The sequence below is a fragment of the Carboxylicivirga longa genome, from assembly GCF_050589825.1.
GTDB lineage: Bacteria > Bacteroidota > Bacteroidia > Bacteroidales > Marinilabiliaceae > Carboxylicivirga > Carboxylicivirga longa.
The window spans coordinates 1-54254 of the sequence record NZ_JBNGOZ010000027.1 but is presented as its reverse complement, the minus strand read 5'-3'; the positions used below and the strand labels follow the sequence as shown (position 1 = coordinate 54254).

The window sequence follows — 54254 nt, the reverse complement described above, 5'->3', positions numbered from 1 at the left end:
TATGAAAAACAAAAAGGCTAATCAACAAAGATTAACCTCATATATTGTTCTTCATAAGTATCACTTCTGAAAGTGCCAAAAGAAAGGTAGCATCGCGAGAATGCTACCTTTCCTATTCCTTTTGAAGACTTTACAAGCTTCTTTTCATCAACTATCCTTCTGAAACACCTTGATACTTTGTTCATCTTCTTTTTTACACACCATAAAAACATCATTGGCTTCCGTTACAATGTAATCATTCAGTCCCTGTAGCACTACCTTACGCCCATCAGGTACGGTAATGATATTATTACTACAGTCATAGATCTTCACGGCATCGCCTACCACACTGTTGCCCTGTTCATCACGACTGCGTTTCTCCCACAGACTGCCCCAGGTACCCAAATCTGACCAACCAAAACTGGCCGGCTTGGTGTAGATATTATCCGCATGCTCCATTATACCGTAGTCGATGGATATATTCTCACACTGAGGAAAATACTCGTCGATAAAAGCCTGTTCCTCATCGGAGTAATATTTTTTCTTCCCTTGCTCAAAGATTGCCGCGACTTCAGGTAAATACTGTTCAAAAGCTTTTATGATTGATTGTGCCGACCACAGGAAGATGCCGGCATTCCAAAAATAATGACCTTCTGCCAGGTACTGCTCAGCCGTCTGTCGATCGGGTTTCTCTTTAAAAGCCTCCACTTTCAAGAACGGACCACCTTGCCCGATCCCTGACTGTATATAACCATAACCCGTCTCCGGACGATGTGGCTTTATACCTAAGGTCAGAAGCACCTCATTGGAAGCTACAAAATCAAGTCCTTCAGCAATGACGGAACGGAAGGTTGCCTCATCGGTGATCAGGTGATCAGAAGGTGCGACCACAATATTCGCCGCCGGATTCTTCTGCTGTATCTTATAACAGGCGTAGGCAATACAGGGTGCCGTATTGCGCATGCATGGCTCCATCAGTATCTGTTCCTCGCGGATATCGGGCAGTTGCTCCTTTACAAGGTCGCGGTAACGCTTACCGGTAACGATGTACACATTTTCGAAGGGCACAATGCCATCCAGTCGCCCGATGGTTTGCTGAATCATCGTCTGTCCCGTTCCCAGGATATCCAGGAACTGCTTGGGCGTATCGGGCGTACTCATGGGCCAGAAGCGCGAACCGATGCCCCCGGCCATAATGATTAGGTAGTTGTTGTTCATAGTAATTCGAGAAATGAGAAAACCTAAATGCAAAATTTCTCAGAGTGCCTGAGCATTGAGATCAGCATCTTTCTGACTTCTTCATAGTTCATTAGTAATTCTTTATAATCTTCGTCTTTTATATACCCACAGTTCAAGGAGTAATTTAACCACGTCTCCGTTTCAAATTCCTAGCCGAGGCAGTCCGTTAGCTTGTTTATAAATACTTTTTCATATCTTCTTTTAGCCCAGGCTTCAGCCAAATTAGCACATATTGATCTAGATGAACGTCGAATTTGATCTACTAAGGAATACCTTTCTTCTTTAGGAAAACGCTTCGTCAACAGAAAAATTTCCATCGAAACTGCATAAGCCTTCTGACATACTATTAAATCTCTGAAACTATTTATCTGTGCCATAATTTCCCAGATTACTCAATTCTCAACGCTCAACGCTCACCTCTACTTCGTATACCACTGATACATCTTCTCAATCCCTTCTTCGATATCAATATGATGGTGCCAACCCAAATCATGGATCTTGGACGGATCGGTTAACTTACGCATGGTACCATCCGGCTTATCGGTATTAAACACCAATTCGCCTTCAAAATCTACCTTTTCCTTGATGGTCTCAGCCAAACTACGGATAGATATCTCCTTACCCGTACCAATGTTAATGTGTGTATTGCGTACCTCAGCGGCACCTGCCTGATAGGTATCTTTAAAATCAACATTTTCCATCACATACACACAGGCTGCTGCCATCTCTTCCGACCACAGGAATTCGCGCATGGGTTTGCCCGTTCCCCATATCTCTATCGATACACGTGAATTGGACGAATCTTCACTAATTAAACGAATGCCGTACTTGTCAAGGATTGACAATATCTCTTCTTCGGAATGATTGCCATTGATGCCTTCGATGGGGTTTTTATCCAAATCGGCACGCAAGGCGGTCCAGTCATTGTTTTGCAAGCATTTGCCCAAATGATTCTTACGCACCAAAGCCGGCAACACATGCGACTTCTCCAGGTCGAAATTGTCGTTGGGACCATACAAGTTAGTAGGCATCACCGAAATAAAGTTAGTGCCATACTGTAGGTTGTACGACTCACACATCTTGATGCCCGCAATCTTGGCAATGGCATAAGGCTCATTGGTGTACTCCAGGGGTGAGGTCAACAAGCACTCCTCCGACATGGGCTGTGGTGCCTCTTTCGGATAGATACAGGTGGAACCCAGGAACAATAACTTCTTCACACCGTGTTTGTACGCTGTATGAATCACGTTATTCTGAATCATCAGGTTCTCGTAAATAAACTGACCCCGGTAGGTATTATTGGCCACTATACCACCCACTTTAGCCGCTGCCAGAATCACATACTCCGGTTTTTCTTCACTAAAGAATTTATCAACCGCCAGGGCATCCATCAGGTTCAGCTCGTCGATACTTCGCCCAAGTAAATTTGAATAGCCTTTATTTTGTAATGTCTTCCATAGTGCCGAGCCGACTAATCCTTTGTGGCCGGCAACATATATCTTTGAATCTTTATTCATAATTGATGATTATAGATTTGAGAGGTGAGAATTGAGAGATGAGACATCTTACTTGCAGAATTTTCCCGGGCTCTTAATCATTGAAATAAGCATTTTTCTTACTTCTTCATATTCATTCATTAATATGACATAGTCTTCTTCCGTAATGTATTTACAATCGACAGAATACTTCAACCAAGTTTCAGTCTCAAACTCTTCACCTAAACAATCAGTTAACCTATTTATGAAGACTTTCTCATATCTTCTTTTTGCCCAAGCTTCCGACAAATTAGCACAAATAGAGCGGGATGAGCGTCGAACCTGATCGACTAGTGAATATCTTTCTTCCTTGGGAAATGTTTTTGTCAGAACAAAAATCTTCATAGAAATATGATACGCTTTCTGATAAACAATTAAATCTCTGAAACTATTTATTTGTCCCATAATCACACTCATTTCTCACCGCTCACTTCTCTTGTTTTATCTTCTCTATGTTATTCGAAATAGTTGAGAACCTCGTACCCACCTTCTTTCAGGTAACGATCTTTCTTCATCAGTTTTACATCCGATTCCATCATGTCTTTTACCAGGCCAGCCAGATCGTACTCAGGCTCCCAGCCTAGTTTTTCTTTTGATTTAGTTGGATCACCAATTAGCAACTCTACCTCCGTTGGACGATAGTAACGCGGGTCTACTTTCACCACTTCGGTACCAACAGCTACCTGATAATCAGGATTAGAGCAGGCTTTAACCACGCCCACTTCGGCTTCATCCTTACCTTTAAATTCCAACTCAATGCCTACTTCGCCAAAGGCCATCTTCACAAAGTCGCGAACAGTCGTAGTTACACCAGTGGCAATCACATAGTCCTCAGCCTGATCCTGCTGCAGAATTAACCACATGGCTTTGATATAATCCTTGGCATGGCCCCAGTCACGTTTCGCATCCATGTTACCCAGGTACAGGCAATCCTGCATACCCAAAGCAATCTTCGATACCGCACGGGTAATCTTACGCGTAACAAAGGTCTCCCCACGCAGCGGACTCTCGTGGTTAAATAAAATACCGTTGCAGGCAAACATGTTATAAGCCTCACGATAGTTCACGGTAATCCAATACGCGTACATCTTGGCCACCGCGTATGGTGATCGTGGGTAGAAAGGGGTGGTCTCTTTTTGTGGTACTTCCTGCACTAAACCATACAACTCGGATGTAGAAGCCTGATACACGCGCGTCTTCTCACTTAGGCCCAACAAACGAATAGCTTCAAGGATACGCAAAGTACCAAGACCATCCGCATTGGCCGTGTATTCTGGCGTGTCAAAACTTACCTTCACATGGCTCATGGCCGCCAGGTTATAAATTTCATCGGGCTGCACCTCCTGAATGATACGGGTCAGGTTCATGGAATCGGTCAGGTCACCATAGTGCAAAATCAGGTTACGGTTCTCCACATGCGGATCCTGATACAAATGGTCGATACGATCGGTGTTAAACAAAGATGAACGACGTTTGATACCATGAACCACGTATCCTTTTTTCAATAAAAATTCGGCAAGATACGCGCCGTCCTGACCGGTGATACCGGTGATGAGTGCTACTTTAGACATTATAGATTAGTTTATATATCGAAATATAAAAATATTATCTGAAATACTCCTTTTTAAAGCAAGATACAGAATTTATTTGTAAAGTTGAGAAGTTTATTGCTTGATGAGATGATGGGTATTGAGGTAGATTGACTGAGATTGAAAGGATTGAAGAAAGATTGATGAGATTGAAAAGATTGAGGGGGTTGATAAAGAATAAAGGACTTCGCCATTCTCGTGTCTCCACGATCCAAATTCTTTGCGCCCTTAGCGCTAAAATACTTTGCGTTCTTTGCGTGAACCAAGGGATTGATCGGAGATTAAAGTGATTGAAATAAGATTGAAGTGAAATTGAGTGGATTGTAAAGATTGACAAGATTGTCCATCAGCCTCTTTACTCACTGTTCACCTCTCACCTCTCAATAAACTACTACAACAACCCCGCATGCTTCAAGGCTTCTCGTATATTATTATCCTTCTCGGCAGCTTCCTTCAGGGCCTTCACAACCCGTTTACGAAAACGAATCTCTTCACTGACACGTTGCTTCTCCATATCCAAGGCAGATGATACCGGCTTAATAGCCGTACGCCGATCCCAAATAACCAGCGCAATCAACACACCGATCAAGCCAAAGATGGAATAAATCAAACCCGCGATCATATTACGCAGCTCCGCCTGACCTTCCTGCATTTCTTTACGCAGTGCTGCCTGGCCCTCTCTTACTTCAACACGTAAATCATCCAGACTCTTCTCGACATTATCCAGACGTGTTTCCACCCGAACCATTCGATCACGGTCGGCCTGAGTATACGGAATCACCACCTCTTTCTCTTGTGAAAAAGAAATCGACATACTCAACACGAATAATATGACGATGCTTATAAAACGCATAAGGCTAAGGTACGGAAATTCTGTATAAAGTTGAATAGTTTATCCGTTGATAAGTTTATTGGTGAAGCGGTGAGACGATGAACTGATAAATTAAGGAACTGGGGAATTGGTTAATTGTTAACTGAAAAGACAAGCTATGTAAATCTGTCTCATCCCCTTCCTACTTCTTTTGTCCGCAGATTGACGCAGATGTTCACAGATGAGCAGCTTCGCTGTTTGAGGGGATTGAAAACTCACCTCTCACCTCTCTTCGCTTCATTCTTTTCTCTACGACCTTACGTCCTTTGCATGAAATTAAAGATCGAGGAGATTGAAATAAGATTGATAAAGAATAAAGGACTTCGCCATTCTCGTGTCTCCACGATCCAATTTCTTTGCGTTCTTGGCGCTAAAATACTTTGCGCTCTTTGCGTGAACCGAAAGATTGAGGAGATTGAAATGATTGAAATAAGATTGATGAGATTGAGTGGATTGTAAAGATTTACTAGATTTCAAATCAGTCTCATTACTCACTGTTCACCTCTCACCTCTCAATAAACTACTACAACAACCCCGCATGCTTCAAGGCTTCTCGTATGTTATTATCCTTCTCGGCAGCTTCCTTCAGGGCCTTCACAACCCGTTTACGAAAACGAATCTCTTCACTGACACGTTGCTTCTCCATATCCAAGGCAGATGATACCGGCTTAATAGCCGTACGCCGATCCCAAATAACCAGCGCAATCAACACACCGATCAAGCCAAAGATGGAATAAATCAAACCCGCGATCATATTACGCAGCTCCGCCTGACCTTCCTGCATTTCTTTACGCAGTGCTGCCTGGCTCTCTCTTACTTCAACACGTAAATCATCCAGACTCTTCTCGACATTATCCAGACGTGTTTCCACCCGGACCATTCGATCACGGTCGGCCTGAGTATACGGAATCACCACCTCTTTCTCTTGTGATAAAGAAATCGACATACTCAACACGAATAATATGACGATGCTTATAAAACGCATAAGGCTAAGATACGGAAATTCTTTATAAAGTTGAATAGTTTATCAGTTAATGAGTTTATTGGAAAACTTATGAATTGGAAAATTGAGAAATCGGGAAACTGGTATGCACAGAAAATACATGATGTGCTAATCAACTCAATCTGTGTCCTTCTATCTGCTATTTCTTTTGTCCGCTGATTGGCGCAGATGTTCACGGATGAACAGCTTCGCTGTTTGAGGCGATCGAAGACCGGAGAAAACTCACCTCTCTTCGCTTCATTCTTTTCTCTACGACCTTACGTCCTTTGCATGAAATTAAAGATCGAGGAGATTGATAAAGAATAAAGTACTTCGACATTCTCGTGTCCACACAATCCAAATTCTTTGCGGTCTTGGCGCTAAAACACTTTGCGTTCTTTGCGTGAACCTGAAAGATTGAGGAGATTAAAGTGATTGAAATAAGATTGAGTGGATTGTAAAGATTGTCCATCAGTCTCATTACTCACATCTCACCACTCATATCCCACCTCTCACCTGCTTCCAGATAACTGAATCTTGTTCCCTGGTCGCTGCACCCTGCAAATAATAGCACGTTAAAGCCAAATAAATTGCATTAATACCACTGGCAAATACATGACCTGCCAAACCCCCAATAATAAAATACTGACTCACCAAGAACCAACCCAAATAATTATTCATTTTAAACTTAAACAGCGTCTTAAATAGAACCCAGTAATAAATACCGGAACCAACAATCCCACCATAGGTAAACATATCTATCATATCCATCTCCACGAAGCTCGTAGCCGGATTAACACCGCCAAACAAATAATTATACCAACTCCAATTCTCAAATACGGCGGGTAAGCGCTCCAGTATTAAAAGGTTTCTAAACGAAGTAATCATCGTTAGCAAATCGGCCTCTTGTAAAAAAGTACGATAAAAGTCAAAAACACCCATTGTATACAGCCCATACATTAACAGTCCTCCAGCCAAGAGCACTCCACCTAACAAACGCCATTTATTAATTCGCTTTTGAGTAAAAACAAAGTAAATAGCCGCGGAGGCATATAAGATAAAATGGCCTTCGCCCCCAACAAAGCAGAAGCCAGTAGTAGCGTTACCAGTGAAAACACATAGAGCTTATGTCCTGTGTTATTATACTGTGCCCATAAAAAAACAAAAGCAATCACATAAAAAAAGTTGGCTTCGTTTTGAGCTATTAAAAAACCTGAATAACCGAAACGGTGACTTCCATAAGTTAAAAATACCGGCCAATCGAATATAAAGGCTGCTATCACCGTTATGCATTGAAGAAGGATTAAGCCTGCGAATAGCTTAAAGACATAAGAGCGTTGTGGAATAGATCGATCCTTTATAAAGTAGTACAGGACAAAAGGCAAGGCCAGCTTAAAGAGGCGAATTAACCAAGTAAAAAGGTGTGTATTATCACTGAAGTTAATGCCTACCAAAGCAAAAAAACTAACCAAAAGTAATGTAAGCCCTATATGTGGGAGATATTTCTTATACCACAAAAAGTAAGACACAATGCATACCATAGCCATTCCCTTGGTAATGGCAGAGAGCTTAATGTGAGCGCTTATGGGAAAAGTAGCAAAATAGTTGGTGTGCGACAGTATGACATTTAAAGCATCACTTATAAAAAACAAAAGGAGCATTCCCATTATCAGGGAAGCTCCTCTATCCTTAAAAAGTATCTTATTTAGCATTATTTACCTGTTCTTTTTAAATCGTTCCTTAAGAACCAGCCATATAAATTTGGAGTTACCCACCAAATAGCGCTTCCACATACGCTTTGGCTCTTGGGCAAAACGATAAAACCATTCCAAACCTACTTTTTGCATCCACAACGGCGCTCGTTTGGTAACACCTGCTACCACGTCAAAACTTCCCCCAACTCCCATTACAAAAGGCACCTTCATAATGGATTTATACTTATTGACGAAGATTTCCTTTTTAGGTGAGGAGATGGCCACAAACAATAGTTGCGCACCGCTTGCTGCAATATCCCTAGCTATTTGTTCTTCGTCTTCCCCTTTAAAATAACCATTGCGATAACCTGCAACAACATCAGGTGAGTATGTCTTAGAAAAAACATCAATTACCTTTTTAACAACCTCTTCTTTAGCACCCAGAAAATAACACTTTAAGCCCTTTTCATGAGCCATCTTTACCAGGTTCAGCATCAGATCAATACCTGCCACACGTTCGGGCAAAGGTTGCCCCAAAATCTTTGATGCCCATACCACAGCCTGACCATCGGCATTAATTAAATCGGCATCCAATACCGAATCGCGTAATTCAGCATCAGTTTGCATGGCCACAATCTTTCCGGCATTAACCACTACATGCTGAAGTTCTGTATTCGTTTCTATTGCAGCGGCAATCCGTGCAACTGTTTGTTGCATTGTAACTGCTGCAATAGGAATAGAGAACAGATTAACATCTGTAATTCTATTTTTCTCTAAATTCATATAAGTAAAATGATAATGCATAATACATCCATGCTTGTGCCCATCGCATGTAAGGAATCTTGGAAGTAAAGTATTTCTTCTTCTGGAAATAAAAATACCCTTTTGAGGTGTCAAACATATTTTCAACCGTCCAATTTAAAACCCTTTCTACTAAAACTTTCTCCTCCTTGAGTTTACCTAACTTAAATAAGGTAGCCACCAATTGAGCAGGAGCGTGAATATCAATTGGGTAAACTTTATTGTTGTAATACTTTGGTATCCCTTCCTCAGTAAAGAAGTTTTTTAAATAATAGTCTAAGCCTTTTTGAATAACACCTTCAAACTGTGTATCACCTGTATACTTTTGGTAATCTGTAAGACACTCTAAATTATACCCGGTATGAAAATTATCGACCCATTGGTGAAACGGCAAGGTACCATAAGCCCACGAACCATCTTTCTCTTGAGCTTTTACGCAGTATTTAACACTCCCCTCAGCTGTTTCTCTTAAAATTTCTTCCTTCGTATATGAATATACCCTTGCCAAGAGTCTGCTACCTAGTAGAGATGCATTATAAACCTGCGTTTTATCTAATGGTGAATAAGAAAAACAGAAAGTACCATCAGACAAATGCGTTCGATTTAAGTCATTAAGAACAAAATCGCAAGCCGAACGAGCTTCAGCTAAAAGCTTTGGATCCTTAAATAAATCGTAGACATCTAAAAGTGCATTGGCGATAAAAGAGGTTGCCACAACTGTAGGTGTACCTTCTGGTTGAAAAAAAGCACGCGCTTGCCAATCAAAATTATAGCCCCAGCATGAACCGCTAAACCCGCTTGATTTCAAATCTAATATCTTCTTGACAAGAAAATCAATTCTCTCACTTGATTGGCTCTTTTTTTCTCGTTCAAAATTCTTACATTCAGCTGATAAAAATAATCCCAACGCTTTAGGGTTATATTCTTTAGGTACTCCGGTAACTTTTCTGTAATTCAATGAACTTCGCTTGAAAAGTTGAATCCAGGCCAATTTACAGAAACGATATTTCTTAAATGGCAGTAACTGAAAAAGCTTGCTATTTAATCCATCGTAGGGATCCCAGCCCTTAAAATTCTCTTGAGAAACATAATTCTCAAGTTTCAAAAAAGTAATTTTGAAATTATTTCCTGAGTAATAATTGAAACTTTCCATTTTTATGTTTAATCAATTCTCTAACTTTCTTCACCTCAATTTCAGCATCATTATTCAAAACACTTTTAAAATGATCTTTGAGTGCCATTTCATCGTTTTCATCAAACTTCTCATTGGGTATAATCATAACCTCCAACTTTCCTTTTTCTACTTGGCGATATTGCAAACCATCAATTTTATCATAAATTTCAGTGTGAAGATTCAAGGCTGTAGTGCTTACCCAAGAGCCGTCTTTATTATACACTTTATCGCCTTGCCAGCGACCTAAAATTTTCGACAATACGATCCCTTCATAATCACAATGTGGACATTTCGATCCATAATACTCTGCAAAATCCCCAGTTTTATAACGAAGTAGGGGCATAACTTCATTGTAATAGGTACTTCCAACAATTTCACCTACCCCACCAGGTTCAAGAACATCGTTGCCATCCTGATCAATCAATTCAAAAAAGCCATAATATTGATCAACATGATAAAGGTTGCTATTAGGACAATTAGCAGCAAAAACAAGTTTTTCACTATGTCCGTAAAACCCCATCAATTTAACCTTAAATATATCTTCTATAAGATAGCGTTGATTATCTAAAATATTCTCAGAACTAGCTAGTACAGCCTTTAATGATGGCAAAGTAAATCCCTGATTCTTTAGATAAGAAAAAAAACTAAAAGCTGCCGAAGGGTATGCATGTAGAAATTTAATCTTATATCTTTTTAGTGTTTTATATATGCGATAGTAATTCTCGTCACTACTATCGAAATTATTAAAAACTACTTCTTTAGTAATTGGATTGACGAAGCACCACTTGTTACCTTCAAACTTATGATTACGCAATACTCCTCTTAAATGAAACTTATAACCCACTTTTTCCCAGTGGTGATATAAAGTACCATACTCTACGATATACCTATTCTTTGGCAACCGTATTTTCATCGGTTTGCCAGAGGTACCAGCTGTTGTAGACACATCGTAATCATTGGATGATTTATTTAAGAACTTGTCATAATTATTGAGAACAATATCCTTGTCGATTAAGGGGAGTCGCTTCTTAAAATCGTATATTGAATTAATTGAATCCAATTCAACATCTTCATAAAACGCAACTTGTCCTTCAATTTTATCTAACAATTGCCTAATAAGCTCAAACTGCTGCTTTTCATTCAGACACCTTTTATCATGAAGTTGATTCTTATAAGCTTTAAACTTATTTCCATAAACCAATGTATTTGAGAAATTAATCTTAGCAAAAATTAATCCAGTAAAACGATTACACTTCGATAATTTATTTAAAAGCGAGATTTTAAACTTGGTGATACTCATTACTCTTCTTTTACTTACACTTCTATGACTATAATACACTGTATTGCAACCTCTCAAAAACGATACATACACCTATGAGCTTTAAGATACCTTTCTCCCATGAAAACTTCGTCCTGATCTCAAATAATTCATTTTGGTTACATTTCTCATCGAGTACAATTATATCCTATTTTAAACTCCAAATAGGTAAAGCTGAATATTCTGACTGAAGTAATACACTTCCCTGCTCATCACAAATGACAACTACCAAATACTTTTCTTTTGGAGACTTTGACGATAGTATAAATTAAGAAAACAAACCTCACACTCTAAACAATCAAAACCTTAAAGTACTTTCAAACTACTCTAGCAATGAATCGGCCTTAACTAGTTAAGGTAATAAGAATCGCATATCTATGCTCATGTCTCGAATAAGGGTGACGAGAGAAAAACCTAAAATTGCCTAAAGTCCAACAGGCTGCTAATTTAAAAAATTTACTTTGAGCAAGATTTATTTTTAGTCCTATCAGAATACAATAACTCGATATAAATTTTACTTAATTGAGAAATTACATTCTCAGGATAAAAGGACCGTATCAATCCTTTTGAGCAATAAGAATACTCATGCCTATCTACTTCTATCATTTGTTTTATGCACCTAAAAAGCATTTCTTGATTACCAGGCTCAATAACAAAGCCATTTCCTTTAATAACTTCAGGAATCCCTCCAACAGTTGTTGAAATAATTGGTAATCCATATGACATTGCTTCTAATATAGAAATAGGCAAGCCTTCATTATATGAAGGTAAAATATACACATCCGAGTTATTCAATAAATGCTCTTTCTTTCTTCCATCAACCCAACCTACATACTCAACCAAATCGGAAATCTCTCTCTCTTTTATCTCTCTCTGGAGTCTTTGAATTTCACCATCCCCACCAATAAACAATTTAAAATTGCCGTTAAGATAATCCCGATGTTTAGCAATTGACTCTATTAAATCAAACACCCCCTTTCTATCTCCAATTCGTCCTAGAAACAAGAATTTGACAAATTCATTATTTGTAGGTTGCTTTTCTATAATATTAGGTTTTGGAACAATATTATTTACTACAGCAATTCGCTTAATATTATAAGTTTGAGTAAAGTAATTTTTCCATGACTCAGATAAGCAAATAATCTGGTCAACATTCTCAATAAAATCTTTCAGGCAAATTCTTGTAAAATAGCTTGCTTTATTGGAAAATAATTCAAAATTTGCACCATGTATATGATATACTATCTTTTTATTGCTAAATACGCTAACAAATTTATAGATAATATATTTCCTAAAAAAAGAGCCATATGAGGCCCCATGTATATGAATAATTTTCCTAGTGGAAAAAATTGCACTAAAGATGGTGTGTACCAAAATAAAGGGAGATAATAAATAGTTTACTAATTTATAATAAAAAGGAAAGGTAGAAACACATGAAAATCCTGTTATAAACTTTTGGTATGTACAAAGAACTGAATTTACTCCTCCCTTAGCCTTACTATGGTAAGGCCCAATGAATAGTACTTTATTTAAATCCATACTTCATCTATTATTTAGTCTTTAATTCTTTGGCTGGTACACCTCCAACTACAGCATCTTTTACAACATCACATATAACTACTGCATTGGCACCTATCACAGCATTATCCTCAATAACAATAGGCCCTAACACAGCTGCACCAGTTGATATATATACATTATTTCCAATTTTCGGCACATCATAATGACCAGATTTACCTCCAATAGTTACATTCGTGCCAATCATTACGTGGTTCCCTATGATTGCTCTTTTATGAATCACAACACCAATACCACCATATCCTAATCGTGTTCCTTTTCCTATTGTACATTGGTACGGAATACTACTATTGTAAACTAAAAAAATAACTAATTTTAGAAAACTTGGTATTAAAGGTACTTTATATCTATAGAGCAAGTTAGCTATCCTGTATATATAGATCGCGTTTATCATTATCAAAATATTTACATCTTAGTATTGGATATATAAAAGTTAACGACAAGCTAGCATATATCAAATTATTAAGTCCAAATGACCACAAACTATCAAATAGAATGGCTATATATATAGCACAAACTACTTTTACACTATTTTTCTTCATTAAATGAATTTTCGTTAGCAGCGGTAAACAAAGAACCATGAGATAAAAAATGGCACCAATGAGACCAACTTCTACAAATAAATGAGGATAATATGTGTCAGTGGTAGCCAAATGTGGCGTACTAAACCAATTAAAGTTAACTTCATTATAAAATGGTGAATTAAAAGCCCTTGACTCAGCTCCTCCAAATGCTCCTAATCCTTGTCCAACAAAGTTTAGATTCGCCACTTCATTAAACATAACGCGGTAAGACTCTGCCCTAACAGAGTCTCCATCGACAATGTACAACATCAGGCGAAGCATAATTTGATTTGAAAACTCCTCAAATACACTAACGAAGAAAAGTGCTAGAATTATAGAGATACTCAGAAATGTTGTGAAAATTATTTTTCTATTTTTATAAAAAAGAATCAATAATAGGATAAACACAACATAAGCCTTCATTGAAAAGCTAAAGATAACTCCTAGCAAAGATAAAACTAATGCCCATTTTCTAAGTTTTGAGTTTGAATTGTAAAAATAAGCAATAAAGAAAACAACTAGATTAAAAAATCCATAAGCCCCAAAAAAAACCAACAAACCAGTTCCACGTAGTACACCCATAAATGAATTAGAGTAAGCTATTCCACTATCAGTTACATTAAAAAACCATAGGCTGTACCCCAATAACCATAAAATATAAATACCAACCTGAGAAAGGTTATTAATGATTGAAAAGACAAATAGAACTGATATTAATTTATTGGAATCTTTTATTGTATACCCATAATAAAGAAATATAAATGGAAAAAGATATTTATAGTAAGAAATTAAGGCTGCAGGTAAACTAAAAGATATTATCACTCCGGTAATTAGAAAAATATTAAGTATATAAAAAAGGACTACATTGCTATGTTTCTGCTTCGAGAAAATAATTATAACCAATGCAAGCAATATCGAGATATTTTTAAAAATAACGCCAACTAAATTAGAAACAGGCGTTATACACTCACCTACAATTATTAATATCAAAGGGAGAATATTTGCAGCCCCAATATTTATCTTTAAATCCATTATATCATATACTTTTCAAGACAACTACTATCGCACAATACTTTATGGCCATTATTAGCACTTGATTTTTACAGACAACATGATTAGCTTTTAACTTAATCTAACAACCTCTATCTTTTTTTCTATCAATATCAATCTCCATATTGGATTAGAGTGTATTGATACAAAAAATTATCTGACACACTCGGAATTATCAAATAAGTCACCCCTCGTTAAATCATAAATTAGCAATTACAACCTAACCCAATCTTTCAATACAGGGAGAAATAAACTATAAGAGTATTAACTACAATCTTAATTTGTAGAGTCTAAAAAAGCATCACTGAAATTAATATCTGATATCCTTAACTTTTAATGAATTCTTCACATTGTTGTTTAAGCTTATTACTGAATTTCACATGCTCACTTTTTGTCTTAATCTCGTCTTTAGAAGATATGAAATTTCCATCTAATCCAAAATCGTTAGAGATCCCCTCTGGACTGATTCGAATATTATTGAAAAATTTATTCATTGAAGAAATCCTTCCAGAATCAGAAAAGTTCCTGTATCCAACATCTATAAAAACAACAGGAGTACCCAAACTAGTAGCTGGTAATGCACAATGAATCCTAGATGTTATAATTAATTTTGCATTTGCATAACGTTGCAATAAATCATTAGCATAACTAAATCTTTCCTCATCAGTTTCTAATAAAGACTTATGAAAAGAGTGCTTTATATATTTTGCCTCTAATAAAATATTTTTACTTATACATTTAGATAATGCACCAATTTGAAAATATTTTTTTATAAGACCTTTGATTCCTTTAAAATAGAAATAACCTTTATGTTGCTTTTTGAAATTTCTCCTGAACCCTGCATTAAGCCAGTAAAATATAACCCCTTTACAAACTAATTTTAAAACTAATAAAGGAGTCTCTTTTGGCGGCCTTAAAGCGGGATCTACGATTAGTACTTCATCTGTATTCTTTGTCTTCTTAATTGTTTTATTCAAAGTTAATGTCAAACAACTAGAATAATATGCTTCAACCCCCTTATCTTCGAGTACTTTTTTAGTATACATATCTCTACAGCCTACAGGACCATTCCTCTTTAAATAATCTACAGTGTTTTTATTCGATAAAAACTTATTTGCAGCATTAGAATTAATATGAATTGAGGTTAATAATGGTTTAATACAAGGATTTGGTGGCCAAGATTCAGGCTTTCTTATATACCAGCCATTTAAAATCATCTTTGTATCTTCACCATCATAAGCTGAAATATTTTCTTTCTCAATAAAAACGTCAGTATGTGGATAATACTGTCTAGCTGCAATACTTTGTATATGATCGCCAATGTTTAAATATCCTTTGTAATCGGAATATGTATATAGACCGTACTTCATGTTAGTTTGTTTTTCGAAATAATAAAATAACTTAAAAATAAAATTGGAATAAATGTAGCCAATACATTTATATTGAAACTACCATAAAAAGTTAACATCGCAATTGAAACACTGATTATTGAAGCGATTAATACTTTCGTATCAAGCTCAAAAGTAACATTTTTTAGAACATATTGAAGTCTGTATATAAACAACACTAACATTCCAAGCAATGTTGATATTCCGGCCCCCCACATACCAAAAAATGGAATTAAAATAGAACAGCTAGCAACTGAAATTAATCCTGATAGTAAGGAAGATTTCATTATTATCGAAGTTTGTCTATTTTTCATAAAATTTGCACCCATAAATGCAGAAAACGCTTGAAAACATACTCCTATTAAAAGAATAGGTACGTATTTAGATGATTCATAATATGTTTCATCTACGACTACTTTAATCAATGGTTTTATCCATACAATAATTAAAGCAACTACAAGGCATTCAAAAAAAACGTAGGTGTTAAATATCCTAGAAAACTGTGAATCATCGAATCTTTTGCTGATATGGTATTCTTGCCATGCCAAATTAAAAATCCCATTAAAAAGAAATAATATTGTAGAAAATTTTGTAGTTACAGCATAAATCCCATTAACAGAGCTACCATAAAAGTGAAACAAAAAAAATTTTGATGAAGAATTTATAAACCACCAACTGATAGTATTAGGCACTAAAGGACTTGAGTATATTACCATATCCTTTAAAACCTTAATAGACAAATATTTCCATTTGAAGTAATTCCAAACTCTAAGTTTGAAGCACAAAAATATACTAATGCAAAAATAAGCTATTACGTTGCATAACAAAATCATTTCGATTTGCATTCTACTTGTTTGTATGATTATGAGATTACAAACCAACAACACTAATGTCATCGCAAAACCAGATAATGCATATAGTACAGAATAACCTATAGCTCTAGTAATCTGCATCATAAAATTATAGACGCACATTGCCATAGTAAGTAAGAAACTAAGCAAATAGATATTTAGACTAAGCCTATACTGAATTAATGATAAGACAATGAATGATACAAACAGTGTAAGTGTAAAAAATAATACAATTCCCAATGCTGAATTTGAAATTACAACTTCCCTTTTATCCCTATACCCCTCAATTAACCACCTAAAGGCAGCTTCATGTAATTGCATTGTGAATATTGGAACAGATAAATTAATAGATGTCCATATTAGGTCATATACTCCTAAATCTTCTGTCGAAAGATAGTGCGTATATAAAGGAACAAGGATGAACATTATTAGTTTAGAACCAATATTTCCTACTCCATAAATAATTGCTTTCTTAAATAATTCACGCATTACTAAACAACGCCACAAAAATCCAATACCACTTTATCATTCTCCAAATCGAGCTTTTTAAATTCATCATGCGCCACCAAAAACGCAACAATATCAGCTTTCTCTAAAGCAACCTTATAGTCAGTTAACTTAAACACCTGATGCTCCTTAATATTGGGTTCTACAAAGTAGATGTCCTCATCATTGGCACTTTGCAGTACTTTTTGTGCAATGTATTTAGCCGGTGATTCGCGTAAGTCGTCGATATTAGGTTTAAAAGCCAGCCCCATAATGGCGATAGATGGTTTACGTCCATGTTTGAGTTCAAACTCCAATTTAGTATTTTGAATCTTCTCGGCCACCCAGAAAGATTTGTAGTTATTGGTTTCACGTGCTTTACCAATCATCTGTGCTTCGCGCGGGTAATCAGAAACAATAAAGTAGGGATCCACGGCAATACAGTGACCGCCTACTCCACAACCGGGTTGCAGAATATTAACACGCGGGTGCTTATTGGCCAGTTCAATCAACTCCCACACATTAATGCCGGCCTTATCGCAGATCAAAGACAACTCATTGGCAAAGGCTATCTGCACATCGCGGCTGGAATTTTCAGTGAGTTTGCACATCTCTGCAGTGCGGGCATTAGTGGCGTGTAACTGCCCTTTAACAAACAAAGAATAAAATTCGATGGCTTTTTGTGTACTTGCTTGGTCAACACCACCAATCACCCGGTCATTCTGAACCAATTCGTACATAACATTGCCCGGTAAAACACGTTCCGGACAATATGCCAAATAGATCTCACCTTCCAACTCAGGGCGTTGGGAAAAGATAAGTTGAGCCATCTTTTCTGTAGTCCCCACCGGCGAAGTAGATTCAATGATGTACAAATCACCTTCCTTTAACAAAGGAATAATATTCTTTGTGGCCGCCTCCACAAAGGAAATATCAGGCTCATGATTACCTTTAAAGGGGGTGGGAACAACCACCAAATAAACTTCGGCAGGCTGAACGGTAGTAGCTGCTTTTAGGAAACCCTTATCCACCGCTTCCGCCACATAACTGTTTAAGTCCGGTTCCACAATATGGATTTCGCCCCGATTGATGGTCTCCACCACCTTGGGGTTCACATCCATGCCATTTACTTTAATACCGTTTGAGGCTACCAGTGCACTGGTTGGCAAACCGATATAGCCAAGCCCTAATGTTGATACGGTGATATTCTTTGTCATTGTCGTTATTTTTCAATAATCCTGTGTAATACTCATCGGATGACTATTTAATGACTGGTAAACTAGTCATCCGATGAGTAAGATTAAGTTTAATTCTCTTTTAAAAAATCTGCGATGCGTTGTGCTGCCTTGCCATCTCCATAGGGATTATGGAGTTGACTCATTTGCTCGTAACGTTCAGTATTCGTTAATAAATCTGTGGCCTCGGATACGATCTTATCTTTATCGGTACCAACCAGGATAACGGTGCCTGCTTCCACGGCCTCGGGACGCTCAGTGGTATCGCGCATCACCAACACGGGTTTACCCAGGCTAGGTGCTTCCTCCTGTACACCACCACTGTCCGTTACAATCAAATGGGCTTTATCCATCAGCCAAATAAAGGCTTCGTAAGGTAAGGGCTTAATGAGTTGGATATTGGGATTATCACCCAAAATTTCATAAACCGGCTTTTGCACATTAGGATTCAAATGCACGGGATAAATTACCTGCACGTTGCGTTCCTCAGCAATCTGCTTTAAAGCTGCACATATATTCAGGAAACCCTGCCCATGATTTTCGCGTCGGTGCCCGGTCACCAAAACGAGCTTTTCAGCCGGATCAACAATTTCTTTCAAGCTGTTAATTTCCGGATTATCCTGAATGCTATTAACCAATTCCACAGATTTCAACAAGGCATCAATAACGGTATTACCCGTAACCAGGATACTTTCCTCAGAGGTATTCTCACTCAATAGATTCGCCTTTGACTGCGCTGTCGGTGCAAAATGGTAATCAGCCATCCGCCCTGTCAACTGACGGTTTAATTCTTCAGGGAAAGGAGCGCGTTTGTTATAGGTTCGTAAGCCTGCTTCCACATGCCCCACTCTGGCTCCACTGTAGAAAGCGGCCAATGCTGCTGCTGTAGAGGTAGTGGTATCGCCATGCACTAAAACTACATCAGGTTTGAATTCTTCTAATACCGGTTTCATTCCATTGATGATATCACCGGTAAGCGAGTACAGGTTCTGATTGGGTTTCATCAGATTGAGGTCGTAATCGGGCTTGATTCCAAAAAACGACAATACCTGATCCAACATCTCACGATGCTGCGCCGTTACGCACACCTTGGTCTCAAATTTCTCTTTCTCTGCCTGAAAGGCTTTCACTACCGGAGCCATCTTAATGGCCTCAGGCCGTGTTCCGAATACGAGTAATATCTTTTTCATGATTAACTGTTAGTATGTAGTTATTAGCGCTTAGTTCTTAAGCTCATCACGCTAAATAAACAGATCATTTTATCATTTCCTTTGTCCGCGGATTTGCACAGATTATCACAGATTTAAAAAATAGTCCAGCAATATTTTTCTGCGTGAATCCCGCCATTGCGGGACAGGTACTGTTAAATCTGCAGATACTTTTCTTTTTTGCTGTACGCGAATTTAAATGTTGTAATATTAAAAGTTAGCCTTAATATTATTCCAAACCAATCGCCCGAATATAACGCCCAAGCCAATAAAGCCTCCTAAGAAAATACTCACTACTAAGATAATCTTCTTCTTCGGTGCACTCTTTTCAATGGGGACTTTGGCAGGCTCCAGTATGGTAAAAGCCGGTGTTTGCTCGTTGACGGCAATCTTCGCCTGTTCTAATTGCTGCGCCAGGCCTTTAAACACAGTTGAGGCCATGTCGTATTGATCACTCAGGCGCTGAAATTCAAGGTTGACACGTTCTGTTACCATATTACGGTGCTGATCCTTGTAATCGAAATAGGCTGCCTGGGCGGTTTCATATTCGGCTTTCTTTGAATTGTACTGATCCTGTACAAAGGCCAAATGTTCACGCGCCTGCTTAGTCCTATATTGAATCACATAGTCTTGCAGCAACTCAACCGCTTTTTGCACCAACTGTGCCACAAAGATAGGCTCACCAACTTCTGACGACACGGTAATTAAACCCGTCTTCTGATCCACTTCCACCACAATCACTTCCTCCAGTGCATCAATGGCCATTACTTCCTCTTCAGTCAGATTTAAAACGCCATAATCAGCCTGCTGCGCAGGTTCTTCTTTAAACAACAAAGCATCCTTAATTGTCCAGGGCAAACGAATAGTGTATTTGGCGATTTGACTTCCCAACGTAGGAATCGTATCGGCCAGTACATAATCGTATAGAGAAATAGGCTCCGCATAATCTTCGAAATGAAACTGCTGATGAATCATCTCCTTTTTGAAGGGATAGGAATTCACCACCTGGGGATAGATTTCGGCAGGAATCCCGGAAGTACCACCCATCATGGAACCCAGGTTAATACCCGCCATACCCGCCAAGGCTCCTAAGTTACCCATGTTACCACCTCGTTTCTCTTCCGAGGGAATTAAGGTACAGGAAGCTGCGTACTTTGAAGGACTTGTAAAGGCAATGATCAAGCCAACGAACAAGGCTATGCAGATACTGTAATAAATGGTTTTCCGTCCTTGCCAAATCGTTTTAATGAGGGCGATGAGATCGATTTCATCGTCCTTGATGATTTGCAGGTTTTCGTTTGTATTTTCTGTATTCATTAAGTGTACTGTTATATTTCCCTCAGATGAATAGTTTATAATTTCTCTTTGTCCACGAATTGACACGGATTAAAAAAACAAGTTGCAAAACTAGTTCTTTCTATAATAATCTGTGCAATCTGTGGTTTATTTATCTGTCCGCAGATTGGCGCGGATTAAAAAATAAATAGCATAGCTATTTATCATCTGTGTGATCTGTGGCTTATTTTTTTGTCCGCAGATTAGCACGGATTAACGCAGATGTAAACAAACGTTTTGTTTCACGATAAAATAAAACAGCAAGGCTATTTTTCTGCGTAAATCTGTAAATCCTATTCCTTCTCTCTTTGTCCGCAGATGCACGTTGATTAACACGGATCATAAAAATAAATAGCAGAGCTATTTATCATCTGTGAGAATCTGTGTAATCTGTGTAATCTGTGGATCACTTTTTCCTATTTCTTTGTCCGCTAATGCACGCTGATTAACACGGATCATAAAAATAAATAGCGCAGCTATTTATCATCTGTGAGAATCTGTGTTAATCTGTGGATCGCCATTTTTTCCTCTTTGTCCGCAGATTAGCACGGATTAACGCAGATATCATGAGTTAATCACTCGCTTATATTCCAATGACTCATTTCCAAAATTAACCAGGAGTGCCAGTTTCTTCCCTGTTATCTTTAAATAATTTATCACTTGTGCCAAGTGTTCGTCTGTTAATTCTGAAACAGCTTTTAACTCTAAAATAATCTCATCATAACAAATGTAGTCTGCTTTATACGTTTTATTAAGTCGAACTCCCTTATAATTAACTCTTAGTTCTTTTTCTCGTTGAAATGAAATTCCCTTTAATTCCAACTCAATACCTAAAGCTTCCTGATAAATAGCTTCTAACATACCGCCTCCTAACACGGTATGCACCTCCATGCAACATCCTATAATCTTATAGGTCTTTTCTTTATCAGGTAAGAGTGTCATTTCCACCTACATCAGTTATTATATTCGTTGTCCGCAGATAAACACTGATTCACACGGATTAAAAATAAATAGCAAAGCTATTTTCATCTGTGGAAATCTGTGCATATCTATGGATCCCTTTCTTTTTTTGTCCGCAGATTGGCGCAGATTTTCACGGATTAGAAATAAATAGGGCAGCTATTTATCATCTGTGTTAATCTGTGGATACTATTCTTTTTTTCTCTTTGTCCGCGGATTAACGCAGATGTTCACGGATGCATAAACAACTGAATTGTTTCACATTCCTTATCTGCGGTAATAATTTTCCACTTTTTCTACTAAAGCCGATCAACCAAAGTTACAATGGTTAGCGAAAGGGACGCCAATGCACTGGCCATAGCAATCCAGGCTGTTGCTGGAACGGGCTCCTTATCGGGCTTCTGCGGCACCACAACCTCAGATCCAGGCAGTACTTTTGGGTACTTGCGAAAGAAAAGGAAGTTTTTAGTAGATGACGCTGCTCCATTGGGATAAATCACATAGACCTTACGCTTTTTGGCACGGTCATCGAAGCCACCACCCTGTTGAATGTAGTGTTTCATTTTTTGACCTTTAACATAGGATACAGAAAGCGGATTAAGCACACTACCGTCAACGCTGACCGTCTGAAGCTCACGCGGAATCACCAGTTCATCACCATTTTGAAGGTAAATATCTGCTTTTGACCCAGGGTTCTTAAGTATTTTCTCCAGATCTATACTAACTACCTCAAAACCCAAATCGGAAAACACTAAGGTAGTATCAGTCTTCATCAATTGCTCTCGCAAGCGTTTTACTTTTTGCGACACCTTTGTTTTACGAGTTAACATGGCTCCTTTAGGGTAGGCATCAGGTGATAGACCTCCCGCCCTTTGGATCATTGTTGAGACGCGTTCTTTCTTCGAAGTCAGGCTAAAGTCACCTGCATAATTTACCTCGCCCAACACGCGAACAACGGCCTTTTCTTCAAAGCCCGGTGAGCGACGTACAAAAATCTGATCGAAGGGTTGAATTACAAACTGGGCATCTTCACCATTCATCGTCAAATTACGATCAACAGAAAACTGATAAACATGGGCTATCTTGTCGTTATTTTTTTGCGCCTCTTCATAAGATAAGCGGCGCGACACTTCAATATAGGCTTGAGAGGCCGATTCTTTAAATCCCCCTGCCTTAAATACAAGATCTGATAGCGTCATATCCTCTTGAAAATCAAACTCACCGGGATACTGCACCTCTCCTAATATTTCAACAGTTTGTATCTCACGCATATCATTAATAGAAGAAATGGTGACAACATCTTCACGCTGCAGAGAAATATCACGCTCTCCACGGAGCACAGCCTGTACATCAAAGGGAATATTTTGCAGTGACAAGTCATCCATCAGTCGGGTTACCAATCCTCGGCTTAGGAACACATCTTCACGTACTCCGTCGGCACGTTCAATCAATTGCTGCAAGCTCAGACCTTCTGTTAACTCATAGTTACCAGACCTGTAAACAGCCCCTTCAATACTAACCTTGTTGGCGAAACGCTCCAGAATAGGCCCCACAAAGATACTGTCACCTCCTTGAAGAACGAGATTATCAAAATCCTCACTGAGCACATCCCTAAAGGCACGCTCGCGGGAAGTAGTACGATACAGCTCCACACGATGTGTATAAGCCTTTTCCGTGAAACCACCCGCATATTCTATCATATCAGCCACACTCTCATCACCACGAGCTTCGAAAATGCCATTTCGCTTAAGTTCACCACCTACCTTAACTCTTTTTTCATAGGTAGGCACCATTAACACATCACCATCACTAAGGGATATATTAACATCAGCCTTCCCCCGCAGTAGATAGGCATAAACATCAAGTGTTTGCAAGACTTTACCATTACGAATGACTTGTATATTGCGGAATGACCCCTCTCTATTGGGCCCTCCGGACAAGTATAAAGCATTGAAAGCTGACGCTGTACCCGGTAATGTATAGGTACCTGGCACAAACACTTCACCTATCACATTTACTTTAATAGATTTAACGGCTCCAATATTAATGGAAGCAAAGGTTCGTGGCTGCGATGATTTAAGATCGCTATAGATGCTAATCAATTTATTGAACACACGCTTTTGAGCTGCATTCTGAGTGAGTCCGCCTACTTGCACTGGACCAACATTAGGTATATTGATGCTACCATTTTTATCCACCATCAGTTGATAGCTCTGTTGTGAAGCTCCCCATACGTCGATTAACACTTCATCGCCGGCACCCAGCACATAAGAGGGTGGTACCGGTATATTTACATTAGGCTCGAAAGTAAGGTTCTCATTGTTAAAAAAGGAAAAACCAAAAATGCGCTGATCCACCTCCGCTGAATCAATCGGTTCTTTTATAGAAGTTTCTCCCCCCACCAAGCCTCCTTGCTGTGTGCTTCCCATTGCTTTATCTGCACTCCCTCCGCTTATTTTAACAGCAGCAATTCGCTGCCGCAGCTTTGCTATCTGTGCACTACTCATGCCCCGGGCCTGTGCCAGGGCAATTGCCTGCTGTTCACTTAAGCCACGCTTCTCCATCTCCTGCACCATACGCAAAACCTGAGCATCGCTTAAATCATCGACATTTACCGATTTAACATCAACAGCGTTGGGATTTACATTTTGTGCAACTAATTCGTTACTGCTGCATAAACTGATTACAATACTGTAGAAAGTAAAGAGTAATACTTTCTGCAAACACCTATTAAACTGTACTTTATAATTATTCATAGTCATTTTTTGATACGCTACCGCTTCCTGACTCCCATCTATGCACGAGGGCACAAGCGGAAACAGCAAGTTAATATGAAATAGCAAAACATACGTTTTGGCTACTCTTTGCTACGAAAAAGTCGCCGCGAAGTTATGTATAAAAGCGCTTAAAAACATAATAAGGCCACAAATTTTAGGAATGAAACGCCATCAACTACTTGCAGGCCTATTACACCAAGGGCTTCAGTGTTCTGTTAAAAAACGTTTTTGAAAGAGCAGGATGCTCAAAATACCAATGGTAATGGCGGAATCGGCAATGTTAAATACGGGACGGAAAAACTCAAACTTATCACCTCCTACAAAAGGAAACCATCCGGGATAATAGCCCTCAAACAAGCGAAAGTGCAGCATATCTACCACGCAACCCTGGAATACAGGGGCATACCCATCGGTGCTTAAAACGGCCTGCCCGGCATACCCAAACCAACGTCCAAGTTCCCCATCATACACCATTCCCTTATCGAAAATTAAACCATAAAAAGTACTGTCAATTACATTACCCAGCGCACCGGCCAGCACCAGAGCCACACAGTAAATCAAACCCTTGGGAGCCTGCTTCCGATGCAGCTTCACCATGTACCAGCCAATGCCTCCTATGGCCACGATGCGAAAAATACTCAGAAACACCTTTCCGAATTTACCGCCTAGCTGCATACCGAAGGCCATGCCGGGGTTTTCCACAAAATGAATGATGAACCACTGTCCGAAAACAGGAATTTCATCCCCCAACATCATTTGCGTTTTGATATAAAACTTAACAACCTGATCAACAATGAGAACAAGAGCAATTAAAAGAACAGACTTCTTTAGTACGGACATATCTGATTATTAAAAATTTACTTACTGCACCGATACCAACCCCTTCAGGACACTCACCAGAAATAGGGTAAACATAGGTGTATTTAACGCACAAATGACCAATGGAAGTATCGTATAGTCCATTGGTCAAGTGAGCTGATTATTTATTTCTTAGACGACAGGGGAATTATTTTTGTCCCTGCTTGGCTTCAACACTCAAAGTAGCATGTGGCACTGCCTTTAGGCGCTCTTTGGGTATCAACTTACCCGTTACACGACAAAGACCGTAGGTCTTATTTTCAATGCGTACAAGCGCTGCCGACAGGTGTTGTATAAATTTCTGCTGGCGCTGTGCCAGCTTACCGGCCTCTTCTTTTGACAGAACCGCCGCTCCCTCCTCCAATACTTTGAAAGTGGGAGACGTATCCTGCGTATCGTTACCATCCTGGTGAGTAATGGTATTGCGCAGTAGTTCATAATCTTTTTTGGCCTTATCGAGTTTCTTCAGAATAATCTCTTTGAATTCCTGAAGCTCTTCATCTGAGTAACGGGTTTTTTCAGCCATAACGACTAAGTTTAAGTTATCATATAGGGCGCTTATGCTTTTTCAATATGCAAAGCGGTACTTATTTCATCATCAATATCAACGATAGTAACTCCTTCCTTCTCACATTGCTCCACCAGATCCACTTCCACAGCCAGGGTCTGAGCTCCTATGTATTCGGCATGTTTTTCTACCGCTGCATTAATCGCTTCGTGTCTTTGAATACGCAGCTTAATTTTATCTGTCACATCAAAGCCTGAGTCTTTACGCAAATTCTGAATGCGATTAACAAACTCACGAGCTATTCCTTCTTCACGAAGCGCATCACTCACATTAATATCCAGGGCCACGGTTATTTTACCCTCATTGGCAACCAACCAACCCGGGATATCCTCCGACATAATCTCTACATCCTCAAGCGTCAGCACCACTGCCTCTCCGTTGACATTCAGTGTATATGCCGCTTCTTTTTCGAAGATAGCAATTTCTTCCTGACCCATCGCATTTATTACACCTGAAATTGCTTTCATATTTTTACCATGCTTAGGACCAAGGGTTTTAAAGTTGGGCTTAATCTTCTTCACCAGCACACCCGTGGCATCTTTCAGAAACTCCATTTCCTTCACATTCACCTCGGCAAGCACTAAATCCTTTATCGCTTCCAACTGATGCTCGAAAGCCTCATCCAATATCGGAATCATAATTTTATTTAGCGGCTGTCGAACTTTCAGGTTCACCTTACGACGCAAGCCCAGCACCATGGATGAAATGGACTGAGCATATTCCATACGCTCTTCAAGAGCACTGTCGATCAACTGTTCGTTGCTGGTCGGGAATTTAGCCAGGTGAACGGACACATCGCTATGCCTACCCGATACTTTGTTAAGGTCAACGAAGAGACGATCGCAGAAGAAAGGCGCAATGGGTGATGCCAAAAGCGTCACCGTCTCCAAACAGGCATATAGTGTCTGGTAGGCAGCCAACTTATCTTCATTCATCTCACCTCCCCAAAAACGCTTGCGATTCAAACGCACATACCAGTTACTAAGATTCTCGATCACAAACTCTTGTATGGCGCGCCCGGCACGCGTCGGCTCATAATTTTCATAGGCATCACTCACCTCTTTCACCAAAGAGTTTAGCAGAGACATCACCCAACGATCAATCTCAGCCCGCTGGGGCACGGGAATCTGAGCTTCCTTACCGGTAAAACCATCGATATTAGCATACAGTGCAAAGAAAGAATAGGTATTGTATAGCGTACCAAAGAACTTACGCTTCACCTCATCCACCCCGGCAATGTCAAACTTCAGGTTATCCCAGGGCTGAGAATTGGTAATCATATACCAACGCAAGGGGTCGGAACCATATTTCTCAATCACCTCAAAAGGATCAACACCATTACCCAGGCGCTTCGACATTTTATTACCCTTCTTATCCAACACCAAACCGTTGGATATAATATTTTTGAAGGCTACCGAATCGAACAACATGGTAGCAATAGCATGTAAGGTAAAGAACCAGCCACGCGTTTGATCGACACCCTCAGCAATAAAGTCGGCCGGATAAATCTGGTCGAAACCTTCTTTATTTTCAAACGGATAGTGCATTTGCGCGTAGGGCATAGCACCTGAATCGAACCACACATCAATCAAGTCAGACTCACGCTTCATGGCTTGCCCACTGTCAGACACCAGGATAATGTCATCCACATGATGACGATGCAGGTCGATCTTCTCATAGTTATCCTTTGAGTTATTACCTACCTCGAAGCCTTCAAATGGATTTTTCTCCATCAAGCCGGCATCTACAGCCTTATTTATCTCGTTCATCAGCTCTTCTACCGAGCCAATGCATTTTTCTTCCGTTCCATCTTCGCTTTTCCAGATGGGCAGCGGCGTACCCCAATAACGCGAACGACTCAGGTTCCAATCCACCAGATTTTCGAGCCACTTACCAAAGCGACCGGTGCCCGTTGAGCCGGGTTTCCAGTTAATGGTCTTGTTCAATTCGATCATACGGTCACGCACCGCCGTGGTTTTAATAAACCAGCTATCCAGTGGATAATACAACACCGGCTTGTCTGTACGCCAGCAATGCGGGTAGTTATGTTCATGCTTCTCTACACGGAAGGCTTTGTTCTCCTTCTTCAACATGACCGAAAGGTCCACATCAAGCGTAGGTGCATCCTCACCCAATGAAGCATCGTAGGCATTTTTTACAAAACGCCCGGCATACTCACGGTAAGCCTCTTTATTAACAAACTGAGAAACAAACTCAGCATCCAAATCTTCGATACGAAAAAACTTACCAGTCTTATCCACCATGGGCTGACGCTTTCCTTCCTTATCGATAAGGATGAGCGGCGCAATGCCGGCAGCCTTGGCAACACGATCATCATCAGCACCAAAAGTAGGCGCAATATGCACAATACCTGTACCATCTTCGGTGGTTACGTAATCACCCAATATCACCCGGAAGGCATCACCATCAGGCTTCACCCAAGGCATCAACTGCTCGTAACGCACTCCCTCCAAATCAGTACCCACATACTCAGCCACAACAGTAAAAGGAATCTTCTTATCCCCGGGCTGATAAGCATCAAAATCCAGCTCAGCATTTTTCGGATTGAAATAATTATTCACCAGCGACTTGGCCACAATCACCGAAACAGGTACTCCCGTATAGGGGTTATACGATTTTACTTTGACATATTCTATTTTTGGACCAACGGCCAGCGCAGTATTCGAAGGCAGTGTCCAGGGCGTAGTTGTCCACGCCAGGAAGCTGAGATCTTCATCGCCCTCAAATAGCTTCTCCGAAGCTGCATCACGCACTATCTTAAACTGCGCAGTACAGGTTGTATCTTTCACATCGCGATAACAACCGGGCTGATTGAGCTCGTGAGTACTCAAACCTGTACCGGCCGCAGGCGAATAGGGCTGTATGGTATATCCTTTATACAACATACCTTTCTTATACAACTCCTTCAGTAGCCACCACAAGGTTTCAATGTAACGGTTGTCATAAGTAATATAGGGGTCGTCCATATCGACCCAATAGCCCATTTTGTGGGTTAAATCTTCCCACAAATCGGTATATTTCATTACATCTTTACGGCACGCCTCATTATACTCGGCTACCGAGATGCTTTTACCAATATCTTCTTTGGTAATACCCAAGGCTTTCTCAACACCCAACTCAACCGGTAAACCATGTGTATCCCAACCAGCCTTACGTTTCACCAGAAAACCCTGCTGCGTTTTATAACGGCAAAAAACATCTTTAATGGTGCGCGCCATCACATGGTGGATTCCCGGAATACCATTGGCAGAAGGCGGTCCCTCGTAAAACACGAATGTAGGCTTCCCTTCGCGGGTCGTAATACTCTTCTCGAATGCTCCGTTCTCTTCCCAGGTCTTTAAAACATCTTTGTTTATCTGGGACAAGTCTAATCCTTTATATACCGGAAATTTTGCGCTCATTAATACAATTTTTACCCTTAATTTAAAAAAGTGTACAAATATAGATTTTGAGAGAGTGAAAAACAAATGACAAAGCCCTTAAATAGATGCCATGCAGTTTTTTGACTTTTTGCCTTACTCACTACAAATTAGCTCCTAATTACACCGTTGCAGAAATTATTCTTTAATGACATTTATAATTTACTTACTTTTGCGCCATCAAAAACTAAAGTTATAAACTAATTATTAAAGATCATTCATGAAAAGAATTGTATTTTCGTTGATGGCTATTTTGGGGTTAAGCCTCAGCGCCAGCGCACAGAACCTGCAACTACACTACGACTTCGGCAAGGATCGTAAGATGGTAACTACTACACTGGAAATGTTTAAACCAGACAACTACGGTAGCACTTTTTTCTTTGTTGACCTGGACTATAGCAACGACTCGCGCGGCGTTGACAATGGTGTATCACTTGCCTATTGGGAGATTGCTCGTAGCTTCAAATGGAATGAGACACAGAAATTTGAGCCCCGCATCGAATACAACGGTGGTGTTGGTATTGGCGATGGCTTTAACTTCCCCATTAACAATGCCTGGTTAATCGGTGGTCAGTATACCTTCAACAACGCTGACTATTCTAAGCTATTAACTGTATCGGCCAACCTGAAACAGATTAAGGACGGTAAAATCAACGGTGATAACCTAACCGGTTTTCAGATCACTGCGGTTTTTGGTCTTCACTTTTTTGAGCGCAAGCTGTCTGTAGTAGGATTTGCTGATTTCTGGCGTCAGGATTCTTTTGGTGGCGAATACGTATTTCTTGCCGAGCCTCAAATCTGGTACAATGCCTGCCAAAACTTTTCAGTGGGTGGCGAAGTAGAAATTAGCAATAACTTTGTGAAAAACGGGTCCTTAGTTTGCCCAACGCTTGGTGCCAAGTGGACATTCTAATGAAATGACATTTAAATAGTTTTATCATGTTAGAAAAGTTTTTTCAATTACAAAAGAATAATACCACTGTCAAAACCGAGATTGTAGCGGGTATCACTACATTTATGACAATGGCATACATCCTGGCGGTTAACCCCGATATCCTTTCGGCTACCGGCATGGATAAAGGCGCGCTTTTTACGGCTACTGCCGTATCGGCTGCAGTGGGAACACTGGTAATGGCGCTATGGGCAAAGCTACCCTTTGCGCTGGCTCCCGGTATGGGACTAAACGCTTTTTTCGCCTTTGGCGTGTGCATCGGTATGGGCATGTCATGGCAATTTGCCTTAACGGCGGTATTTCTGGAAGGTATCATCTTTATCTTGATGACGGTTTTCAATATCCGCGAGTTAATCATCAATGCCATTCCCGGGAGTATTAAAAATGCCATTTCGGTTGGTATCGGTCTCTTCATTGCTTTTATCGGCATGAAGAACGCTGGCATCATCGTATCACACGAAGCCACTTACGTGCATTTGGGCGATATGAAAAGTGCAGCCGTATTATTGGCACTTGGCGGGATTGTAATTACCGGTGTACTGCTGGCGCTAAAAGTAAAAGGCGCTCTGCTTATTGGTATGGTTCTAACTACGCTGGTGGGTATTCCGCTGCAGGTAACACAGATGCCGCACTTTGATTTCTCAGTACCTTCTATTTCATCCATTGCCTGGCAATTCGAGTGGGAGTGGGTTAAATCGGCAGAAGGTATCTTCACCATGATAACCGTACTTTTCACTTTCCTTTTTGTGGATATGTTTGACACAGTAGGCACATTAATTGGTGTTTCTACTAAAGCGAAGATGATAGGCGAAGACGGTCGCATCCCCAATGTGAAGCAGGCACTGATGGCCGATTCTCTGGGTACTACTGTAGGTGCTGCACTGGGTACTTCAACGGTTACTACTTATGTGGAGTCGGCATCAGGGGTAGCCGAGGGAGGACGCACAGGATTAACCGCCTTAACAACTGCGGTACTCTTCATCCTGGCCTTGTTTTTATCACCCTTATTCCTAATGATTCCTGCTGCCGCTACCGCACCGGCGTTAGTATTGGTAGGAGTAATGATGATGACGCCTATTCAAAATCTGGATCTGGATGATTTTACCGAATCAATTCCTGCCTTCTTCACGCTTATTATGATGCCCCTCACCTTCTCCATTGCCGAAGGTATTGTGTTTGGTATCTTATCATATGTACTGCTGAAATTACTTACCGGTAGACTCAAGGAGGTATCCATTGTTTGCTACGTGCTCGCAGTGTTGTTTATTATGAAGTTTATTTTCATGTAAATCTTCAACAAGAGATAAATTAAAGAGAGGCCTTTCAAACGATTGGCCTCTTTTTTTATCATCTTCATAGTTTCTGAAGCTTTAAAAATTTAGTAATGATCCTTGTATTAATCCATCTTTTCCGAGGCGATAATCATGTTTCCAGCTACTTAAGAAACCGATTCCTTGTTTCCAAAGGATCAACAAAACAATACCATCTGACGTAAAAAAAACAGCCACCCGCAGGATGACTGTTCGTTATACATTTGTATGCGATAGCACTCATTACACATTTAGTGTATCATGTTGATAATCCATATGAATAACTACCTGACAATAAATTTACCTAATCAGTAATGTTAGGTCGTTCAAGGCCGTAGCCTTTTAATTTATCCTCACGCTTAATAAGTAAAGCCACCAGCAAAGCCACAAACGTTAATGAGACAAAAATAAGCCATGTGCTTGCATAATTATAAACCACATCCTGGCCGCCTGCCTTAGCTTCGGCCACACCCGGGTTTGTTTTATCAAGCACAATACCCACTAACAAAGGAATGCCCCACAAACCAAAATTCTGAATCCAGAATATTAAAGCATAAGCACTACCCAATTGCTTTTCAGGAATTATTTTAGGCACGGAAGGCCACATGGCCGATGGCACAAGCGAAAAGGCGATTCCCAAAATTAGAACATTGAAAAAAGCGATAACTACATTGCTTAAAAACGGCAGATAAAAAATGGTGTGCACCACAATCAACAGCAATGAACCTAAAATCATCAAGGTAGCACCCTTACCCTTCTTATCATAGATACTCCCGAAGAAGGGTGTTAAAAACATAGTTCCGAAAGGTACCAAACTAGGCAAAAGACCGGCCCACTTTTCAGATACACCAAATTTATTAACCATTAAGTCTGGTCCATATTTATAAAATGGGAAAACAGCAGAATAAAACAAAACACACAAAAGCGCGATCAACCAAAATCCCTTATTGCCCAAAATAACACTCAGGTCGCTGATTTTAAATTTATCCTCTTCACTCATCAAATCCTCGGTTTCGCCAAGTTGGTTATCCAGCTTTTTATCCATATAGTTATAGTAGAAAAAGCCAATTAAGCCAATAACCAGGAAAACAACTACCATTAAAACCGTAAAAGGCACACCGTAGGAGTCGGCAAGTAAGGCGCCAAAAGCCAGAGGAGCGAAAGAACCGATACGCGCAATTGCTACCTGCATGCCCATGGCAAGTGCCATTTCTTTCCCTTTAAACCATTTTACCACTGCCTTTGACACGGTAATACCGGCATACTCAACACCCACACCAAAAATAGCAAAGCCTAAGCCCGCAAAGAACACCTGCTCCTTAATGTTCCATAACCAAAGTACGTTAATCTCTTCGGTAGTACTAAAGCCGCCTTTAAAAGCAAACCATTTAATAAAACCCCCAATGATCATTAAGGCACCCGAAGCAATGGTGCTAAACCGAATACCAAACTTATCAAGCAGTATCCCTACAAATACCAACATCAGCAGGAATACATTAAAAAGGCCATAGGCACTTGTTACAACACCGAAATCGGCACTTTTCCAACCATAGGTTCTTTCAAGAATGGGTTTCATCGGAGATATAACCTCCGTAAACATGTAACCTGCAAACATTGTAAAAGATAATATTACAAGTGCGGTCCATCTCGCGCTCTTTGAATCCCGAAGAACGCGCTTCATTTGCTCTGTCATTTACTTTGTGTTTAATATTAAAAAAAATAGCCACAAAAGAATTGCAGCTATTCATATATCTATCAATTATTTTTAACAGGAATATTCCTTAGCGTCTCAACCAGATAATCCCAGAATTTCTGAACCGTTTCAATATTCACCTTCTCATCGGGCGAGTGTGGGAAACGGATGGTAGGCCCAAAGGAAATCATATCCCAATTCGGATAAGCACTACCCAAAATACCACATTCCAAACCGGCATGAATGGCCTTAATCTGGGGTATCTTTCCCCATTTCTTATTATAAACATCCTGCATGGTCTTCAGGATAGGCGACTCCATATTAGGCTTCCAGCCCGGATACTGACCCCCAAAATTCACTTCGGCACCAGCCAGACGGAAAACACTTTCCATCTTCGACTCCAATGCTTCAATAGCCGTATTAACCGAGCTGCGCATTAAACACTTAACTTCGATAATGCCATTGCCCGACTTAACAATGGCAAGGTTGGTCGATGTCTCCACCAGGCCTTCCATGTCGGTACTCATACGCATTACACCGTTGGGCGCAGCGATCACTCCATTAATAAGGTCGTCCTGAGTCACTTCGTCAATCAAGCTGCTTGGCAAATCCACCTTCTCGGCAGTAAATGACAGGTCGGGTTCCACGCTTCCGAACTCGGCTTTGTATATGTCTTCATACTCTTCCAAACTATCAATAAAATCATCGGCATTGGCTTGAGGAACCGTTACCACAGCGAAAGCTTCGCGCGGGATGGCGTTGCGCAGACTGCCCCCATCGATGGATGCCAGGCGTGCCTCATCGTTGGCCACTGCAAATTTCAGGAAGCGAAACATCAGTTTATTGGCATTACCCCGCCCCAGTACAATGTCCATGCCGGAGTGTCCACCCTTGAGGCCAATGAGCGACAGCTTGAAGGCCACCGAATCGGCAGGCACTTCTGCATCGGTGTAAGTAAACTTAATATTCGCATCGGAACCACCGGCACAACCTACATAAAGCTCACCTTCGTCTTCAGAATCCATGTTCAACAAAATATCACCTTTGAGAATGCCTGGCTTAAGACCATTGGCACCGGTCATTCCAGCCTCCTCATCCATCGTGATTAAGGCCTCTACCGGACCATGCTCCAGGTCGGTGGCTTGCAGCACTGCCATGGCAGCAGCAACCCCAATACCATTATCAGCACCCAAGGTGGTTCCATTGGCAGTTACCCAGCCCTCTTCAATATAAGTCTCAATAGGATCCGTCTCAAAGTTATGCTCTTTATCGCTGTTTTTTTGTGGTACCATATCAATATGGCTCTGCAAAACAACACCCATGCGATCTTCGTAACCCGGGGTGGCCGGCTTGCGGATGATGATGTTACCCACCTCATCACGAATGGTTTCTAAACCAAGTGATTTACCAAATTCCTCCATAAAATCGATGGCCTTGCCTTCTTTTTTTGATGGTCGGGGAATTTGAGTTAATTTATAAAAGCTCTCCCACAGTCCCTGCGGTGATAGCTTCGCTATTTCGTTATTCATAACTTAATATTTATAGTGAGGAATTCTTTAGTTTTTGGTTTTATCAATGCCTTGCAGAGCACCAGTAGCCGGATGAAGACGGATTGACACATTGTTCTGTTGCAGCACTTCCGCCGGCATGGACAACAGCTGTCCGTACTGTGCCAAATAAACTGTCTTTTCCTTAATCAGCTTATTTTTATCGATGATTTTAACCGTGGCTTTTCCGGGCTTGCAATAAAACAGACCGGGCTGTGGCGTATTTTTAACATCCGCAGCAGGGGCAGCAGGCAATGACGCAGTCTCTTCGGCTTCCAGTTCAAAATATACAGGTGCACCACTCACATCCATCTTATCTACAACTCCACTCACCGCTGAGAAACGAAATAACACATCGTTATTGGCACTCAATTGATCAGGCACAACATCAAAAGTGTATGTATTTGTAAAACGTTCGGTCTTACCAGTGAACAGCTCAAGGTGATCACGCTCCAATTGGTTTAACTCACGTACCATTACTTCATAGGATTGACCATCGGGAGGCAACTGCTCATAATCGCTGGCCAGTATTTTAAAACGACGCTTGCGTATTTTGTAGATATAATTGGCTGTTTCTTCTGCCATGGCCGCTGTGGATGTTTTGGTCAGCTGCTTCTCAATCATGGCCACAGCATTGAAATTAACATCCTCGAGTACCGGTAGTTGCTCAGCAGTAAAATCACGCAGGTAGTCCTGATCCATCACCATATCACTGTTTACACCGTAAAGAATACCGGATGGCGTAAGATTTAGAAAAGGTGCCACATTATCGCCGGCGTAAGAAATGGCAAATTGTTTTGTTTCATCAGGAACACCATAGGTTTCAATATTCACTGATTTGATCTTCCACGATACTTTATCTTCGGTCACCACATCACTAATATTCAGCATCTTTTGTGAATATCGGTAGAATGGCCCCACGCGACTGATCACCTTCTCTACCTCCACGTTAACACGGATAGCGGTGGTTGGCAAACTGTATAACAAAACATTATTGGTAGCATTGCTCAGATTGGCCACCTTTTGCACATGTACTTTTGAAGGAATACTTTGTTCGACTGCACATGAGGAAAGAGCAGTAACAACTCCAAGTGATAAAAGTAATTTCTTCATCATCCAATATTTTTTTCTGATTTACACGAACTTTTACCAAGTAGCAAGGCTCCACAAGCTGAAAAGTCCGACATATTTATCGCCTTTTTTTTCACACAAGACGAGGGACACCAAAGGTAAACGAAAAAAATTAAAAGCCAAGATGGTAATTGTCAGCTTGGAGCTTGTCACCTACTCATTTTTAAGATGCTTATAGGCGCTGCCGATGTTTGAAATAATATCGCTGGCAACAATGGCTTCCTCTGCCGATTGACCTAATAGAAGATCAGCAGCCAACCCATGAAGATAAACACCCAGTCTTGCCGCCTCTAAAGGCAGATAACCCTGTGCTAACAAAGCAAGCAGCATACCTGTAAGAACATCGCCACTCCCAGCCGTAGCCATCCCATAGTTACCACTTGCATTAAAATAACAATGCCCATCGGCAGCAATAACAGCAGTATAGGCACCCTTCAGCACCAATATCACGCTTTTTTCTTTTGCCAGTCTTACCGCTTTTTGCAACCTGTCGTAGGCATTGGTGCTTTTACCCGCCAGGCGATCGAACTCACCAGGGTGAGGTGTTAGAATGGCATTATCCGGTACCGACTCCCAAAGATAGGGATGAGCAGCCAGCATATTCAGGGCATCAGCATCGAGTACAATGGGTTTACCCTGAAGCCTTTGCAGTAGAGCACGCAGCGCACCAAATGTATTGGGCTTAGTGCCAATGCCCGGACCAATAGCCAAGGCGGCGTAAGCATCTAATTGTGGAAACTCGGAGAGCAATATATCGGAGCGATCGATACTGGCCATTGCCTCGGGCACCGCGGTTTGAATAATGGGATATCCCAGGCGCGGCACATGGGTTGTCAGCAGCCCAACGCCGGCCTTCAAACAGGCTTTGGATGCCAGCACCGCGGCTCCCATCTTACCGTAGTTACCAGCTAACAACAGGGCATGTCCAAAACATCCCTTGTGTGAGAAGCGACTGTGTTTCTTTAGTAAGATCTTCACATCGTGCGATTCACTTAATGAAAAACCCGTGACACTCTGCTGAATAATGTGTGGATGAAGCCCAATATCCACCACCTGCCATTGCCCGACATACGCTTCATTTTCGGGCAAGAGAAAGGCCAGCTTGGGAAACTGAAAACTAATGGTAAGATCTGCTTTCACAATCCCCTCCATATCATTGGTGGGATTATCCTCGCCAAACAAACCCGAGGGCACATCGATGCTCACCACCGCATTATCAGCTGTATTGATATATTGCACCAGCTGCTTATACAAACCTTTCAAGGGGCGGTTAAGGCCCGAGCCAAATAAACCATCCACCACAATATCCTGCGAATCTATCCGATCAAACTGATCCACTGAGATCAACACTTGCACATCATCTTGTATTTTTCGCAGGCGCTTCAGATTAAGCGCTGCCTCATCACCCAGCATTACTGAATCGCTCATAAGAAATACCTGCACCCGACGACCATCAAGCAGCAAAAGACGGGCTACCACGAGGGCATCGCCACCATTATTGCCCGGGCCTACCAAAACACTTACGTCGCCATGAGGATATATAGCCACAAAACGACGATAAAAAGCCTGGGCAGCACGTTCCATCAGGTCAATGGCAGCAATGGGTTCATGCGCTATGGTATATCGATCGATATTGGCAATTTGCGAAACAGGAAATATCTTCATCTTATCCTAGCATTTAAGGTTGTACTAACACCGAATCATCAAGCCGAAACACAGCCCAAAGGATTTTACAGAAGTAAGCACCCTAAATTATGAGCTCATTAGGAAGCTATCTATAACCGGCATAAGCAAATGTAAAAAGTTTTTGATTGAGATAACAGTTTTTAAAGCCGATAAGCGCTTATAATGGTTTGAAGTGTTTGTTCAATTATTTTTGAATATTTAAACACTTTACTTTTCTAACAATCACCCAATTACACGACAACTATCACAGAGCATGACTCTTACGATTTGTAAGTGCTTCAAAAAAATATATATTTGTTTCGCTTTGATTTAACAACTAATTATAAATTAAATAGATATGTTTAAAGGACATCCTAAAGGATTAATTTCAGCCTCCTTGTCCAATATGGGCGAGCGGTTTGGTTTTTATACCATGATGGCAATTTTGGTGCTGTTTTTACAGGCCAAATATAACATGACAGGAACAGATGCAGGAATTATATATTCTGTATTTTATTTTTTGCTTTATATACTTGCCTTAGTGGGAGGTATTATTGCGGATAAAACAGGAAACTATAAAGGCACCATCACATCGGGTTTGGTTATGAAAGTAGTTGGAGCGGTATTTATTGCTTATCCAACAGTAACCCCCGTTGCTAATGTAACAGTATCCTTGGGGATAATATGTTTCGGATTATTTCTTTATGCGTTTGGTACCGGATTATTTAAAGGTAACTTACAGGCATTGGTTGGACAAATGTATGACCACCCCGACTATAAAAAAATGAGAGACTCAGGTTTCGTACTTTTTTATGCCTTTATTAATGTAGGTGCCATTTTTGCCCCCCTTGCTGCTATTGGTGTACGCAACTGGTGGCTAAGCAAAAATAATTTCTTATATAACAGTAGTTTGCCTGAGTATTGCCATAGCTATCTAGAGGGTACTATCAATTCAGAATCTATTGTTCGATTTCAGGAATTTGCCGATGCAGCCAGTGGAACTGTCGTTAACGATTTAGCTGCTTTCTCCACCAAATATTTAAATGTCTTTACAACTGGTTTTCACTATGCCTTTGGTATTGCTGCTTTAGCAATGGTTACTTCGCTGGTTATATTTTTAATAAACAAAAGAACCTACCCGGATCCCAAGAGTGCTAATTCATCTGCAAACGAATTTACAAAAGAGGAAGTAAAAATGGAAGCAGCAGAAATTAGACAGAGAATGTATGCCTTATTTGCTGTGTTTGGCGTTGTTATTTTCTTCTGGTTTTCTTTCCATCAAAATGGATTGACTTTGACCTACTTTGCACGCGACTATACCGACTTAAGCGTAATTTCTTTTAAGATATTAGGCATTTCGTTCGAAGGAGCAGAGATCTTTCAGGTGATGAACCCATTTTTCGTTGTGTTTTTATCTCCAATTGTTGTGGGTCTGTTTGGTTGGTTAAGAGCCAAAGGTTTGGAGCCGTCAACACCTAAAAAGATTGCGATTGGTATGGCCATATCAGCTTTAGGCTTTGTAGTAATGATGATAGGATCATTCGGATTGCCATTATTTGAAACTATTAGTCCAAGCGAAGGCGGTATTGCACTAGGTAATACTGAGCGAGTGACGCCCATGTTATTAATCGGCACCTATTTTATCCTGACAATCGCAGAACTATTTATTAGTCCAATGGGTATTTCTTTTGTATCAAAAGTTGCACCACCACACCTGCAAGGTTTAATGCAAGGCGGATGGCTTGGTGCTACAGCCTTAGGAAATGGTTTATTATTTATTGGTGCTATTTTCTATGAAAGCATTCCACTTTGGGCCACTTGGTCAATTTTTGTAGTGGTATGCGTTATTTCTATGCTTACAATGTTATTTATGCTAAAATGGTTAGAACGAGTTTCAAAGTAACTTGAGAAACCAAATAAAAAAAAAGCGGCTCAGGCCGCTTTTTTTATTTCGCATCGTGTAAAATAAGCATGGGATGCTCAGGATGTAAAACCATTTTACGGGTCACACTGGGTCGGAACAGGCGCTCGAAGAACGACTCGTTATGGCGCACCAGGGTAACCATATCAGCATCTTTTTCCTCCATAAATTTTAAGATACCGTTACACACATCCTCACCTTCAATAAAGTTAAAGGACAGGTCAATGTCATCGAAATGGGCTGCGATTTTACTCTCTGCCTCCAAGCGATTCACATAGTCCTCCTCCATCACATTCACAAACATCAGCTCTGCCTTAAAATACTTGGCTAAATCACGCAGAGGCTCCACCACTTCATCCACTTTAAAGTCCCGAAGGTCGGTTGCAAAGACAATCTTATCCGGCTTTTTAAATTTGGCATATTTGGGTACTACCAAAATGGCTGAATTAATGTTCTTCACCACTTCGTAGGCATTGCTACCCAGCAGAAAATTCTCCAATGCTGTTTCACCCCGACAACCAATGACTATCAGCTCCGGCTTAAAATCCAGAATTTCGCTCTGCACAACATCAAGCAAAGAACCAAAGCGCGAGGCTAGTTCAACACGTGCATCGGGAAAACGACGGTGCAAAAGTGACAATTCATTCTTGAGGCCTCTGAGACTCTCTTCAGCCAATTCATCTTTCACTTGCATAATATAGGGGCTGCCGCTAAACTCAAGATCATAAGCATTCAGCAGGTCGAAATACACCTTTTCGTTTTCAAACATTTTAAGGGCGTACATGGCGGCATTCCTGGCAGTGTCAGAGAAATCGGTTAACAATAATATCCGTTTCATCTCTCTTTTTTTAGGAATTTAGCTTTTTCTTGCAGCACCGGCAGAGGTTGCCGTAGGTAGAGTCATTAACGAACCTTTTCGGAAAAGCAACTCGTGGTTTTGCATCAGAAATACACAACCACAAAGAGCGACCAACTCTATGTTATTATACGAAAATTTTAGGAATAATGTTTGATTTTTAATCTATGATAATATGTTGCTTGTCAATTAAAATAAAGCACTAGTCAATTAAACGAAACCCTTTTTAGCCCTAAGGGAGGATTTATAAAAAGTATCAAAAAGCTTACAGCGTAGACGCTACATCGGATCGCTACCAACGCGACGCAAAAGAAAGCGTCCTTCTAAATTCTGATCATCCACACTATGGCCTTCTATACGGTTAGGATTGGATAACTCGGCAATGCGATCATCAAGGCAATAAATAATATCTTCGGCGGACTCCAGAATTTCATAACGCTGCCCCTGCAACATAAGTCGGTCATCCACCACATCGCCCATCACATCAATTTCAATCAAAAAAGAGCCTTCACCATAAATATACTCACGATAAATAAGGGTTCCAGTCACCTTCTGCTTCACCTGCTTAAGGAGTGCATAGCCCATATCAAAACCTGCTTCAAATTGCTCAAAAAAATGCCAATGACCGGTTAAATTCATATAACAGTTACTACGTTAGAAGGCAGTAGGCAGGCGTGACTGACTAAAAACCTTATTTATAAAAAAAGAGCTGGCAAAGATAGCCAACTCTTATAATATTTTACTACTTGTAAATATACCCTTATGCAGCAGGGATAGCTCCCATACCAAATACCATGGCCAACAGGGCAACGGTTTCGATAACACCCATGGCAGCAATGTACATACCTGCACCCTGCTTGTCGTCTACGGCTAAGTTAGAACAAGCGGCAGCACCGGCACGTCCCTGCATAATGGCCGAGGCAGCAATGGCAATACCCACAAACAGGGCAAAAACCATCTGGTTGGTATAGCTGTCAGGATTTAGGTTAGCACCAATTAAAGCGTTCATGAAAATCATACCATAAATCACCTGAGAAAGGGGCATACCCACCATGGCCAGTGCTAGTGCTGGCAACTTCTTCTTATCCTTAATCGACTGCTTCCAAAGACCCATGGCACCCATGGCGGCAATTCCTGTTCCTATTGCTGAACCTACTCCTGCGATTCCTAAAGCGATGGCGTGGCCACCAAATCCATTTACTGCTGTTAATAAAGTCATTGTATGTAAATTTATTAGATTTTACTTATTTTTTAATTTAAAAGGGTTGTATTCGCTTCCCGAAAATTCTACACTTGCATGGCCTGCATACTCCAACATATTCAGTCGTACACCATGCACCAATACGGCCATGGCTGCCAAAGTCATATTTAAGGCATGCCCCAACACCAGAATGATAACGGCTCCAATGCCCGATGCCAAAGTGGTTATGCCCTCGCCAATGGCCATATCATTAAAGCTAGTAGCCATTAATACCGTTGATAAACCCACGGCATACAGGCGAATGTAGGAAATAACGTCGGAGAAACCGTTAATAACATTCAACGGCAGGTTACCCAGTGATGATAGCATTCCTTTGAACAAGGGTTGTCCCGGAGTTGAAAACAAGGCCACCAACACGGCACCTCCGATAAACATCCAAGGCATGAATACGGGTCCTTCTATTCCTAACACCATTTGATTCACCAGGAAGTAAAGTCCCCACACGATAGATACCCAACCCAGCTGAGCCACGGGTATAACACTGTTCATATATTTCCAACCTTTTTGCAGATGACCAATGCTTAAATGCACTGCTCCAATCAGGAACATAAACTGTTGAATCTTCAGGTTATCGCCACCAAAACTCGCTAGCTGTTGCACCTGCAGTTGCTTTAAAAACGGAATATTGGCAATGGCTTCAACACCAAAATAGGTACCGGTAAGCACACCCCAGGTCATAATAGAGGCTGACAAGGTATACATCAAACCAAACTCAATCTGCTTGGTAAATCCTTGTTTCCAATGAACAAGCAGGGTAAGGGCAAAGAAGATAAGACCATAGCCTGCATCACCAACAAGAATACCGGTAAAAAAGGTAAAGAATATCAAAAATACTTTCGATACATCAATCTCGTCGTAGCCCGGCACCAGTCCCATAAAGTTCATCACCGGCTTTATCTTGTGGGTCCATCCCGGATTTTCCAGTAAAGTAGGCACCTGCTCATATTCATCGGGTCGAGGATCTTTCACCATATAACCCCAACCGTTTTCTTCGGCAGCATCGGTTATATGACTCACCTGATCTTCGGGCACAAAACCTTCCCAGCAGCGTAACTTACCATAAAAAGAAACGCCTCCGTACTGCACCAAACGCACTTTCAAGCGACGCTTTCTTTCAACCAGAGCTTCCTTCAACAGTTCCTTTTGTGCACTCAGTTGCCCTAGGAATTGCTTACCTTTGCTTAGCTCAGCTTCCTTTTCAGACAAAGTCTGCTCAACTTGCTTGAGCGATCGCTTGGGAAATTCCACCGGATGATAATTCAGGGTAGCATCCTTATCTTCAGAGATAAGCACTACCTGATTAACTCCATTAGACCGTCCCGCAATAAGCACATTTTCATTAGTACGGATATTTTTCAAATCCTTATCGGCCACTTCATAAAGACGTACAAATACCCCTTTATCATGAAGCGCCCTTACATCATCAATTGCCACCAATCCCCACGCTTCAAACCACTGCTTCTCGTTAGTCAGCTCGTCTATTTGCAGCTTCAGTTCAGCATTGTGTACATTGGTATCCAATATCTTTTCCAGAAAGGCAATTTCACCCCTTTCCTCACCGGCATAGTCACTCACCCGAGCCTGTGCATCAGCCCCCTGACCTTCATGCGCCTCCAATATGTCAATGGCACGCTCCATCTGCTCAATGCGCTCCTGCACACGATCAATGGAATCGTCTTTAGCCGGCTGAAAAGGTGAAATATGCATCAATCCCAATTGTCCGAGCACGGTTAAATCCTCATCCATATCGTTGACAGGATTCGTCATGAAAAGCAATAGCTTTTTCATTTTCTTAATCATACCATCACTCCTTCCTTTTGACTGGTTTTAACAACTTTAGCCGTAGCAATGGTCAAGCGCTCATCATCCTGCAGCTTCTGACCGATTTTGCGTATCGCCGTTTTTGCATTGGGGATACGTCGGTTTTCAAACAGCTTGATACGAGCGCGCACATCCAGCAATTCCTCTTCGAGCAAAAGTATCTGCTCCTGAAGACAATCAATTTCTGCCATCAGCTGCAATTGCTCCTTCATCAAATCAATGGCCTCATCCACCCACAACGGCGTATCGTACTGCACTGGCTCTACATTAAAATCAACACTATCGTACTGATTAACCCGCACACCGGCCACATCAACGTGCTTGGTAATGACTTTATTAACCGATATAAACGACTTAATATCTACCTTTGAATCGCTCATAACAGCCACCCACGGTCGAGCTGCCTGATTGTTCTGTTCGATAACCTGCCGGATCTCCTCAATACGTTCAGCAATAGTGTTAATTGTTGACATAAGAGATTTCTCCATGGCCTCGAACAAAGGCAACATACGCATTGACACCTTCAGAATTTTCTTCTGACGAGCACGCTCTGTCTTTGTATATTTTATTTTTACTCCTGCCATTACTCCTCCTTCTTTTTAGGCGGGTTAACAACCGATGCCAATACCTGCGAACCCTTTTCTGCATCGAATGAGTTCATACGGTTTAAAATTTGCAAACGCAATTTATAAACCATCACATCCGTTAAGGTGAACATTTCGCCAGCTTGTATGGTATCCAGTTCTTCCCATTGCCATCGCATAATCAGCTTTTCGCGCTCCAATGGATTGGCAGTGATGACCGTTCGGGGCAGATGCGCCAAACCCGGCGTGCGCTTGTGCACGCGGGCAGTCCTAATCTCCGAGATATCTTCCTGCATCTTGTTAATCAGTCTGCTAAAGCGCTGCAAAGCATGCTTACCACCCGCATCGGGCATCTGGTAGGCATCTACCGCTTCCAATTTTTTGAAGTGCCTGGCCGATAATTGATTCTTGGCATCGTGGGTGAACTCATCCATGGTAATGGGTGGTACCTGTCCAAAACTCAACGACGGCAAGCTACTCATTAAATAAACCAAGTTCGACATATTAGTCCTCCTGGCTTTTGGTTATACGCGCAACCAAATCCTTATTTAACAACGTAAACATGGCCTGTTGTATATCCTCATCGCTCAATACAAACTGCACGCCTTTATTTGCTTTTGACTGCACTACAATTTTAGCATCACTGTTGGTCAGCGGCTTCAACTCCACCTCGGCCTTCAAGCCTTCACTTACAATGAAGGCCTCCATAGCTTTAAGGGTATCCGCCGACACCGAGACCACCTTTTCACCTTTTATGGAAGCAACCACCGCTTTGGTTAACTCCTGTAAATACTGCTCCTGAGAGAATAAACTACCGGTAAGTCCACCAAAAATAGACTCCATATATTTCAGAACAGCCACCTTGGTAGCTTCAATCATATCACGGGCGGCCTGCTTAATGGCAGTCTGTGCATTTTCTTCGGCCTGCTTGGCTTTAGCATTGGCAGCATTTACAACGGAAAGCTTCTGCGCCTCAGCATCAGCGATAATTTGCTCTGCCTGTTTCTTAGCCTCCTCAATAATGCGCTGCTTTTCAGCCTCGCCTGCATCAATGCCCTGCGCTTTCAGCTTCGAAACTATCTTTTCAAGATTTTCTTTATTATCGTGCATTTCTTTCATTTTTAAAATAATAAATAACCGATTAGTTCTTATCCCAATACTCTTCAATCAGTTTTTTACTGAGACCCGTTTCGGTTGGATCAAAGTGGCGCTTAAGGATGGACCAACACCTATCCAAGGCAGCTTCTAACTCAATTGGCTCACCAAAAGGCTCTTCAATATTGTCGATAAAATCGGTACGGTAACGCAATAGTTTCTGCGAGTAAGGGTCATTGGCAGCTCCTACCTCAGAAGCCTCGTAGGCTTTCTCCGCATCTGCTAACAAGGAGGCCATCGCCGTCATAATAGCACGGTGATCATTACGGGTTTTACCATTCACCCCTTGCTTCAAGCGTGATAGTGAACGAGCCAATTTCAGCTTACCATTTTCGAGGAAAAACTGACCTTCGGTAATATAACCGGTGTTATCGGGCACTGGATCTTCCAATGACTCCAGCGTGGTAGCACCAATAATGGTGATAGAGCCTGCCCCTTCAATATCGGCAGCCACCTCGTAACGCTTCGCCAACTCGGAGTACAAAGAACCCGGATAACCTTGCAGCGAAGGAATCATATCCTGATAGTTGGCCACATTACGCAGGATGTTCGACCAGTTTGTCATATCGGTAAGCAGTACCAACACATCTTTTCCCTGATCGCCAAACTCACGGGCCACACTCAGTGCCACATCCGGCAGCATCAGTCCCTTAATCTGTGAGTCACCGGCCAGGTGCGTAAACATAATGGTTTTATCGATGTTACCCGACTGCGATAATTGCTCTTTAAAATACTGATACTCGTCAAACTTAAGACCTATACCGGCAAAGATAATCACATCAGCCTGGGCACCCTGAGCAATCTGAGACAACAAGCGGTTGTAGGGTTCAGTAGGACCAGCAAAAATTGGAATTTTCTGCGATTTCACCAGGGTATTAAACACATCAATCATAGGAATACCGGTCCACAACGCCTGCTTAGGTACGTTACGCACGGTAGGATTAAGCGTGTCTAAACGTGTTGACAATTGTTTTTCAAAAATGACTTCAGGGCCACCATCGGCCACTTCGCCCGATCCATCGAAGCTACGACCCAGCATCTTATTGGAAAAACCCGCTGTGAGTGGTAGCTCATGCATCCGTATTTTAGTACGTGTACTTAATCCGGTAGTACCGTTAAACACCTGAAAACGTGTTGAGTCTTCGGTAATATTAATGGCTTTGGCAAAGGACAGGCTCTGTCCTGAGTCGGCCTCCAGTAGCTCCACCACATGATTAAGTGCAACGCCCGGATTGCCTTCTACAGAGATGAGGGCCTTACCTACTTCGCTTATTTTATTTATTTCTTTCCTGATCATACGGCGTATTCCTCCTGTAAAATAAATTTATCAACTGCATTGGGTAGCTTGGCTAATTCTTCGTCGGTTTTAGCCGCATAGTTCCAATCTTTCCACCACTGACGCAATTCATCAAACTTGTGTTTAATCATCTCTTTCAGTTGCTCATCATCCATATCATTGGCCTCAAAAGCAATATCGCTGTCGATCAGGTTCTGAACGGCTTGATTGATGACGGCCAAACGCTCTGGACGTGTACAGGCATCCACCTTATCGAAGGCGTCCTGCTGCATCACACAGAAATCAATGGTCAGCCCTTTCTGAAACTGCACATAATTAGCTACCGGTACTTTCTTTAGTCCGATAGTACTAATCGTTTGATCAATATCGTTGGCATCATTAAGTGTCTGAATCATCTTCTGACGATCTTTCCACGACACAAAACCATCATACACAGAAGTAGTATATACCAAAGGATCGATGGCCGGATATTTTTTCGCATCGGCACGATCCTGTGACAAGCCCCAGAAACCCCCCGTGGCATCCATCGTAGCCTGAGTTACCGGCTCCTGGAAGTTACCACCTGCTGGCGATACAGTTCCAATAAAGGTTAATGACCCTCCAGTTCCTAAATCATCACCGGCACGTTGGTACATCCCTTTGATCTGATCGGGTATATCCATTGGAAAAGCTTCCGGTCCGGGAATATCTCCCTGACGACCGCTACGCTCGCGTAAGGCCTGTGCCCAACGTGATGTTGAATCGGCCAGCATCACTACTTTTTTACCCTGATAGCGATAATATTCACCTACTGTTAAGGCAATAAATACAGATGCTTCACGCGCTGCTACCGGCATAGAACTGGTATTACCGAAAATACACATGCGGTTCATGAGTGACTCACCCGTTGTGGGGTCTTCCAGCTCGGCAAATTCTTTAAATACCTCTACCGCCTCGCCAGCACGCTCACCACAGGCAGCCATAATAATAATATCGGCCACGGCATATTTACACAGCGAGTGCTGCAATACTGTTTTACCTGCACCAAAAGGTCCGGGGTTACCCACGGTACCACCGTATCCTACCGGCGCCAACAGGTCAATTACACGTGTACCCGTAGAAATAGGTTTTGTGGGTATGGCACGTTCTTTAAACGGAATCGGTGATTTTACCGGTTGACGGAAGGCCAACTTAAGTTCATGCTTATTACCCAACTCGTCAATCACCACTGCCACCTGCTGTGTGATGTTCACTGTACTTTTCTCAATAATGCTTTCTACCTTGCAAGGACCAAAGCTAAAGGGCACCAAAATTTTGTGATCAACCTTACCCTCAGGTACCGATCCAATCACATCACCGCCAGTCAGCGCATCGCCCACCTTAACGCTAGGTGTAAAGTCCCATAAGGCCTCCTCATCCAAAGATGGCGCCTGCATACCGGGTTTCAGATAAGCATCTTCTTCGCTTAGTTTATACAAGGGATTTTGAAGTCCGTCCCAAACACTGGTTAACAAACCAGGTCCGAGCAACACCGATAATGGTGTGCCTTTAAACACCACTTCATCACCAATTTTAGCACCGGTCAGATCTTCAAAAACCTGCATTTCCACAATACCGGCCTCGGCATTCTTCGGATCAGGTTGTATCTGCAAAACTTCTGCCTGAAGAAACTTCCCATCAACAGCAATCTCGGCAGTTTCCCCCATTACCACATCATCGAAGAAACGGGCCTTCACCAACGAATCCTGGATGGAAATAAGGCTTCCTGTCCTCTTTTTATTGATATCGTTCATAATTTATATTTTAAAGCCAGCTAAAATTATTTTAGCTGACTCCCCATTACAGAATAATAATACACAATAGACAAATAAGTGCACCATTGTGTTGAATTGTTACGCGAAAAGGCGTATTTGTGTTACTATGCAACAAAAGCAAGTCTCTTAATAAAGCTTAAAAGGCAGCCATTTTACAAGTCTACACTGCATATCTCACGGACAAAAAGCTAAGAGATTACACATTCACAATATTTTAGAAAATCAAATATAGTTTTTTTTACCTTTTCTCCTTCATCTGTTTAGAAAGAATATAAGCAAGGGAAGCGGCTGTTTAGGTTAAACCATAACGAATGTAGATAATTAATAAATCAAATAGAAGCATAATTGCTCGAACACTAATAATTTTGGCATAAAATAACATTTAACGCTAACGAATTTGAATATTAATAATAGCACAGTTAAAGAGCTTTATATCTTTTAGGTGTTCAAAAAAAGCCGTCCCACCACAGGACGGCTTAGCAAAACATTAACCATAAAAACCAAATTCAAACCACTTGTTAGCAAATGGTTGAATTACTCGCTTTCTTAACCACTTCGAAAGCGTTTGCTATCTGTTCTATCAGATCCTGCGGATCTTCTAGCCCTATACTTAATCTAATCAAAGACGGTGAAATACCGAGTTTCAGCCGATCTTCGGGCGACACATCCACGTGTGTCATCGTTGCCGGATGCTGCGCCAGGCTCTCTGTAGAACCCAGACTAACAGCTAATTTAAATAATTTTAAGTTATTTAAAAACAAGAATGCTTCTTTTTCGCCCCCCACAATATCAAAAGCAATCATGGAGCCGGCAGACAAACACTGACGACCAAAAATCGCTTTTAAGCCAGGTTCATCATCCAGCATACCCAGGTAATGCATTTTTGCCACCATGGGGTGATTCTTCAGATAATCTGCTATAATAGCTGCACTGCGGCTCTGCTCTTCCATGCGTACCTTAATGGTCTCCAAACTGCGCTGTAGCAGCCAGCATGAATTGGGATCTAGCTGACTTCCAAAGAAAGTACGCATTCCTTTAATTGGGCTAATATAGGCTGCCGGTCCAGTAACGGCACCCGCTATTACATCACTATGACCACCAATAAACTTAGTGGCGGAATAAATAACAATGTCAGCACCAAATTGCAAGGGATGTTGAAAAACAGGCCCAAGAAAGGTGTTATCCACTGCGAAAAGGCATTTTTTGTCTGCATTGCTGAAGTACTTTGCCACACGCGATACCATTTCAATATCAATAATTGAGTTGGTAGGGTTGCCCGGTGTCTCCACATAAACCATGGCAGGCTTACGTCCCGGATAGGACCTTTCAACACGCTCGATGATCACATCTTCTTCTTCGCCCTTCACAAAGCTGATCACATCAATATTAAATGCTGGCAATACATGGTTGAAAAAATGATCGGTACCCCCATACACAGGCCCGGAATACAACAGCAAATCACCGGGCTTAACAAAGGTAAACACAGTGGTAGAGATGGCTGCCATACCACTGGAGAAGAAGGCTCCTGCTTCGGTATTGTCCCACAGCGCAAGGCGCTTCTCTAGAATATTCATATTTGGATGATCAAGACGAGAATAAATCATGCCCATTTCCTCACCTTCCTCTTTATCGCGTAAGCCATAGGCCAGCTCAAAGAATGCTTTACCCTCTTCTGCCGAGTTAAAACAGTAAGTAGAAGTCTGATAAATTGGGCTCTTGACGGCCCCCTGATGAGCGTGCGCATCGTAACCATGCGACATCATCAGGCTTTGTGGTTTCATCTGCTTCTTCATCATCGAAATATTTTTTAACAAATTTAGCAGAAAGCAGTTTATTTAACCACATACAAAACGTATATTAGTCGTATATTCCACATACAGATATAATAATAGTTTTTTATTACTTTACATTCAGCTAAATATGTCACAATCAGAAAAATATTCTCCCATCAACCTGGACGCCACCGACAAGAAGCTACTAGGACTATTGCAGCAAAATGCAAAGATGACAACCAAGCAACTGGCACATCACTTAAATTTATCAACCACACCCGTATTTGAGCGTATCAAACGACTGGAGCGAACCGGTGTAATAGAAAAGTACGTTGCCATTATTAACCGTGAAAAAATTGGCAAGGAGTTGATTGCCTTCTGCCACGTTTCACTCAAACAGCATTCCCACGAAGTGATCGGGCAATTTGAAGCAGCCATTGCAAAGTTGCCCGAGGTAATAGAATGCCATCATATAGCCGGCATGTTCGACTATACACTAAAAGTCATCACCAAAAACATGGAAACTTACCACAACTTTATCTACAATAAACTAGCAGTGGTAGATCATGTGGGCAATGTGCAAAGCTATTTTGTAATGCGTGAAATTAAAACAGGCACAGCGCTGCATCTGGATACTTAAATACCTGCATGTATTAATTCATAAAAACGCATTAATAGTCATCAGAAACAAAAGTAGGCTTTTGGTGTTTCTTCATATAAGAAATGCATTTGAGCAATTGAACTAATAACATCAATACGCTTGAATGATTGTTAAAACGAAACACATTGATGCAAATGAATATAATTGATACACTCAACTGGCGCTATGCCACCAAGCACTTCGATACCAATAAAAAATTATCGGAAGAACAGCTTAACTTCATTCTGGAAGCCACCAATTTAGCTCCATCATCTTATGGTCTTCAACCCTTTTCTCTGGTCGTGATTGAGAGTGATGAACTTCGACAAAAACTAAAAAAAGCAGCCTGGGAACAACCACAAATTACGGATGCCTCGCACTTGATACTTTTTACTGTTAATACCAATCTATCGGTCGAAGAGGTAGATCGATTTATTGATCGGATTGCAAAGGTACGTCAGGTGCCTGTGGAAGCTCTGGGTGAATATGAAGCGATGATGAAAGGAAGCATCAAGCGCATGAGTCCTGAGGAAGCCGGCTTATGGGCGGCCAAGCAAGCCTATATTGCTTTGGGACAACTGATGGTGGCCTGTGCCAGCGAAGGCATTGATACCTGCCCCATGGAAGGCTTCGATAAACAAGCCTTTGATGAGCTGCTGGATCTACCTTCGAAAGGATTACGCTCAGTAGTATTAGCAGCTGTTGGTTTTCGCTCAGTGGATGATAAATATCAACACCTGCCCAAAGTGCGCAAGTCGTTAGATGAATTGGTAATTAAATTATAATATGAAATGGGGCTGATCAGACGATCAACCCCATTTATATTTTACTCTTCCGTACTCATGGATGGCGGATAACTGCTTGGTGATACGCCTCTTTTTTTATTCGGCTGAGAACCCATTTCAAAGGTCCACGTTCCACCTTCTAGCAATTCATGATGGCCAATGTAGTTTTTATCCCAAGAGGTATTATTTACCTTAAGGCTCTGAACATACACATTTTCTTTGCCATTATTATTACTGTTAATTACCAGCTCCTTACCATTGGGCAGGCTAAGTGTTACCTTATCAAATACAGGACTTCCGAATACATACATATCCTGTCCCGGGCATACCGGATAAAAGCCCATGGCACTAAATACGTACCAGGCTGATGTCTGACCATTATCTTCATCACCGCAATAACCATCAGGATGCGGGGTATAAAGCTTATCCATTACCTGACGCACACGATACTGCGTTTTCCATGGCTGCCCTGCATAGTTATATAAATAGGTCATGTGCTGTATTGGCTGATTACCATGGGCATATTGTCCCATATTCATAATCTGCATCTCCCGTATCTCGTGAATTGGAAAGCCATAGTATGAATCATCAAACACTGGTGGCAATTCAAACACTTTATCCAACTGTTGAATAAAACCATCGTTACCACCCATGAGTTGTTTCAGCCCTTCAATATCATGAAAAACCGACCAGGTATAATGCCAGCTATTGCCTTCGGTAAAGGCACCACCCCACTTAAACTCACTGAAAGGCTCCTGAAAACTGCCATCGGCATTTTTACCGCGCATCAACTTATTATCAGGGCAAAACAAATTTCTGTAGTTTTGTGCGCGTTTAGCAAATAAATCAATTTCCTTCTGGGGTTTACCCAGTGCTTTAGCCAACTTATAAATATTATAATCGGCAAAAGCATATTCAAGGGTACGTGCAGCATTTTCATGAATACCCACGTCATAAGGAACATAACCCAACTCATTGTAGTAGCTTGCACCGTAACGCCCTACAGAAGTAACCTCCTCCATATACCCCTCGGTATTTTTAAGGATGGCTTTGTACAAGGTCTCAATATCATAATCACGCATTCCTTTTAAGTAGGCATCTGCAATATTTACCGCCGAGTTAGAGCCAATCATACAGCCCCTATGCCCCGGGCTGGCCCATTCAGGCAACCAACCACTTTCCTTATACGTGTTAACCAGCCCTTCCATAATATGGTTATTGAGCTCGGGATACATTACGGTAAAGAAAGGAAAAACAGCTCTAAAAGTGTCCCAAAATCCGTTATCTGTGAACATATATCCTGGTAATACCTCGCCATTATACGGACTGTAATGCACGACTTTGTTATCGCTATCGAATTCATAAAACTTCCGTGGGAAAAGCAGTACACGATACAAGGTGGAGTAAAATATACGCTGCTGATCGATGGTTCCACCTTCCACGCGAATTTTATCTAACTCCGTTCGCCATGCAGTATAAGCTTTATCGCGCGTTGTTTCAAAATCGTCATCTCCAATTTCACGATTCAGATTAAGTTGTGCCTGATCAGGGCTTATGAATGATGAAGCTACCTTAGCATGTACTTGCTCTCCTTTAGATGTTTTAAAACGAAGCACAGCACCCACATGATAACCCTCTGCCTCATTGGCATCTGTTAGCGTCTCTTTATTCCATGTCTGAACAGCCTCAAAGGGCTTATCAAATTCAATCACAAAATAATTGTGGAAGTTATCGGGTACACCTCCGGAATTATTTCGACAATACCCTATGACTTTCTGCTCATCAGGAAATACTTTTACGTAAGATCCCTGATGGAATCCATCCACAAGCACATAGCTTTCATCATTCTCAGGAAATGTAAAACGAAACTGTGCAGCGCGCTCAGTAGGGCTTACCTCTACATTAACGTCATAATCAGCTAAATAAACCTGATAATAATGTGGCTTAACAGTTTCTGCCTTGTGAGAAAACCAACTCTGCCTTTCCTCTTCTTTGAACTTAAGTTCACCAGTCAAAGCCATCAGACTAAAAGCAGCATAGTCATTAATCCAGGGACTGGGCTGATGCGTTTGCTTAATCCCCCTTATTTTATGGGCATCGTACTGATAACCCCATCCATCGCCCATTTTATTGGTTTGCGGCGTCCAGAAATTCATCCCCCAGGGCGTTGCAATAGCCGGGTAGGTATTACCATTAGACAGGGCAAATTCCGAGTCCGTACCCATCAAGGGATTGACATAGTCAAGCGGATCCATGACTTTTGGAGAGCTAGTGTGCGCTGTGCAGCACGCAGACAACCCTAGTGCCATTGCGACACCCATAACAATAAATCCTATTCGTATTTTCATAATCGTAGTATATTTTGGTGCCAAAATACGAAGCTTTAAGCACTTAAGCACACATTGACTATAAAAGCGAACAAATCATTACCGACTAAACACATTTATCCACCTCCTACACATTATGGAAAAACCCAGTTTCTAACGCACCCCTCGCACGTGAATGCAAAACATATTAAACGCAAAAAACCTCTTACTCATTTCTGAATAAGAGGTTTCTCTAAAAAAAGGCGGCGACCTACTCTCCCACTTC

General features: G+C 41.1%; 44 protein-coding genes and 1 pseudogene. 5 read left to right on the top strand and 40 right to left on the bottom strand.

The annotated features are described in order from the left end of the window. Positions 1–147 precede the first annotated feature (147 nt). The 25 genes and pseudogenes from ACRD7A_RS17305 to ileS form a co-directional block, all read right to left on the bottom strand. Positions 148–1197 carry a mannose-1-phosphate guanylyltransferase gene (locus ACRD7A_RS17305; protein WP_430812601.1) on the bottom strand — a complete coding sequence of 350 codons (1050 nt, stop codon included), beginning with the start codon at positions 1195–1197 and terminating at the stop codon, positions 148–150. A 23-nt stretch (positions 1198–1220) separates the two neighbouring features. Beyond that, positions 1221–1595 (bottom strand): annotated as a pseudogene (locus ACRD7A_RS17300) (four helix bundle protein). Between the two features lie 42 nt (positions 1596–1637). After that, positions 1638–2735 carry a GDP-L-fucose synthase family protein gene (locus tag ACRD7A_RS17295; protein WP_430812600.1) on the bottom strand — a complete coding sequence of 366 codons (1098 nt, stop codon included), beginning with the start codon at positions 2733–2735 and terminating at the stop codon, positions 1638–1640. Positions 2736–2783: 48 nt separating this feature from the next. Next, positions 2784–3158, bottom strand: coding sequence for a four helix bundle protein (locus ACRD7A_RS17290; RefSeq protein ID WP_430812599.1), 375 nt, complete (start codon positions 3156–3158; stop codon positions 2784–2786). 50 nt (positions 3159–3208) lie between these two features. Next, complete coding sequence (gene gmd / locus ACRD7A_RS17285) at positions 3209–4324, bottom strand: GDP-mannose 4,6-dehydratase (RefSeq protein ID WP_430812598.1); 1116 nt, start codon at positions 4322–4324, stop codon at positions 3209–3211. A gap of 409 nt (positions 4325–4733) precedes the next feature. Further along, positions 4734–5156 carry a hypothetical protein gene (locus ACRD7A_RS17280; protein WP_430812597.1) on the bottom strand — a complete coding sequence of 141 codons (423 nt, stop codon included), beginning with the start codon at positions 5154–5156 and terminating at the stop codon, positions 4734–4736. Positions 5157–5736: 580 nt separating this feature from the next. Then, a complete protein-coding gene (locus ACRD7A_RS17275; RefSeq protein ID WP_430812596.1) occupies positions 5737–6159 on the bottom strand; it encodes a hypothetical protein in 423 nt (140 codons plus the stop codon). A gap of 534 nt (positions 6160–6693) precedes the next feature. Next, the gene (locus tag ACRD7A_RS17270) at positions 6694–7191 is read right to left on the bottom strand and encodes a hypothetical protein (protein ID WP_430812595.1); all 498 of its coding nucleotides are present in this window, start codon (positions 7189–7191) and stop codon (positions 6694–6696) included. Further along, positions 7185–7907 carry a hypothetical protein gene (locus ACRD7A_RS17265; RefSeq protein WP_430812594.1) on the bottom strand — a complete coding sequence of 241 codons (723 nt, stop codon included), beginning with the start codon at positions 7905–7907 and terminating at the stop codon, positions 7185–7187. Before ACRD7A_RS17265 ends, ACRD7A_RS17270 begins: the two co-directional genes overlap by 7 nt. Before the next feature lie 3 nt (positions 7908–7910). After that, positions 7911–8672 carry a WecB/TagA/CpsF family glycosyltransferase gene (locus ACRD7A_RS17260; RefSeq protein WP_430812593.1) on the bottom strand — a complete coding sequence of 254 codons (762 nt, stop codon included), beginning with the start codon at positions 8670–8672 and terminating at the stop codon, positions 7911–7913. Further along, positions 8653–9795, bottom strand: coding sequence for a prenyltransferase/squalene oxidase repeat-containing protein (locus ACRD7A_RS17255; RefSeq protein ID WP_430812592.1), 1143 nt, complete (start codon positions 9793–9795; stop codon positions 8653–8655). Before ACRD7A_RS17255 ends, ACRD7A_RS17260 begins: the two co-directional genes overlap by 20 nt. Before the next feature lie 16 nt (positions 9796–9811). After that, positions 9812–11164: a phenylacetate--CoA ligase family protein gene (locus ACRD7A_RS17250; RefSeq protein WP_430812591.1), complete on the bottom strand. Its 1353-nt coding sequence runs from the start codon at positions 11162–11164 to the stop codon at positions 9812–9814. Between the two features lie 474 nt (positions 11165–11638). Beyond that, on the bottom strand, positions 11639–12721 hold the full coding sequence (locus ACRD7A_RS17245) for a glycosyltransferase family 4 protein (RefSeq protein ID WP_430812590.1): 1083 nt from the start codon (positions 12719–12721) through the stop codon (positions 11639–11641). 10 nt (positions 12722–12731) lie between these two features. Continuing rightward, a complete protein-coding gene (locus tag ACRD7A_RS17240; RefSeq protein ID WP_430812589.1) occupies positions 12732–13154 on the bottom strand; it encodes a serine O-acetyltransferase in 423 nt (140 codons plus the stop codon). Further along, positions 13120–14355 carry a hypothetical protein gene (locus ACRD7A_RS17235; protein ID WP_430812588.1) on the bottom strand — a complete coding sequence of 412 codons (1236 nt, stop codon included), beginning with the start codon at positions 14353–14355 and terminating at the stop codon, positions 13120–13122. Before ACRD7A_RS17235 ends, ACRD7A_RS17240 begins: the two co-directional genes overlap by 35 nt. Positions 14356–14699: 344 nt before the next feature. Beyond that, positions 14700–15743, bottom strand: a complete 1044-nt coding sequence (locus tag ACRD7A_RS17230; protein ID WP_430812587.1) for a polysaccharide pyruvyl transferase family protein — start codon at positions 15741–15743, stop codon at positions 14700–14702. Continuing rightward, positions 15740–17101, bottom strand: a complete 1362-nt coding sequence (locus tag ACRD7A_RS17225; protein WP_430812586.1) for a lipopolysaccharide biosynthesis protein — start codon at positions 17099–17101, stop codon at positions 15740–15742. The genes ACRD7A_RS17230 and ACRD7A_RS17225 overlap by 4 nt, the downstream gene beginning before the upstream one ends. A gap of 2 nt (positions 17102–17103) precedes the next feature. Continuing rightward, entirely contained in the window at positions 17104–18315 is a 1212-nt protein-coding gene (gene wecC / locus ACRD7A_RS17220; RefSeq protein WP_430812585.1) for a UDP-N-acetyl-D-mannosamine dehydrogenase, read from the bottom strand. A gap of 89 nt (positions 18316–18404) precedes the next feature. After that, positions 18405–19523, bottom strand: coding sequence for a non-hydrolyzing UDP-N-acetylglucosamine 2-epimerase (gene wecB, locus ACRD7A_RS17215; protein ID WP_430812584.1), 1119 nt, complete (start codon positions 19521–19523; stop codon positions 18405–18407). Between the two features lie 228 nt (positions 19524–19751). Beyond that, positions 19752–20858: a Wzz/FepE/Etk N-terminal domain-containing protein gene (locus ACRD7A_RS17210; RefSeq protein WP_430812583.1), complete on the bottom strand. Its 1107-nt coding sequence runs from the start codon at positions 20856–20858 to the stop codon at positions 19752–19754. Between the two features lie 582 nt (positions 20859–21440). Next, the gene (locus ACRD7A_RS17205; RefSeq protein ID WP_430812602.1) at positions 21441–21818 is read right to left on the bottom strand and encodes a GxxExxY protein; all 378 of its coding nucleotides are present in this window, start codon (positions 21816–21818) and stop codon (positions 21441–21443) included. 317 nt (positions 21819–22135) lie between these two features. Then, positions 22136–24592: an SLBB domain-containing protein gene (locus ACRD7A_RS17200; protein WP_430812582.1), complete on the bottom strand. Its 2457-nt coding sequence runs from the start codon at positions 24590–24592 to the stop codon at positions 22136–22138. Positions 24593–24817: 225 nt separating this feature from the next. After that, complete coding sequence (locus tag ACRD7A_RS17195; protein WP_430812581.1) at positions 24818–25453, bottom strand: lipoprotein signal peptidase; 636 nt, start codon at positions 25451–25453, stop codon at positions 24818–24820. A gap of 166 nt (positions 25454–25619) precedes the next feature. After that, positions 25620–25997, bottom strand: coding sequence for a TraR/DksA family transcriptional regulator (locus tag ACRD7A_RS17190; RefSeq protein WP_262327799.1), 378 nt, complete (start codon positions 25995–25997; stop codon positions 25620–25622). Between the two features lie 32 nt (positions 25998–26029). After that, positions 26030–29461: an isoleucine--tRNA ligase gene (gene ileS, locus ACRD7A_RS17185; RefSeq protein ID WP_430812580.1), complete on the bottom strand. Its 3432-nt coding sequence runs from the start codon at positions 29459–29461 to the stop codon at positions 26030–26032. A gap of 238 nt (positions 29462–29699) precedes the next feature. Between ileS and ACRD7A_RS17180 the strand changes: the two genes are divergently transcribed. Then, a complete protein-coding gene (locus tag ACRD7A_RS17180) occupies positions 29700–30392 on the top strand; it encodes a DUF5020 family protein (protein ID WP_430812579.1) in 693 nt (230 codons plus the stop codon). 26 nt (positions 30393–30418) lie between these two features. After that, positions 30419–31720, top strand: coding sequence for an NCS2 family permease (locus ACRD7A_RS17175; protein ID WP_430812578.1), 1302 nt, complete (start codon positions 30419–30421; stop codon positions 31718–31720). Between the two features lie 325 nt (positions 31721–32045). Here ACRD7A_RS17175 and ACRD7A_RS17170 read toward each other — a convergent pair whose 3' ends face one another. The 4 genes from ACRD7A_RS17170 to ACRD7A_RS17155 form a co-directional block, all read right to left on the bottom strand. Then, positions 32046–33434, bottom strand: a complete 1389-nt coding sequence (locus ACRD7A_RS17170) for an MFS transporter (RefSeq protein WP_430812577.1) — start codon at positions 33432–33434, stop codon at positions 32046–32048. A 62-nt stretch (positions 33435–33496) separates the two neighbouring features. Then, positions 33497–34963 (bottom strand): aminoacyl-histidine dipeptidase, encoded by a 1467-nt coding sequence (locus ACRD7A_RS17165; RefSeq protein WP_430812576.1) that lies wholly within the window; start codon positions 34961–34963, stop codon positions 33497–33499. Positions 34964–34990: 27 nt separating this feature from the next. Continuing rightward, positions 34991–36097: a DUF4831 family protein gene (locus ACRD7A_RS17160; protein ID WP_430812575.1), complete on the bottom strand. Its 1107-nt coding sequence runs from the start codon at positions 36095–36097 to the stop codon at positions 34991–34993. Between the two features lie 168 nt (positions 36098–36265). After that, positions 36266–37777: an NAD(P)H-hydrate dehydratase gene (locus ACRD7A_RS17155; protein WP_430812574.1), complete on the bottom strand. Its 1512-nt coding sequence runs from the start codon at positions 37775–37777 to the stop codon at positions 36266–36268. A 358-nt stretch (positions 37778–38135) separates the two neighbouring features. Here ACRD7A_RS17155 and ACRD7A_RS17150 point away from each other — a divergent pair, with 358 nt between their 5' ends. Continuing rightward, on the top strand, positions 38136–39680 hold the full coding sequence (locus ACRD7A_RS17150; RefSeq protein WP_430812573.1) for a peptide MFS transporter: 1545 nt from the start codon (positions 38136–38138) through the stop codon (positions 39678–39680). Positions 39681–39723: 43 nt separating this feature from the next. Here ACRD7A_RS17150 and ACRD7A_RS17145 read toward each other — a convergent pair whose 3' ends face one another. The 10 genes from ACRD7A_RS17145 to ACRD7A_RS17100 form a co-directional block, all read right to left on the bottom strand. Then, positions 39724–40536, bottom strand: a complete 813-nt coding sequence (locus tag ACRD7A_RS17145) for a universal stress protein (RefSeq protein ID WP_430812572.1) — start codon at positions 40534–40536, stop codon at positions 39724–39726. A 297-nt stretch (positions 40537–40833) separates the two neighbouring features. Next, positions 40834–41193, bottom strand: coding sequence for a hypothetical protein (locus tag ACRD7A_RS17140; RefSeq protein WP_430812571.1), 360 nt, complete (start codon positions 41191–41193; stop codon positions 40834–40836). A gap of 121 nt (positions 41194–41314) precedes the next feature. Continuing rightward, entirely contained in the window at positions 41315–41773 is a 459-nt protein-coding gene (locus ACRD7A_RS17135) for a hypothetical protein (RefSeq protein WP_430812570.1), read from the bottom strand. A gap of 21 nt (positions 41774–41794) precedes the next feature. After that, positions 41795–43615, bottom strand: coding sequence for a V-type ATP synthase subunit I (locus ACRD7A_RS17130; RefSeq protein ID WP_430812569.1), 1821 nt, complete (start codon positions 43613–43615; stop codon positions 41795–41797). Continuing rightward, positions 43612–44220 (bottom strand): V-type ATP synthase subunit D, encoded by a 609-nt coding sequence (locus tag ACRD7A_RS17125; protein ID WP_430812568.1) that lies wholly within the window; start codon positions 44218–44220, stop codon positions 43612–43614. Before ACRD7A_RS17125 ends, ACRD7A_RS17130 begins: the two co-directional genes overlap by 4 nt. Next, positions 44220–44723: a DUF2764 family protein gene (locus ACRD7A_RS17120; RefSeq protein WP_430812567.1), complete on the bottom strand. Its 504-nt coding sequence runs from the start codon at positions 44721–44723 to the stop codon at positions 44220–44222. The genes ACRD7A_RS17125 and ACRD7A_RS17120 overlap by 1 nt, the downstream gene beginning before the upstream one ends. 1 nt (position 44724) lies before the next feature. Next, complete coding sequence (locus ACRD7A_RS17115) at positions 44725–45330, bottom strand: hypothetical protein (protein WP_430812566.1); 606 nt, start codon at positions 45328–45330, stop codon at positions 44725–44727. A 31-nt stretch (positions 45331–45361) separates the two neighbouring features. Further along, positions 45362–46672, bottom strand: coding sequence for a V-type ATP synthase subunit B (locus tag ACRD7A_RS17110; protein WP_430812565.1), 1311 nt, complete (start codon positions 46670–46672; stop codon positions 45362–45364). Continuing rightward, the gene (locus tag ACRD7A_RS17105) at positions 46669–48444 is read right to left on the bottom strand and encodes a V-type ATP synthase subunit A (RefSeq protein WP_430812564.1); all 1776 of its coding nucleotides are present in this window, start codon (positions 48442–48444) and stop codon (positions 46669–46671) included. Before ACRD7A_RS17105 ends, ACRD7A_RS17110 begins: the two co-directional genes overlap by 4 nt. Before the next feature lie 539 nt (positions 48445–48983). After that, a complete protein-coding gene (locus ACRD7A_RS17100; RefSeq protein ID WP_430812563.1) occupies positions 48984–50261 on the bottom strand; it encodes a cystathionine gamma-synthase family protein in 1278 nt (425 codons plus the stop codon). 124 nt (positions 50262–50385) lie between these two features. On the opposite strand from ACRD7A_RS17100, the gene ACRD7A_RS17095 reads away from it, so the two are divergent. Together ACRD7A_RS17095 and ACRD7A_RS17090 are read left to right on the top strand one after the other, a co-directional pair. After that, complete coding sequence (locus ACRD7A_RS17095; RefSeq protein WP_430812562.1) at positions 50386–50877, top strand: Lrp/AsnC family transcriptional regulator; 492 nt, start codon at positions 50386–50388, stop codon at positions 50875–50877. Positions 50878–51026: 149 nt separating this feature from the next. Further along, a complete protein-coding gene (locus ACRD7A_RS17090; RefSeq protein ID WP_430812561.1) occupies positions 51027–51662 on the top strand; it encodes an NAD(P)H-dependent oxidoreductase in 636 nt (211 codons plus the stop codon). Between the two features lie 41 nt (positions 51663–51703). Here ACRD7A_RS17090 and ACRD7A_RS17085 read toward each other — a convergent pair whose 3' ends face one another. Further along, entirely contained in the window at positions 51704–54010 is a 2307-nt protein-coding gene (locus tag ACRD7A_RS17085) for a GH92 family glycosyl hydrolase (protein ID WP_430812560.1), read from the bottom strand. Between the last annotated feature and the right edge of the window lie 244 nt (positions 54011–54254).

Excerpts from the sequence above, each read along its gene's own strand:
- ACRD7A_RS17305 (WP_430812601.1), bottom strand. The coding sequence starts at position 1,197 with ATGAACAACAACTACCTAATCATTATGGCCGGGGGCATCGGTTCGCGC.
- ACRD7A_RS17295 (WP_430812600.1), bottom strand. The coding sequence starts at position 2,735 with ATGAATAAAGATTCAAAGATATATGTTGCCGGCCACAAAGGATTAGTC.
- ACRD7A_RS17290 (WP_430812599.1), bottom strand. The coding sequence starts at position 3,158 with ATGGGACAAATAAATAGTTTCAGAGATTTAATTGTTTATCAGAAAGCG.
- gmd (WP_430812598.1), bottom strand. The coding sequence starts at position 4,324 with ATGTCTAAAGTAGCACTCATCACCGGTATCACCGGTCAGGACGGCGCG.
- ACRD7A_RS17280 (WP_430812597.1), bottom strand. The coding sequence starts at position 5,156 with ATGTCGATTTCTTTTTCACAAGAGAAAGAGGTGGTGATTCCGTATACT.
- ACRD7A_RS17275 (WP_430812596.1), bottom strand. The coding sequence starts at position 6,159 with ATGTCGATTTCTTTATCACAAGAGAAAGAGGTGGTGATTCCGTATACT.
- ACRD7A_RS17265 (WP_430812594.1), bottom strand. The coding sequence starts at position 7,907 with ATGCTAAATAAGATACTTTTTAAGGATAGAGGAGCTTCCCTGATAATG.
- ACRD7A_RS17260 (WP_430812593.1), bottom strand. The coding sequence starts at position 8,672 with ATGAATTTAGAGAAAAATAGAATTACAGATGTTAATCTGTTCTCTATT.
- ACRD7A_RS17250 (WP_430812591.1), bottom strand. The coding sequence starts at position 11,164 with ATGAGTATCACCAAGTTTAAAATCTCGCTTTTAAATAAATTATCGAAG.
- ACRD7A_RS17245 (WP_430812590.1), bottom strand. The coding sequence starts at position 12,721 with ATGGATTTAAATAAAGTACTATTCATTGGGCCTTACCATAGTAAGGCT.
- ACRD7A_RS17240 (WP_430812589.1), bottom strand. The coding sequence starts at position 13,154 with ATGATAAACGCGATCTATATATACAGGATAGCTAACTTGCTCTATAGA.
- ACRD7A_RS17235 (WP_430812588.1), bottom strand. The coding sequence starts at position 14,355 with ATGGATTTAAAGATAAATATTGGGGCTGCAAATATTCTCCCTTTGATA.
- ACRD7A_RS17230 (WP_430812587.1), bottom strand. The coding sequence starts at position 15,743 with ATGAAGTACGGTCTATATACATATTCCGATTACAAAGGATATTTAAAC.
- ACRD7A_RS17225 (WP_430812586.1), bottom strand. The coding sequence starts at position 17,101 with ATGCGTGAATTATTTAAGAAAGCAATTATTTATGGAGTAGGAAATATT.
- wecC (WP_430812585.1), bottom strand. The coding sequence starts at position 18,315 with ATGACAAAGAATATCACCGTATCAACATTAGGGCTTGGCTATATCGGT.
- wecB (WP_430812584.1), bottom strand. The coding sequence starts at position 19,523 with ATGAAAAAGATATTACTCGTATTCGGAACACGGCCTGAGGCCATTAAG.
- ACRD7A_RS17210 (WP_430812583.1), bottom strand. The coding sequence starts at position 20,858 with ATGAATACAGAAAATACAAACGAAAACCTGCAAATCATCAAGGACGAT.
- ACRD7A_RS17205 (WP_430812602.1), bottom strand. The coding sequence starts at position 21,818 with ATGACACTCTTACCTGATAAAGAAAAGACCTATAAGATTATAGGATGT.
- ACRD7A_RS17200 (WP_430812582.1), bottom strand. The coding sequence starts at position 24,592 with ATGAATAATTATAAAGTACAGTTTAATAGGTGTTTGCAGAAAGTATTA.
- ACRD7A_RS17195 (WP_430812581.1), bottom strand. The coding sequence starts at position 25,453 with ATGTCCGTACTAAAGAAGTCTGTTCTTTTAATTGCTCTTGTTCTCATT.
- ACRD7A_RS17190 (WP_262327799.1), bottom strand. The coding sequence starts at position 25,997 with ATGGCTGAAAAAACCCGTTACTCAGATGAAGAGCTTCAGGAATTCAAA.
- ileS (WP_430812580.1), bottom strand. The coding sequence starts at position 29,461 with ATGAGCGCAAAATTTCCGGTATATAAAGGATTAGACTTGTCCCAGATA.
- ACRD7A_RS17180 (WP_430812579.1), top strand. The coding sequence starts at position 29,700 with ATGAAAAGAATTGTATTTTCGTTGATGGCTATTTTGGGGTTAAGCCTC.
- ACRD7A_RS17175 (WP_430812578.1), top strand. The coding sequence starts at position 30,419 with ATGTTAGAAAAGTTTTTTCAATTACAAAAGAATAATACCACTGTCAAA.
- ACRD7A_RS17170 (WP_430812577.1), bottom strand. The coding sequence starts at position 33,434 with ATGACAGAGCAAATGAAGCGCGTTCTTCGGGATTCAAAGAGCGCGAGA.
- ACRD7A_RS17165 (WP_430812576.1), bottom strand. The coding sequence starts at position 34,963 with ATGAATAACGAAATAGCGAAGCTATCACCGCAGGGACTGTGGGAGAGC.
- ACRD7A_RS17160 (WP_430812575.1), bottom strand. The coding sequence starts at position 36,097 with ATGATGAAGAAATTACTTTTATCACTTGGAGTTGTTACTGCTCTTTCC.
- ACRD7A_RS17155 (WP_430812574.1), bottom strand. The coding sequence starts at position 37,777 with ATGAAGATATTTCCTGTTTCGCAAATTGCCAATATCGATCGATATACC.
- ACRD7A_RS17150 (WP_430812573.1), top strand. The coding sequence starts at position 38,136 with ATGTTTAAAGGACATCCTAAAGGATTAATTTCAGCCTCCTTGTCCAAT.
- ACRD7A_RS17145 (WP_430812572.1), bottom strand. The coding sequence starts at position 40,536 with ATGAAACGGATATTATTGTTAACCGATTTCTCTGACACTGCCAGGAAT.
- ACRD7A_RS17140 (WP_430812571.1), bottom strand. The coding sequence starts at position 41,193 with ATGAATTTAACCGGTCATTGGCATTTTTTTGAGCAATTTGAAGCAGGT.
- ACRD7A_RS17135 (WP_430812570.1), bottom strand. The coding sequence starts at position 41,773 with ATGACTTTATTAACAGCAGTAAATGGATTTGGTGGCCACGCCATCGCT.
- ACRD7A_RS17130 (WP_430812569.1), bottom strand. The coding sequence starts at position 43,615 with ATGATTAAGAAAATGAAAAAGCTATTGCTTTTCATGACGAATCCTGTC.
- ACRD7A_RS17125 (WP_430812568.1), bottom strand. The coding sequence starts at position 44,220 with ATGGCAGGAGTAAAAATAAAATATACAAAGACAGAGCGTGCTCGTCAG.
- ACRD7A_RS17120 (WP_430812567.1), bottom strand. The coding sequence starts at position 44,723 with ATGTCGAACTTGGTTTATTTAATGAGTAGCTTGCCGTCGTTGAGTTTT.
- ACRD7A_RS17115 (WP_430812566.1), bottom strand. The coding sequence starts at position 45,330 with ATGCACGATAATAAAGAAAATCTTGAAAAGATAGTTTCGAAGCTGAAA.
- ACRD7A_RS17110 (WP_430812565.1), bottom strand. The coding sequence starts at position 46,672 with ATGATCAGGAAAGAAATAAATAAAATAAGCGAAGTAGGTAAGGCCCTC.
- ACRD7A_RS17105 (WP_430812564.1), bottom strand. The coding sequence starts at position 48,444 with ATGAACGATATCAATAAAAAGAGGACAGGAAGCCTTATTTCCATCCAG.
- ACRD7A_RS17100 (WP_430812563.1), bottom strand. The coding sequence starts at position 50,261 with ATGATGAAGAAGCAGATGAAACCACAAAGCCTGATGATGTCGCATGGT.
- ACRD7A_RS17095 (WP_430812562.1), top strand. The coding sequence starts at position 50,386 with ATGTCACAATCAGAAAAATATTCTCCCATCAACCTGGACGCCACCGAC.
- ACRD7A_RS17090 (WP_430812561.1), top strand. The coding sequence starts at position 51,027 with ATGCAAATGAATATAATTGATACACTCAACTGGCGCTATGCCACCAAG.
- ACRD7A_RS17085 (WP_430812560.1), bottom strand. The coding sequence starts at position 54,010 with ATGAAAATACGAATAGGATTTATTGTTATGGGTGTCGCAATGGCACTA.